The organism is Xanthomonas arboricola pv. juglandis (assembly GCF_001013475.1).
Classification (GTDB): Bacteria; Pseudomonadota; Gammaproteobacteria; order Xanthomonadales; family Xanthomonadaceae; genus Xanthomonas; species Xanthomonas arboricola.
In genome coordinates, this window is sequence record NZ_JZEF01000007.1 from 1 (window position 1) to 55404 (window position 55404).

Consider the following 55404-nt stretch of genomic DNA (forward strand, 5'->3'; position numbering starts at 1 on the left):
GCTGCTGCGCGGCACCAAGCGTGACGACGTCGAGCGCGGCCAGGTGCTGTGCAAGCCGGGTTCGATCAAGCCGCACACCGAGTTCGAAGCCGAAGTCTACGTGCTGTCCAAGGACGAGGGTGGCCGTCATACCCCGTTCTTCAAGGGCTACCGTCCGCAGTTCTACTTCCGCACCACCGATATCACTGGCGCTTGCCAGCTGCCGGAAGGCGTGGAGATGGTGATGCCGGGCGACAACGTGAAGATGGTCGTGACCCTGATCAACCCGGTCGCGATGGACGAAGGTCTGCGCTTCGCCATCCGTGAAGGCGGTCGTACCGTCGGCGCCGGTGTGGTTGCCAAGATCATCAAGTAAGTGCCTGCGTCCAGTCGCCTCGTGGCGGCTGGATTCAAACGAATGGCGGGCCGGCTGAACCGCGGTCCGCCTTCGTTGTCTTAGGGTTTGCAGTAAACGAGTACATACGCCAGTAGCTCAATTGGCAGAGCAGCGGTCTCCAAAACCGCAGGTTGGGGGTTCGAGTCCCTCCTGGCGTGCCACTCCTCTTTCCGGCCCAGCGATTCGGGTCAGATCGGTAACTAGAGCCGGATGAATAGCAAAATCGAGCCTTCCAAAAGCGCGTCTGCTGCCAGCGCTGATATCGTGAAATACGTCATCTCCGCGCTTCTGGTGATCGCGGGGTTGTTTGTGTGGTTCTGGTTTTCTGCGCCCGAGCGCGCCACCCAGTTCGGAGCCTGGACGCCGCAGTTGCGTGCGCTGGCCGTGATCGTGGGGTTGGTGGCGGGCGCATTCGTATTTTTGGGAACCGGCAAAGGCCGGGAAACCCGTGAATTCATGTCCGAATCCAGGTTTGAGTTGCGCAAGGTGGTCTGGCCGACGCGCCAGGAAGCCATTCGCACGACCTGGGTCGTGATTGTTGTTGTGATCATTCTGAGTTTGCTGTTGGGCGGCTTCGACTTCGTCATCCAGAAGCTCACGCAGTGGTTCCTGGCTCGTTAAGGAGAATCAAGCAGTGAAGCGTTGGTATGTCGTTCACGCCTATTCAGGCTTCGAAAAATCCGTTGCGCAGGCATTGCGCGACCGCATCGCCCGTACCGAGATGGAAGATCGTTTCGGCGACGTGTTGGTGCCGACCGAGGAAGTCATCGAGATGCGCGCCGGCCAGAAGCGCCGGTCCGAGCGCAAATTCTTCCCCGGCTACGTGCTGGTGCAGATCGAGACCCACGAAGAGGCCGGTATTCCGCGCATCGACAATGAAAGCTGGCACCTGGTGAAGGAAACTTCCAAGGTGATGGGCTTCATTGGCGGCACCGCTGACCGTCCGTTGCCGATTCGCGACGAAGAGGCTGATGCGATCCTGCAACGTGTGCAGGACGGCGTTGAGAAGCCGCGTCCGAAGGTGCTGTTCGAGCCGGGTCAGATGGTGCGCGTCACCGATGGTCCGTTCAACGACTTCAATGGCGTGGTGGAAGAGGTCAATTACGAGAAGAGCAGGCTGCGGGTTGCCGTGCTCATCTTCGGTCGTTCCACGCCGGTCGAGCTCGAGTTCGGCCAGGTCGAGAAGGGCTGACGCCGGTCGGGCGCCGTCTAGGCGCCCGCCTTGAATGCTGTTATAGTGCGCGGCTCGCTGACCTGGCGAACCGCCGGGAACCAATGGCTGCCGCATGGCAGCCATCTGCGTGTGGTCAGAAACGTGAAGCCGGGACACGTGATTTCCCGGTCTGATGGGGAGCCTGCAGTCAAGGCGCTAGCACCCGGAGAGTATCGAAATGGCAAAGAAGATAACTGCTTACATCAAGTTGCAGGTCAAGGCCGGTCAGGCCAATCCTGCGCCGCCGGTCGGCCCTGCCCTGGGTCAGCGCGGTCTGAACATCATGGAATTTTGCAAGGCGTTCAACGCAGCGACCTCCAAGCTGGAGCCGGGTCTGCCGACGCCGGTGGTTATCACTGCGTACTCCGACCGTACCTTCACCTTCATCACCAAGAGCACCCCGGCCAGCGTGCTGCTCAAGAAGGCTGCAGGCGTGACTTCCGGTTCCAAGCGCCCCAACACCGACAAGGTGGGCAAGGTGACGCGCAAGCAGCTGGAAGAGATCGCCAAGGTCAAGGAAGCCGATTTGACGGCGGCCGAGCTGGAAGCGGCAGTGCGTACGATTGCGGGTTCTGCCCGCAGCATGGGTTTGACGGTGGAGGGCTAAGACATGGCACAGAGCAAGCGCGTTAAGGCCATTGCGGCCGCTGTCGTTCCGGGCAAGACCTATGCCTTCGAAGACGCAATCAAGATCCTGAAGACCGTGACCAAGGCCAAGTTCGTCGAGTCGATCGACGTTGCCGTGCGCCTGGGCGTGGACGCCAAGAAGTCCGACCAGCAGGTGCGCGGTTCGACCGTGCTGCCGGCCGGTACCGGCAAGAGCGTGCGCGTTGCCGTGTTCGCACCGGCCGGTGCCAAGGCTGACGAAGCCCTGGCCGCTGGTGCCGAGGCGGTGGGCATGGACGACCTGGCCGAGAAGATGCAGGCCGGCGATCTGAGCTACGACGTGGTCATCGCCACCCCGGACGCGATGCGCGTCGTCGGTAAGCTCGGCACCCTGCTGGGCCCGCGCGGCCTGATGCCGAACCCGAAGGTCGGCACCGTGTCGGCCAACCCGGGCGAAGCGGTCAAGAATGCCAAGTCGGGTCAGGTGCGTTACCGCACCGACAAGGCCGGCATCATCCACTGCACCATCGGCAAGGCCAGCTTCGATGACGAAGCGCTGAAGTCGAACCTGCAGGCGCTGCTGCTGGACCTGATCAAGGCCAAGCCGGCCACCTCGAAGGGTACCTACCTGCAGAAGGTGTCGGTCAGCTCGACGATGGGCCCTGGCGTGACCGTCGACCAGTCCAGCCTTGCGCTGAAGTGAGTTGAGGGGTCGGGCCTGTCATGGGCCTGACCCGTCGGTGTAGTACAGCATTGTTTTTCCGGCCCGGGTCACCGTGTGCTGGGAGTCCGTTCCCTCCTTTGGGGTAACGGACATTTTGAAGGCGATCGTCGGCATGTCCGGCGGTAGCCGTCAAAGACCGCAGGCGCGGTCAGCGCAGATCGACGACGGGCATGGATGCTCGCACTGGCAGGGAGTCGCCGTCGATGCAGCGGGATCGCTTAATCAGGTTCGCAAGAGCCGGCCGGCGTAGATGGTGTCGCCCTTCTGGAGCTTTCTGGTTTACGCGCGTCTGGGACATCCCGGATCGAGCCCACTCCAGGTCTAGAACGGCCACCAAAGGAACATCGGTCGATGTTCCCGGCTTCCAGGAAGGAGGCTGCCCTGGACCGCAACCGGCAGGAGCCGCGAGCGGAGTAGTTTGAAGCTGTGATTTGGGATTCGGCATTGGGGATTTGCAAGCTGCTTCACGGCTCTGGCGAATCCCCAATCACCAATTCCGAATCCCAGCTTTAACGGAGGAGTGCAATGGCTCTCAATCTGTCTCAGAAGCAAGAAGTAGTCGCCGAGCTGGCAGACATCGCCGCCAAGGCTCACTCCTTGATCGCCGCAGAATACGCTGGCATCACGGTCTCCCAGATGACCGCGATGCGCAAGCAGGCACGCGAAACCGGCGTGTTCTTGAAAGTTGTCAAGAACACCCTGGCTGCGCGCGCCGTTGAAGGTACTGATTTCGCTGTCGTCGCTGACAAGCTGGTCGGTCCTTTGCTGTATGCGTTTTCGATGGAGGAGCCCGGCGCTGCCGGTCGCCTGATCAAGGAATTCGCCAAGGGCAACGACAAGTTGCAGGCCAAGGTCGTGTCCATCGGCGGGGAACTGTTCCCGGCTGGCCACGTCGACGTGTTGGCTTCGCTGCCGACCCGCGATCAGGCCCTGGCCATGCTGGCCCGCGTGCTGTCCGAACCGGCTGCCATGTTTGCCCGTGCCGTCAAGGCCGTGGGCGACAAGCAGGGTGGTGGCGACGAAGCCGCCGCGCCGGTCGCCGAGACTGCCGAAGCTTGATGTCCTAGCGTTCGCTAGAACCCCAATCCAGAAAATCATTTAAAGGTAATCACAATGTCCCTTACCAACGAACAGATCGTCGACGCCATCGCCGAGAAGTCCCTGATGGAAGTGATGGAGCTGGTCAAGGCCATCGAAGAAAAGTTCGGCGTCTCCGCCGCCGCTCCGGTCGCTGCCGCTGCAGCTGGCCCGGCCGCCGTGGTCGAAGAGCAGACCGAGTTCAACGTGGTGCTGGTTGATTGCGGCGCCAACAAGGTCGGCGTCATTAAGGCCGTCCGCGCCGTGACCGGCCTGGGTCTGAAGGAAGCCAAGGATCTGACCGAAGCCGGCGGCATCCTGAAGGAAGGCGCCACCAAGGACGAAGCCGAGAAGATCAAGAAGGAACTGACCGAAGCCGGCGCCAAGGTCGAAGTCAAGTAAGCAGCATCTTGCATCGCCAGCGTTTCATGGTGATGCACTGAAGGCTGGGAGCGTAAAGCTCCCGGCCTTTGGCCGTTTCGGGCGGGAATCGAGAATCGGGATTGGGGAATCGCAAATGCAACATCGCGTGCTCATCCGATTCCCATTTCTCCATTCCCGATTCCCGGCCTCACCGAGTTGGTAGTTGGAAGTAGCGGGAGAAGGCGTGCTGGTGCCGGCAATACCAGCGACTTCCAACTGACAATTTTGTTATTTCAGGGCCGCCGCGACGCGGCCCCCGCAGCCTAGGGTGAAGACTCATGACGTCTTATTCGTTCACCGAAAAAAAGCGTATCCGCAAGGACTTCGGCAAGCAGCGCTCGATTCTCGAAGTGCCGTTCCTGCTTGCCATCCAGGTCGATTCCTACCGCGAATTCCTGCAGGAAGACGTGGAGCCGAACAAGCGTAAGGACCTCGGTCTGCACGCGGCACTGAAGTCGGTGTTCCCGATTTCCAGCTACAGCGGCAATGCCGCGCTGGAATACGTGGGCTATAAGCTGGGTCAGCCGGTGTTTGACGAGCGTGAATGCCGTCAGCGCGGCATGAGCTACGGCGCGCCGCTGCGCGTGACCGTGCGCCTGGTGATCTACGACCGCGAGTCGTCGACCAAGGCCATCAAGTACGTGAAGGAGCAGGAGGTCTATCTGGGCGAAATCCCGCTGATGACCGACAACGGTACCTTCATCGTCAACGGCACGGAGCGCGTGATCGTCTCGCAGCTGCACCGCTCGCCGGGTGTGTTCTTCGACCACGACCGTGGCAAGACCCACAGCTCGGGCAAGCTGCTGTACAGCGCCCGCATCATTCCGTACCGCGGTTCCTGGCTGGACTTCGAGTTCGACCCGAAGGACGCGCTGTTCACCCGTATCGACCGTCGCCGCAAGCTCCCGGTGTCGATCCTGCTGCGCGCGCTTGGCTACAGCAACGAAGAGATGCTGGCCGAGTTCTTCGAGATCAATACGTTCCATATCAATCCGGACGAAGGCGTGCAGCTGGAGCTGGTGCCGGAGCGTCTGCGTGGCGAAACGCTGAACTTTGACCTGGCCGATGGTGACAAGGTCATCGTGGAAGCGGGTAAGCGCATCACCGCCCGTCACGTCAAGCAGCTCGAAGCCGCCGGCGTTGCCGCGTTGGCCGTGCCGGACGACTACCTGCTCACCCGCATCCTGTCGCACGACGTGGTCGATGGCTCCACCGGCGAACTGCTGGCCAATGCCAACGACGAGATCACCGAAGACCAGCTGGCAGCGTTCCGTAAGGCCGGCGTCGATGCGGTCGGCACCCTGTGGGTGAACGATCTGGACCGTGGTCCGTACCTGTCCAACACCCTGCGTATCGATCCGACCAAGACCCAGCTCGAAGCGCTGGTCGAGATCTACCGCATGATGCGTCCGGGCGAGCCGCCGACCAAGGAAGCCGCGCAGAACCTGTTCCACAATCTGTTCTTCACCTTCGAGCGCTACGACCTGTCCACCGTCGGTCGCATGAAGTTCAACCGTCGCGTCGGCCGCAAGGACGTGCTGGGCGAGTCGGTGCTGTACGACAAGAAATACTTTGCCGAGCGCAACGACGAAGAATCCAAGCGCCTGGTCGCCGAGCACACCGACACCTCCGACATCCTGGAAGTGATCAAGGTGCTCACCGAGATCCGCAACGGTCGCGGCGTGGTCGATGACATCGATCACCTGGGCAACCGTCGCGTGCGTTCGGTCGGCGAAATGGCCGAGAACGTGTTCCGCGTGGGCTTGGTCCGCGTCGAGCGCGCGGTCAAGGAGCGCCTGTCGATGGCCGAGTCCGAGGGTCTGACTCCGCAGGAACTGATCAACGCCAAGCCGGTGGCTGCCGCGATCAAGGAATTCTTCGGTTCCTCGCAGCTGTCGCAGTTCATGGATCAGAACAACCCGCTGTCGGAAGTGACGCACAAGCGTCGCGTCTCCGCACTGGGCCCGGGCGGTCTGACCCGCGAGCGCGCCGGCTTCGAAGTGCGCGACGTGCATCCGACCCATTACGGCCGCGTCTGCACCATCGAAACCCCGGAAGGCCCGAACATCGGCCTGATCAACTCGCTGGCCGTGTTCGCCCGCACCAACCAGTACGGCTTCCTCGAGACGCCGTACCGCAAGGTGCTGGACGGCAAGGTCTCTGACGACGTCGAATACCTGTCGGCGATCGAGGAAAACGAGTACGTGATCGCCCAGGCGAACGCGCTGACCGACGCCAAGAACATGCTCACCGAGCAGTTCGTGCCGTGCCGGTTCCAGGGCGAGTCGCTGCTCAAGCCGCCGGCCGAAGTGCACTTCATGGACGTCTCGCCGATGCAGACCGTGTCGGTCGCCGCGGCGCTGGTGCCGTTCCTGGAGCACGACGACGCCAACCGCGCACTGATGGGCGCCAACATGCAGCGCCAGGCCGTGCCGACGCTGCGTTCGCAGAAGCCGTTGGTCGGTACCGGTATCGAGCGTGCGGTTGCGCGCGACTCGGGTGTGACCGTCAATGCCTTGCGTGGTGGCGTGATCGAGCAGATCGACGCGGCCCGCATCGTGGTCAAGGTCAACGAGGCAGAAATCGGCGGCGGCACCGATGCCGGCGTGGATATCTACAACCTGATCAAGTACACCCGCTCCAACCAGAACACCTGCATCAACCAGCGTCCGCTGGTGAACGTGGGTGACGTGATCGCGCGCGGCGACGTGCTGGCCGACGGCCCGTCCACCGACATCGGTGAGCTGGCGCTGGGTCAGAACATGCTGATCGCGTTCATGCCGTGGAACGGCTACAACTTCGAAGACTCCATCCTGCTCTCCGAGCGCGTGGTGGAAGAAGATCGTTACACCACGATCCACATCGAAGAACTGACCTGCGTTGCGCGCGACACCAAGCTGGGGCCGGAGGAAATTTCCGCCGACATCCCGAACGTGTCCGAGCAGGCGCTGAACCGCCTGGACGAGAGCGGCGTGGTGTACATCGGTGCGGAAGTGCGTGCCGGCGACATCATGGTGGGCAAGGTCACGCCGAAGGGCGAGAGCCAGCTGACCCCGGAAGAAAAGCTGCTGCGTGCGATCTTCGGCGAGAAGGCGTCCGACGTGAAGGACAGCTCGCTGCGCGTGCCCCCGGGCATGGACGGCACCGTCATCGACGTGCAGGTCTTCACCCGCGACGGCATCGAGAAGGACAAGCGTGCGCGTCAGATCGAAGAGTCCGAGATCAAGCGCGTCAAGAAGGACTTCGACGACCAGTTCCGCATCCTGGAAGCGGCCATCTACGCACGTCTGCGCTCGCAGATCGTGGGCAAGGTCGCCAACGGTGGTCCGAACCTGAAGAAGGGCGACAACGTCACCGACGCGTATCTGGACGGGCTGAAGAAGTCCGATTGGTTCCAGCTGCGCATGAAGGACGAAGACGCAGCCGACGCCATCGAGCGCGCGCAGAAGCAGATCCAGGCGCACGAGAAGGAATTCGAAGCACGCTTCGCCGACAAGCGCGGCAAGATCACCCAGGGCGACGATCTCGCACCGGGCGTGCTGAAGATGGTCAAGGTGTTTCTGGCAGTGAAGCGCCGCATCCAGCCGGGCGACAAGATGGCAGGCCGCCACGGCAACAAGGGTGTGGTCTCCAATGTCGTGCCTGTCGAGGACATGCCGTACATGGCCACCGGCGAGCCGGTGGACATCGTGCTGAACCCGCTCGGCGTGCCGTCGCGTATGAACATCGGCCAGATTCTGGAAGTGCATCTGGGCTGGGCCGCCAAGGGCCTGGGTCGCAAGATCCAGCGCATGCTGGAAGCCCAGGCGGCGGTCAGCGAGCTGCGCAAGTTCCTGGACGACATCTACAACCACGACAGCGCGATCAATGCACAGCGCGTGGACCTGTCGCAGTTCAGCGATGAGGAATTGCTCAACCTGGGCAAGAACCTGATCGATGGCGTGCCGATGGCCACCCCGGTGTTCGACGGCGCCAGCGAAGCGGAAATCAAGCGCATGCTGGAACTGGCCGAACTGCCGCAGAGCGGTCAGACCCAGTTGTACGACGGTCGTACCGGCGAAGCGTTCGATCGCAAGACCACGGTCGGCTACATGCACTACCTGAAGTTGAACCACCTGGTCGACGACAAGATGCATGCGCGCTCGACCGGTCCGTACTCGCTCGTTACCCAGCAGCCGCTGGGCGGCAAGGCGCAGTTCGGTGGTCAGCGCTTCGGTGAGATGGAAGTCTGGGCGCTGGAAGCCTATGGCGCGGCCTACACCCTGCAGGAAATGCTGACGGTGAAGTCCGACGACGTGCAGGGCCGCAACCAGATGTACAAGAACATCGTCGATGGTGAGCACGAGATGGTCGCGGGCATGCCGGAATCCTTCAACGTGTTGGTGAAGGAAATCCGCTCGCTGGCGATCAACATGGAACTGGAAGAGTGATCGAGACGGATCCCTGCGCCGCGCTGCGGTGCGGGGATCCGGAACCTAAGGCCCTCGGTTTCATCTCAGCTACGAAATTCCTCCGACCCGGAGATATCAAATGAAAGACCTGCTCAACCTCTTCAATCAACAGCGCCAGACGCTGGATTTCGACGCGATCAAGATCGCGCTGGCATCGCCGGACCTGATCCGTTCGTGGTCCTACGGCGAAGTGAAGAAGCCCGAAACCATCAACTACCGTACCTTCAAGCCCGAGCGGGACGGCCTGTTCTGCGCCGCCATCTTCGGACCGATCAAGGACTACGAGTGCCTGTGCGGCAAGTACAAGCGCATGAAGCACCGTGGCGTCGTCTGCGAAAAATGCGGCACTGAAGTCACCCTGGCCAAGGTCCGTCGCGAGCGCATGGGTCACATCGACTTGGCCTCGCCGGTCGCGCACATCTGGTTCCTCAAGTCGTTGCCCTCGCGCATCGGCCTGATGCTGGACATGACCCTGCGTGACATCGAGCGCGTGCTGTACTTCGAAGCCTACGTGGTCACCGAGCCGGGCCTGACCCCGCTCGAGCGCCGCCAGCTGCTGACCGAAGAGCAGTACCTGACCGCACGCCAGGAGTACAACGACGACTTCGACGCCGCCATGGGCGCCGAAGCCGTGTACGAGCTGTTGCGCACGATCGACCTGCAGTCGGAAATGACCCGCCTGCGCGAGGAGATCGCCAGCACCGGTTCGGAAACCAAGCTCAAGCGCCTTACCAAGCGCATCAAGCTGATCGAAGCCTTCCTGGAATCGGGCAACCGTCCGGAGTGGATGGTCATGACCGTGCTGCCGGTGCTGCCGCCGGATCTGCGTCCGCTGGTGCCGCTGGATGGCGGCCGCTTCGCGACTTCGGATCTGAACGATCTGTACCGCCGCGTGATCAACCGCAACAATCGTCTGCGTCGTCTGCTCGAGCTCAATGCGCCGGACATCATCGTGCGCAACGAGAAGCGCATGCTGCAGGAGTCGGTCGATGCGCTGCTGGACAATGGCCGTCGCGGCCGTGCCATCACCGGCACCAACAAGCGTCCGCTGAAGTCGCTGGCCGACATGATCAAGGGCAAGCAGGGCCGGTTCCGCCAGAACCTGCTCGGCAAGCGCGTGGACTACTCCGGTCGTTCGGTCATCACCGTCGGTCCGTACCTCAAGCTGCACCAGTGCGGCCTGCCGAAGAAGATGGCGCTGGAGCTGTTCAAGCCGTTCGTGTTCGCCAAGCTGCAGCGTCGCGGCCTGGCCACCACCATCAAGGCGGCCAAGAAGCTGGTCGAGCGCGAAGAAGCCGAAGTCTGGGACATCCTGGAAGAAGTGATCCGCGAGCATCCGGTGCTGCTGAACCGTGCGCCGACCCTGCACCGTCTGGGCATCCAGGCGTTCGAGCCGGTGTTGATCGAAGGCAAGGCCATCCAGCTGCATCCGCTGGTGTGTACTGCGTTCAACGCCGACTTCGACGGTGACCAGATGGCCGTCCACGTGCCGCTCTCGCTGGAAGCCCAGCTGGAAGCGCGTGCGTTGATGATGTCCACCAACAACATCCTGTCGCCGGCCAACGGCGAGCCGATCATCGTGCCGTCGCAGGACGTGGTGTTGGGCCTGTACTACATGAGCCGCGCCCTGGAGAACAAGAAGGGCGAAGGCATGGTGTTCGCCAACACCAGCGAAGTGAAGCGCGCCTACGACAACCGCGTGGTGGAACTGCACGCCAAGGTCAAGGTCCGCATCACCCAGGTGGACGTGGAAGCCGACGGCAAGCGCAGCAGCGGCACCTCGATCGTGGACACCACGGTCGGTCGTGCGCTGTTGAGCGAGATCCTGCCCGAAGGCCTGCCGTTCCAGTTGGCCAACACCGAGATGACCAAGAAGAACATCTCGCGTCTGATCAACTCCAGCTACCGTCTGCTGGGCTTGAAGGACACCGTCGTGTTCGCCGACAAGCTGATGTACACCGGCTATGCCTACGCGACCCGCGCAGGCGTGTCGATCGGCATCGACGACATGCTGATCCCGGACGAGAAGAAGGGCATCCTCACCGAGGCCGAAGCCGAAGTGCTGGAAATCCAGGAGCAGTACCAGTCCGGTCTGGTCACCGCCGGCGAGCGCTACAACAAGGTCGTGGACATCTGGTCGCGCACCAGTGAGCGCATCGCCAAGGCGATGATGGACACCATCGGTACCGAAAAGGTCGAAAATGCCAAGGGCGAGACCATCGACCAGAAGTCGATGAACTCGCTGTACATCATGGCCGACTCCGGTGCGCGTGGTTCGCAGGCGCAGATCCGTCAGCTGGCCGGCATGCGCGGCCTGATGGCGCGTCCGGATGGCTCGATCATCGAGACGCCGATCAAGGCGAACTTCCGCGAAGGCCTGAACGTGCAGGAGTACTTCAACTCCACCCACGGTGCCCGTAAGGGTCTGGCCGATACCGCGCTCAAGACCGCGAACTCGGGTTATCTGACCCGTCGCCTGGTCGACGTGGCGCAGGACGTGGTGATCACCGAAGTCGATTGCGGCACCACCGAAGGGTTGATCATGACCCCGATCGTGGAAGGCGGCGACGTGGTGGAGCCGTTGAAGGAGCGCGTGCTGGGCCGTGTGGTGGCCGAGGACGTGTACCTGCCGGGCAACGACGAAGAGCCGATCGTCACCCGCAACACGCTGCTGGACGAAGCCTGGGTTGCCAAGCTGGAAGACGCCAGCGTGCAGTCGGTGAAGGTGCGTTCGACCATCAGCTGCGAGTCCTCGTTCGGCGTGTGCGCACGTTGCTACGGCCGCGACCTCGCACGCGGTCACCAGGTCAACATCGGTGAAGCGGTCGGTGTCATCGCCGCCCAGTCGATCGGTGAGCCGGGTACCCAGCTGACCATGCGTACGTTCCACATCGGTGGTGCGGCATCGCGTGCGGCGGCGGTGGACAACATCACCGTCAAGACCACCGGTTCGGTGAAGTTCAACAACCTCAAGTCGGTGGCGCACGCCAGCGGCGCGCTGGTTGCGGTCTCGCGTTCGGGCGAACTGTCCGTGCTCGACGGCCATGGCCGCGAGCGCGAGCGTTACAAGCTGCCCTACGGCGCCACCATCACCGCCAAGGACGGGGATGCGGTCAAGGCCGGGCAGGGCGTGGCGAACTGGGATCCGCATAACCACCCGATCGTGTCGGAAGTGGCCGGTTTCATCCGCTTCATCGACTTCGTCGACGGCGTCACCGTCATCGAGAAGACCGACGAACTGACCGGTCTGGCCTCGCGCGAGATCACCGACCCGAAGCGTCGCGGTGCACATGCCAAGGAACTGCGCCCGATCGTGCGCATCGTCGATGGCAAGGGCAACGACCTGACGATCCCGAATACGGATCTGCCGGCCCAGTACCTGTTGCCGCCGCGCTCCATTGTCAACCTGCAGGACGGCGCCGCCGTCGGCGTGGGCGACGTGGTTGCCAAGATCCCGCAGGAAGCGTCCAAGACCCGCGACATCACCGGTGGTCTGCCACGCGTTGCCGACCTGTTCGAAGCACGCAAGCCGAAGGATCCTGCGATCCTGGCCGAGCGTTCGGGCATCATCAGCTTCGGTAAGGACACCAAGGGCAAGCAGCGCCTGATCATCAAGGACACCGATGGGTCGGAACACGAAGAGCTGATCCCGAAGTACCGCCAGATCATCGTGTTCGAAGGCGAGCATGTGACCAAGGGCGAAACCGTGGTGGACGGCGAGCCGAGCCCGCAGGACATCCTGCGTCTGCTGGGTGTCGAGCCGCTGGCCGCGTATCTGGTCAAGGAAATCCAGGACGTGTACCGCCTGCAGGGCGTGAAGATCAACGACAAGCACATCGAGGTGATCACTCGCCAGATGCTGCGTAAGGTCGAGATCACCGACCAGGGCACCAGCAAGTTCCTCAACGGCGAGCAGGTCGAGCGCCAGCGCGTCATCGAGGAAAATGCCCGCCTGGTCAAGCGCAACGAACTGCCGGCCAAGTACGATCCGGTGCTGCTGGGTATCACCAAGGCTTCGCTGGCCACCGAGTCGTTCATCTCGGCGGCCTCGTTCCAGGAGACCACCCGCGTGCTGACCGAGGCTGCCGTGCGCGGCACCCGCGACAACCTGCGCGGTCTGAAGGAAAACGTGATCGTGGGTCGTCTGATCCCGGCCGGTACCGGTTTGGCGTATCACGCCGGACGTCGCAAGTCGTCGGGTCTGACCGACTCGGAAATGGAAACGCTGTCGGGCAAGCCGACGGCGGCCGAACCGGTCGCAGCCGTGGCCGACGCTGGCGCGGACGAGGAGTAAGCGCTCCGACGGCGGTCGCAAGACCGCCGTAAGCCAAGCGAAAAGGAGGGCAGGAGGCCCTCCGTTTTCCGGCCTTGGATGGGCCAGCAGGGTTAGAATTCCGTGAAGTTGACGGAGTTTCGTCCTGCCAGCTATACTTCCCTGTCTCGGCGGGCCGTTTTTCGGCCTGCCTTTGTTTTCGTGCAAGGCCGTCTCGGCCTCTCAATCAGAAGAATCAACTGATGACGACGATCAATCAGCTGGTCCGCAAGCCTCGGCAAGCGACCACCTACAAGAGTGCCTCCCCGGCACTGGACAAGTGTCCGCAGCGCCGTGGCGTCTGCACACGCGTCTACACCACTACCCCGAAGAAGCCGAACTCGGCCCTACGTAAGGTTGCCAAAGTGCGCCTGACGAACCAGGAAGAGGTCATCAGCTACATCGGTGGTGAAGGCCACAACCTGCAGGAGCACTCCGTGGTCCTGATTCGTGGTGGCCGCGTCAAGGATCTTCCCGGTGTGCGTTATCACACCGTCCGTGGTTCGCTGGACGCCGCCGGCGTCGCAAAGCGCCGTCAAGGTCGTTCCAAGTACGGCGCCAAGCGCCCGAAGAGCTAAGGAAACACTCCAATGTCCCGTAAAGGTTCTACTCCGCAGCGCACCGTCCTGCCTGATCCAAAGCATGGCAGCGAAACCATTGCCCGCTTCATCAATATGGTGATGCAAAGTGGCAAGAAGTCGGTTGCTGAGAAAATTGTCTATGGCGCGATGGACGTCATTGGCGAAAAGAATCCGAATGCCGTCGAGCTGGTGCAGAAAGCACTGGACAACGTGGCCCCGGCTGTCGAAGTTAAATCGCGTCGCGTCGGTGGTGCTACCTATCAGGTGCCCGTCGAAGTGCGCTCCTCCCGTCGCATGGCGCTGGCAATGCGCTGGTTGATCGATTCCGCGCGCAAGCGTGGCGAGAACACCATGCCGCGCAAGCTGGCTGCAGAACTGTTGGACGCCTCGGAAAGCCGTGGCGGCGCGATCAAGAAGCGCGAAGAGACGCACCGTATGGCGGAGGCGAACAAGGCGTTCGCACATTACCGCTGGTGACCTCGTGGGCCTTGGTAACGGGGCCCTTCAGCACCATCTGAGTGCTGTTTGCGACGCGTTACGCGTCGCATCCAATCCGAAGGCCGCCGAAAGGCGGCGTTCGGCCATCCGAAATCCAAGAAATTGAGAGGCTCCCCGTGGCCCGCACCACCCCTATCGAGCGTTACCGCAACTTCGGCATCATGGCCCACATCGATGCCGGCAAGACCACCACCTCCGAGCGCATCCTGTTCTACACCGGTGTCAGTCACAAGATCGGCGAAGTCCATGACGGCGCTGCAGTGATGGACTGGATGGAGCAGGAGCAGGAGCGTGGTATCACCATCACCTCCGCTGCGACCACCGCGTTCTGGTCGGGCATGGACAAGTCCATGCCGCAGCACCGCTTCAACATCATCGACACCCCCGGGCACGTTGACTTCACCATCGAAGTGGAGCGCTCCTTGCGCGTGCTCGACGGTGCGGTGTTCGTGCTGTGCGCCGTCGGTGGCGTGCAGCCGCAGTCCGAGACCGTGTGGCGCCAGGCCAACAAGTACGCCGTGCCGCGCATGGCCTTCGTCAACAAGATGGACCGTACCGGTGCCAACTTCGACAAGGTCGTCGAGCAGCTGAAGGCCCGTCTGGGTGCGTACGCCGTGCCGATGCAGGTGCCGATCGGCGCTGAAGATGGCTTCGAGGGCGTGGTCGACCTGCTCAAGATGAAGGCGATCCATTGGGATACCGCATCGCAGGGCACCACTTTCGAATACCGCGACATCCCGGCCGATCTGGTCGAGATCGCGACCGAGGCGCGTTCGTTCATGGTCGAGGCGGCTGCAGAAGCCAGCGAAGACCTGATGGACAAGTACCTCAACGAAGGCGACCTGAGCGAAGAAGAGATCCTGGTGGGTCTGCGCGAGCGCACCCTGAAGGTCGAAATCGTGCCGGTGTTCTGTGGCTCGGCGTTCAAGAACAAGGGCGTGCAGGCCATGCTCGACGGCGTCGTGCACCTGCTGCCGTCGCCGGCCGACCGTCCGCCGGTCCAGGGTATCGATGAGGACGAGAAGGAAGACACCCGTCCGGCCACCGATACCGCGCCGTTCTCGGCGTTGGCGTTCAAGATCATGACCGACCCGTTCGTGGGCTCGCTGACGTTCTTCCGTGTCTACTCGGGCACGTTGAACTCCGGCGACCAGGTCTACAACCCGGTCAAGTCGAAGAAAGAGCGCGTGGGCCGCATCCTGCAGATGCACTCCAACAATCGCGAAGAGATCAAGGAAGTGCGCGCTGGTGACATCGCCGCTGCCGTGGGTCTGAAGGACGTCACCACCGGCGACACGCTGTGTGCGCAGGACAAGGTCATCACCCTGGAGCGCATGGTGTTCCCGGAGCCGGTGATCTCGATGGCGGTGGAGCCCAAGACCAAGTCGGACCAGGAAAAGATGGGCATGGCCCTGGGCCGTCTGGCGCAGGAAGATCCCTCGTTCCGCGTCAAGACCGACGAAGAATCCGGCCAGACCATCATCTCGGGCATGGGCGAGTTGCACCTGGACATCATCGTCGACCGTATGCGTCGCGAGTTCAATGTCGAGGCCAACGTCGGCAAGCCGCAGGTGGCCTACCGCGAAACCATCCGCAAGTCCGACGTCAAGTCCGACTACAAGCACGCCAAGCAGTCCGGTGGTAAGGGTCAGTACGGTCACGTGGTGATCGAGCTGTCGCCGATGACCGAGGACGATCGCAAGAGCGACAACGTCAAGGACGATTTCCTCTTCATCAACGACATCACCGGCGGCATCATCCCGAAGGAATTCATCCCCTCGGTCGAAAAGGGTCTGCGCGAGACGATCACCAGTGGTCCGATCGCCGGCTTCCCGGTGGTGGGCGTGAAGGTCAAGCTGGTGTTCGGTTCGTACCACGACGTCGACTCCTCGGAAATGGCGTTCAAGCTGGCCGCGTCGATGGCGTTCAAGCAGGGCTTTGCGAAAGCCAGCCCGGTGTTGCTGGAGCCGATCATGAAGGTCGAAATCGTCAGTCCGGAGGATTACCTGGGTGACGTGATGGGCGACGTGAGCCGCCGTCGTGGCGTGTTGCAGGGTCAGGACGACAGCCCGTCGGGCAAGATCATCAACGCGATGATTCCGCTGGGTGAAATGTTCGGCTACGCGACCTCGCTGCGCTCGATGAGCCAGGGCCGTGCGACGTTCTCGATGGAATTCGACCACTACGAAGAGGCACCGGCCAACATCGCCGACGCCGTCACCAAGAAGGGCTGAGTTCGCTCAGCCGCTTCTCACAAATTTTTCAATTAGAGGTAGTTAGTCATGGCAAAAGCTAAATTTGAGCGCACCAAGCCGCACGTGAACGTCGGCACCATCGGTCACGTTGACCATGGCAAGACCACGTTGACAGCCGCGCTGACCAAGATCGGTGCTGAGCGTTTCGGTGGCGAGTTCAAGGCGTATGACGCGATCGACGCGGCGCCGGAAGAGAAGGCGCGCGGCATCACGATTTCGACCGCCCACGTCGAATACGAATCCCCGAACCGTCACTACGCGCACGTCGATTGCCCCGGCCACGCCGACTACGTCAAGAACATGATCACCGGTGCGGCGCAGATGGACGGCGCAATCCTGGTATGTTCGGCTGCTGACGGCCCGATGCCGCAGACCCGTGAGCACATCCTGCTCTCGCGTCAGGTCGGTGTGCCGCACATCGTCGTGTTCCTGAACAAGGCCGACATGGTTGACGACGCCGAGCTGCTCGAGCTGGTCGAAATGGAAGTGCGCGAGCTGCTCAGCAAGTACGACTTCCCGGGCGATGACACCCCGATCATCCACGGTTCGGCGCGTCTGGCGCTGGACGGCGATCAGAGCGAGATCGGCGTGCCGGCGATCCTGAAGCTGGTCGAGGCGCTGGATTCGTTCATTCCGGAGCCGACCCGCGACGTTGATCGTCCGTTCCTGATGCCGGTCGAAGACGTGTTCTCGATCTCCGGCCGCGGCACCGTGGTGACCGGTCGTATCGAGCGCGGCATCATCAAGGTCGGCGACGAAATCGAAATCGTCGGTATCCGTGACACCCAGAAGACCACCGTCACCGGCGTGGAAATGTTCCGCAAGCTGCTGGACCAGGGTCAGGCAGGCGACAACGCCGGTCTGCTGCTGCGCGGCACCAAGCGTGACGACGTCGAGCGCGGCCAAGTGCTGTGCAAGCCGGGTTCGATCAAGCCGCATACCGAGTTCGAGGCCGAAGTGTACGTGCTGTCCAAGGATGAGGGTGGCCGTCATACCCCGTTCTTCAAGGGCTATCGTCCGCAGTTCTACTTCCGCACCACCGACATCACTGGCGCTTGCCAGCTGCCGGAAGGCGTGGAGATGGTGATGCCGGGCGACAACGTGAAGATGGTCGTGACCCTGATCAACCCGGTCGCGATGGACGAAGGTCTGCGCTTCGCCATCCGTGAAGGCGGTCGTACCGTCGGCGCCGGTGTGGTTGCCAAGATCATCAAGTAAGTGCCTGCAGCCCGGCGGCGTTCAGTCGCTGGATCTGCAAAAGGGAGGGTCGGCGCAAGCCGGCCCTTTTTTTGTGCGCCAGGCCGGGTGGACATGCACAAGACAGCGTATTGATGGAGCGGGGCGCTTGCACAGGTAAAAGCCCATCGCTATAATGCGCGGCTCGGTGTCCCTGGGTAGGGCGCTGAGTTACAGCGAAAAGAACGGCAGGATGCCGCTCGTGTTCGCCAGACCGGGAAGGTCGCGTTGCATGGAGCACTCAACAACTCACATGTTGTTGACCGTGCTCTTGTTGCGCATTATACTTTTCCGTCTGGGCGGGCCGGTTTACCGGTCTGCCTCAGTTTTTGGGCGGAGGAAATGCCCTCGTCAGCAGGATGCATGACGATTTCATCTACGTCAGGAATATCGGGGCAGGTATCCCAGAGGCCTTGCCCGTCGCTCTTTTAACGAAGGAAGCTTCCGTCATGTCGGAACAAAAGATCCGGATTCGGTTGAAGGCGTTCGATCATCGTTTGATCGACCGTTCGGCCAGCGAGATCGTCGAAACGGCTAAGCGGACCGGCGCGCAAGTGCGTGGCCCGATCCCGTTGCCGACCAAGATCGAACGTTACACCATCCTCGTATCCCCGCATGCCGACAAGGATGCGCGTGACCAGTACGAAACCCGCACGCACAAGCGTGTGCTCGATATCGTCGACCCGAACGACAAGACCGTGGACGCGCTGATGAAGCTCGAACTCGCGGCTGGCGTCGACGTTCAGATCAAGTTGACCTGAGGACTACGACCATGACGAAGAAATATTCGTTGGGCTTCGTAGGCCGCAAGGCTGGTATGAGCCGCGTCTTCACTGAAGACGGTCGCTCGGTACCGGTCACGCTGATCGAAGCAACTCCAAACCGCATCGCGCAGATCAAGACCGTCGAAGCTGACGGCTACAGCGCTGTGCAGATTACCGTTGGTGCCCGTCGTGCCGCGCTGGTCAACAAGCCGGCTGCTGGCCACTTCGCCAAGGCGAAGGTGGAAGCGGGTCGCGGCCTGTGGGAATTCCGCGTTGAAGACGCGCAGCTCGGCGATTTCGCCGTCGGCGGCGAAATCAAGGCGGACATCTTCGAGGTCGGCCAGAAGGTCGACGTCCAGGGCGTCACCAAGGGTAAGGGTTTCCAGGGCACCATCAAGCGCTACAACTTCCGTATGGGCGATGCAACTCACGGTAACTCGCTGTCGCATCGCGCGCCGGGTTCGTTGGGTCAGCGCCAGACCCCGGGTCGCGTTTTCCCGGGTAAGAAGATGTCGGGCCACATGGGCGCCGTGCAGCAAAGCACGCAGAACCTGGAAGTGGTCAAGGTCGACGTCGAGCGTGGTCTGATTGCTATCCGCGGCGCCGTGCCTGGCGCAGCTGGTGGCGACGTGATCGTCCGTCCGGCGAGCAAGGCATAAGGAGAGATGACGATGGAACTCGTTATCACGGGTAGCAACAACAAGGTCTCGGTCTCCGATGCCGTGTTCGGTCGCGAATTCAGCGAAGATCTGGTTCACCAGGTCGTCGTCGCTTATCGCAATGCCGGTCGCGCTGGTACCAAGGCTCAGAAGACGCGTTCGGAAGTTGCGGGCACGACCAAGAAGTCGAAGAAGCAGAAGGGCGGCGGTGCGCGTCATGGCGCGCTGACGGCTCCGATCTTCGTCGGTGGCGGCGTGACCTTCGCGGCCAAGCCGCGCAGCTTCGAACAGAAAGTCAACCGCAAGATGTACCGTGCGGCCATCTGCGCGATCTTCTCTGAGCTTAACCGCCAGGGTCGCCTGATGATCGTCGATGCGTTCGACGTCGAAACCACCAAGACCCAGGGTCTGATCGAGAAGCTGAAGGGACTGGATGTGGGCAAGCGCCCGCTGATCGTCACCGAGGAAGCATCCGAGCACCTGTATCTGTCCGCCCGCAATCTGCCGTATGTGCAGGTGCGTGATGTGCAGGGTCTGGATCCGGTCGCTCTGGTCGGGGCCGATACGGTCGTGATCACCGCCGATGCGGTCAAGAAGGTCGAGGAGTGGCTGGCATGAGCAGCAACGAAAAAATCTTCAGCGTGCTGCGTGCTCCGCGAGTCTCCGAAAAGACCGCGCGCCTGCAGGAAATCTCCAACCAGTATGTCTTCGAAGTTTCGAACGAAGCCACCAAGGCCGATGTAAAGGCCGCGGTTGAGCAGTTGTTCGACGTCAAGGTCAAAGCGGTCAACGTGGTAAACGTCAAGGGCAAGAGCAAGTCCTTCCGTAACCGTGCTGGCAGCCGTGGCAATTGGCGCAAGGCGTACGTCCGCCTGGTTGATGGTCAGTCCATCGACGTAACGGCCAAGGCCTGAGGTCCATCCCATGCCATTGATGAAGTTCAAACCCACCTCTCCCGGCCGTCGTTCCGCCGTGCGCGTGGTTACTCCCGATCTGCATAAGGGCGCACCGCACGCGGCGCTGCTCGATTCGCAGAGCAAGTCCGGTGGTCGTAACCACCATGGCCGCATCACCGTGCGTCACGTCGGTGGTGGTCACAAGCAGCACTACCGCATCATCGACTTCAAGCGCAACAAGGAAGGCATTCCGGCGCGTGTGGAGCGGATCGAATACGATCCGAACCGTACCGCTCATATCGCCCTGCTGTGCTACGTCGACGGCGAGCGTCGCTACATCATCGCCCCCAAGGGCTTGAAGGCTGGCGATCAGGTCATTGCCGGTGCCAATGCACCGATCAAGATCGGCAACACGCTGCCGCTGCGCAACATCCCGGTCGGTACGACGGTCCACGGTATCGAGCTGAAGCCGGGTAAGGGCGCTCAGATCGCACGTGCTGCCGGTGCAGCCGTCCAGCTGGTCGCTCGCGAAGGCATCTATGCCACGCTGCGTCTGCGCTCGGGCGAAATGCGCAAGGTGCCGGTCGAGTGCCGCGCCACCATCGGCGAAGTCGGCAACGACGAGCACAACCTCGAGAAGCTGGGCAAGGCTGGCGCCAAGCGCTGGCGCGGTGTTCGTCCGACCGTTCGCGGTGCGGCCATGAACCCGGTCGATCACCCGCACGGTGGTGGTGAGGCCAAGGCTGGCCAGGGTAATCCGCATCCGGTCACCCCGTGGGGTGTTCCGACCAAGGGTTACAAGACGCGCAAGAACAAGCGTACCCAGCAATTCATCGTCCGCGACCGTAGGGGCTAATCGACCATGGCACGTTCACTTAAGAAGGGCCCGTTCGTCGATCACCACCTTGCAAAGAAGGTGGAGTCCGCTGCGGGTAGCAAGAAGCCGATCAAGACCTGGTCGCGCCGTTCGATGATCCTGCCGGAAATGGTAGGCATCACCATCGCCGTGCATAACGGCAAGAACCACATTCCGGTGCTCGTCAACGAGAATATGGTCGGCCACAAGCTCGGCGAATTTGCCGTCACCCGGACCTTCAAGGGTCACGGTGGCGACAAGAAGTCGAGCAGGTAAGGAGAGATGACGATGGAAGCGAAAGCAATCCTGCGCACCGCGCGCATCTCCCCGCAGAAGGCCCGCCTGGTCGCTGACCAGGTGCGTGGACTGTCCGCCGAACGTGCGGTCAATCTGCTGAAGTTCTCGGACAAGAAGGCTGCGCACCTGATCAAAAAGGTTGTGGAGTCGGCTATTGCCAATGCCGAGAACAATCAGGGCGCGGATGTCGACGAGCTGAAGGTCAAGACCATCATGGTTGATGAAGGTCCCTCCCTGAAGCGTTTCATGGCGCGGGCGAAAGGCCGCGGTACCCGCATCCTCAAGCGCACCAGTCACATCACTGTGATTGTTGGCGCCGCCAAGTAAGCGGAAAGGAAAAGACCATGGGTCATAAAGTTCATCCGACTGGAATTCGCCTTGGCATCGCCAAGGACTGGAATTCCAAGTGGTACGCAAGCAAGGCCGACTTCGCCGCCTACCTGGCAGCCGACCTGAAAGTGCGTGAAATGCTGCGCAAGAAGCTCGCGCAGGCAGGTATCAGCAAGATCTTGATCGAGCGCCCTGCCAAAACCGCCCGCGTGACGATCCACACCGCCCGTCCGGGCGTGGTGATCGGCAAGCGTGGCGAGGACATCGAAAAGCTGCGTAAGGAAGTGAGCGCGATGATGGGTGTTCCTGCCCACATCAATGTCACCGAAGTGCGCAAGCCGGAGCTGGATGCGCAGCTGGTCGCCGAGTCGATCGCGCAGCAGCTTGAGCGTCGCATCATGTTCCGCCGCGCAATGAAGCGCTCGGTCGGCAACGCGATGCGCTTGGGTGCCCTGGGCATCAAGGTCAATGTGGCTGGCCGCCTCAACGGTGCAGAAATTGCCCGTTCGGAGTGGTACCGCGAAGGCCGCGTGCCGCTGCACACGCTACGTGCCGACATCGATTACGGTTTTGCCGAGGCGTGCACGACGTACGGCATCATCGGCATCAAGGTCTGGATCTATAAGGGTGAGGTCTTTGACTTCTCCCAGGTTGGCCAGGAGAAGCAGGACGACAGCCCGCGCAACGATCGTAACGATCGCGGCGACCGTGGTGACCGTCCTTCGCGCCCGGCTCGTGAAGCGAGGTAACGGCAATGTTGCAACCCAAGCGAACCAAATATCGCAAGATGCACAAGGGCCGTAACGACGGCCTGGCATGGAGCGGAAACGCCGTCAGCTTCGGCGAGTACGGCCTCAAGGCAACCGCGCATGGTCAGCTGACCGCGCGTCAGATTGAAGCAGCACGTCGTACGATCAGCCGCCACGTCAAGAAGGGCGGCAAGATGTGGATTCGTGTGTTCCCCGACAAGCCGATCACCAAGAAGCCGATCGAAGTCCGCATGGGCTCCGGTAAGGGCAACGTGGAGTACTGGGTCGCGCAGATTCAGCCGGGCCGCATGATCTATGAAATCGAGGGTATTCCCGAAGATATCGCACGTGAGGCGTTCCGCCTTGCCGCCGCGAAATTGTCGGTGACCACCACTTTCGTGACCCGGACGGTGCGCTGATGGATATCAAACAACTCCGCGAGAAGTCGGCTGACGAACTGAAGGCCCACCTGACCGATCTGCGTAAGGAGCAGTTCTCGCTCCGTATGCAGCAGGTCACCGGCCAGCTGCCGAAGACCCACGATACCCGCCGGGTGCGCCGCGAGATTGCTCGCGTCAAGTACCTGCTCGGCAGCACCAAGTAAGGACGGCCGCGATGAGCGACAACAACGAAAAGCAAGCGCTGCGCACGGTCGAAGGCCGTGTCGTCAGCAACAAGATGGACAAGACGGTCACCGTGTTGGTGGAGCGCCAGGTCAAGCACCCGTTGTACGGTAAGTACATCAAGCGCTCGTCCAAGCTCCACGCACACGACGCCGACAATGCCTGCAACGAAGGCGACGTCGTGCGTGTGACCGAGATTGCTCCAATGTCCAAGACCAAGAACTGGCGGGTGGTCGAAATCGTCACCCGTTCGGCCGAATAAGGGAGATCTGAATCATGATCCAGATGCAGAGCTACCTCGATGTCGCCGACAATTCGGGTGCCAAGGAAGTGATGTGCATCAAGGTGCTGGGCGGCTCCAAGCGCCGCTACGCACACATTGGCGACATCATCAAGGTGACCGTCAAGGACGCCATTCCGCGTGGCAAGGTCAAGAAGGGCGAAGTCTACGACGCCGTCGTGGTGCGTACCCGCAAGGGTGTGCGCCGTCCCGACGGTTCGCTGATCCGCTTCGATGGCAACGCCGCTGTGCTGTTGAACAATAAGCAGGAGCCGATCGGGACCCGCATCTTCGGGCCGGTGACGCGCGAGCTGCGTTCCGAGAAGTTCATGAAGATCGTCTCGCTCGCTCCCGAAGTGCTGTGAGCGGAGGACATATACATGGCTAACCGTATCAAGAAGGGCGACCAGGTCGTCATCAACACCGGCAAGGACAAGGGTAAGCAGGGTGAAGTTGTGCGTGTGGATGGCGATCGCGTGATCGTCTCCAATGCCAACGTCATCAAGCGCCACACCAAGCCGAACCCGCAGGCGGGTGTCGCCGGCGGCGTGGTCGAGCGTGAAGCGTCGATCCATATCTCCAACGTAAATATCGTCAACCCGGCAACGGGCAAGGGCGAGCGCGTTGGCTTCAAGGTGCTGGAGGATGGACGCAAATTGCGTGTGTTCCGCTCCAGCGGTGAGGCGCTCGACGCCTGAGGAATGCGATCATGAACACTCGTCTCGAAAAGTTTTACAAGGAAAACGTGGTGCCGGCCCTGATGAAGGAATTCGGCTACACCAATCCGATGGAAGTGCCGAAGCTGGTCAAGGTCACGCTCAACATGGGCGTGGGCGAGGCGGCTACCAACAAGAAGATTCTGGAAAATGCGGTCGCCGACATGTCCAAGATCTCCGGTCAGAAGCCGGTGGTCACCAAGTCGCGCGTTTCGGTCGCATCGTTCAAGATTCGTGACGGTTGGCCGATCGGCTGCAAGACCACGTTGCGTCGCGCCAAGATGTACGAGTTTCTGGATCGTCTGATCAACATCTCGCTGCCGCGCGTGCGCGACTTCCGTGGTGTTTCCGGTCGCTCCTTTGACGGTCGTGGCAACTTCAACATGGGTGTGAAGGAACAGATCATCTTCCCGGAAATCGACTTCGACGCCGTCGACGCGATTCGCGGTATGGATATCGCCATCACCACCACCGCCAAGACGGATGCGGAAGCGAAGGCGCTGCTGGCAGCGTTCAAGTTCCCGTTCCGTAACTGACCGTCGAGGACATCCGAAATGGCAAAGACCTCCATGATCCACCGCGACATCAAGCGTGCAAAGCTGGCGAAGAAATTCGCCGGCAAGCGTGATGCGCTGAAGAAGATCCTCTCCAGTCAGGATGCGTCCTACGAAGAGAAGATCGACGCGTCGACCAAGTTGCAGAAGCTGCCGCGCGATTCGTCGCCGAGCCGCCACCGCAACCGTTGCGAGCTGTCCGGTCGTCCGCGCGGTGTCTACCGCAAGTTCGGTCTGGGTCGCAACATGCTGCGCAAGGCCACGATGAACGGCGACGTTCCAGGCCTGCGTAAGGCAAGCTGGTAACAGCATTGCCGGCCGTCCGCGGCCGGCTTGAACAGGATGGTTCTGTTCAACAAGGGAGTCCGACGCAAGTCGGGCTCTTTTGTCGTATACTTCCGCTTCTGTCTTGCCCGCATGGGCCTGGCATGGCGTAAAGGGTCCTGGCCCGTCCCCAGGAAAACACAAGATTTTCGCGAAAGCGGATATCGGTGCACTCAAAGGTACTCATATGAGCATGACTGATCCCATCGCCGACCTGCTGGTACGCATCAAGAATGCGGCCGCGGTTGGTAAGCAGACGGTGAAATTGCCGTCGTCCAAGATCAAGGTCGCGATCGCCCAGGTCCTGAAGGACGAGGGTTACATCACCGACCTGCGCGTGACAGCGACCGAGAACAACAAGTCGGAGCTGGAAATCGTGCTGAAGTATTTCGAAGGCCGTCCGGTCATCGAGACCCTGAAGCGTTTCTCGCGCTCGGGTCTGCGCCAGTACCGCGGCAAGACCGAGCTGCCCAAGGTCCTTGGCGGCCTGGGTATCGCCATCATCTCCACGTCGAAGGGCATCATGACCGATGCGCAGGCTCGCGAAGCCGGCGTTGGTGGTGAAGTCCTGTGCTTCGTGGCCTAAGGGAAGGAATCGATCATGTCCCGTGTAGCCAAGAAGCCTGTTTCCCTTCCGAAGGGTGTTGAACTCAAGGTCCAGCCCGAGCTGGTCAGCGTCAAGGGGCCGAAGGGCACCCTGACCCTGCCGAAGCCGGTCGGCGTCGAAATCGCCATCGACGGCGACGTTGCCACGCTGTCGGCCAACGAGCCGTCGCAGATCGCCATCACCGGCACCGTGCGCGCGATCCTGGCCAACATGGTCAAGGGTGTGTCCGAGGGCTTCGAGCGCAAGCTCGAGCTGGTCGGCGTCGGTTACCGTGCCGCCATGCAGGGCAAGGACCTGAGCCTGTCGCTCGGTTTTTCGCATCCGCTGGTGTTCGTGGCGCCGGAAGGCATCACGCTGTCGACCCCGACCCAGACCGAAATCGTGGTCCAGGGCGCCGACAAGCAGCGCGTCGGCGAAGTTGCCGCCAAGATTCGCGGTTTCCGTCCGCCGGAGCCCTATAAGGGCAAGGGTGTGAAGTACGCCGGTGAAGTCATCATTCGCAAGGAAGCCAAGAAGGCTTGATGGCGAGTCCCTCGCAAGAGCCCGCACATCCCTGTGCGGACTTTTGATAGGAGCGCGCTTTCCCTTCAGCTTCCGTAGGATAAATATCATGAGCATCAACAAGAACATCGCCCGTCTGCGTCGCGCCAAGTCCACCCGTTCGCACATCCGTGAACTGGGCGTCGCTCGCCTGTCGGTGCTGCGCACCGGCCAGCATCTGTATGCGCAGGTCTTCACCGCCGACGGCTCCAAGGTGATCGCTGCGGCGAACACCCTGCAGGCCGACGTCAAGGAGGGCCTGAAGAACGGCAAGAACAGTGATGCGGCCGTCAAGGTCGGCAAGCTGATCGCCGAGCGCGCCAAGGCTGCGGGCATCGAGAAGGTCGCATTCGATCGCTCGGGCTACCGCTACCATGGCCGTATCAAGGCGCTGGCCGACGCAGCTCGCGAAGGCGGCCTGCAGTTCTAAGCACTGCTGCGGATGTGGCCATCGGACACACCGCGTTACCGCCGGCAGGGGAGATGCCGGACCGTCCCGTTCTTTTGCAACGGTGCCGGGAACACAGCGTGGCTCCACAACCATAAGCGGCTTCGAGCCGTACATACTCAATCAATCAAGGAATCAAGATGGCAGAAGAACGTGCACCGCGGGGTCGTGATCGCGACCGTAACCGCGAAGAGAAAGTCGACGATGGCATGATCGAAAAGCTGGTCGCGGTCAATCGCGTCAGCAAGACGGTCAAGGGCGGTCGCCAGTTCACCTTCACCGCGCTGACCGTGGTCGGCGATGGTCTGGGCAAGGTTGGTTTCGGTTATGGCAAGGCGCGCGAAGTGCCGGTCGCCATCCAGAAGTCGATGGAGCAGGCGCGCAAGAACCTGGCTACTGTGGATCTGAACAACGGTACCTTGTGGCATGCCGTCAAGTCCGGCCATGGCGCAGCACGCGTCTACATGCAGCCGGCGTCGGAAGGTACGGGCGTCATCGCCGGCGGCGCCATGCGCGCTGTGCTGGAAGCGGTCGGCGTCAAGAACGTGCTGGCCAAGGCGGTTGGTTCGCGTAATCCGATCAACCTGGTCCGTGCAACCTTGAAGGGTCTGTCGGAAGTGCAGTCGCCGGCCCGTGTTGCGGCCAAGCGCGGCAAGAAGGTGGAGGAACTCAACCATGGCTAAGGACACCGACAAGACCGTGAAGGTGCGCCTGGTGCGTGGCCTGCGTGGAACCCAGTCGCGTCACCGCCTGTCGGTGCGTGCGTTGGGCCTGAATAAGCTCAACGATGTGCGTGAACTGAAGGACAGCCCGCAGGTTCGCGGTCTGATCAACACCGTTCACTACCTCGTCAAGGTTGAGGACTAATCCCATGACTTTGCATCTCAATGACCTCAAGCCCGCCGACGGCGCCCGTACCGAGCGCACCCGCGTCGGTCGTGGCATCGGCTCCGGCCTTGGCAAGACCTGCGGCCGCGGCCACAAGGGTTCGTTCGCTCGCAAGGGCGGCGGCAAGATCAAGGCCGGCTTCGAAGGCGGCCAGACGCCGATGCAGCGCCGTCTGCCGAAGATCGGCTTCCGTTCCAAGATGGCGCGTGACAGTGCCGAAGTGTTGTCCTACCAGCTGGACAAGCTGGAAGCCGGTGAGATCGACTTTGCAGCGCTGCGTGCGGCCAATCTGGTCCCGAGCCGCGCCAAGAAGGCGAAGATCGTGCTGAAGGGCGAGCTGAGCAAGAAGTTCGTGCTGAAGGGTGTCGCCGCAAGTGCGGGCGCCAAGGCAGCAATCGAAGCTGCCGGCGGCAGCGTAGAGGAGTAATCGGCAGATGGCGCAGGCTGGCATTGGTAACCTCGGTGGCGGGCTCGGCAAGTTCACGGAACTTCGCCAGCGGCTACTGTTCGTCCTCGGGGCATTGATTGTCTATCGCATCGGCTGCTATGTGCCGGTGCCGGGCGTGAATCCCGATGCCATGCTTTCGTTGATGCAGGCGCAGGGCGGCGGCATCGTGGATATGTTCAACATGTTCTCGGGCGGCGCCCTGCACCGTTTCAGTATTTTTGCGTTGAACGTGATGCCGTATATCTCGGCATCGATCGTGATCCAGTTGGCCACGCACATCTTTCCCGCCCTCAAGGCGATGCAGAAGGAAGGCGAATCCGGCCGACGCAAGATCACCCAGTATTCGCGCATCGGTGCGGTGTTGCTGGCGGTGGTGCAGGGCGGCAGTATCGCGCTGGCCCTGCAGAACCAGACCGCGCCTGGTGGCGCTCCGGTGGTGTACGCGCCGGGCATGGGCTTTGTGCTCACCGCAGTGATTGCACTGACCGCCGGCACCATCTTCCTGATGTGGGTGGGCGAGCAGGTCACCGAGCGGGGCATCGGTAACGGTGTGTCGCTGATCATCTTTGCCGGCATCGTTGCAGGCCTTCCGTCGGCGGCAATCCAGACCGTCGAGGCCTTCCGCGAAGGCAATTTGAGCTTCATTTCGCTGCTGCTGATCGTTATCACCATTCTGGCGTTCACGCTGTTTGTGGTGTTTGTCGAGCGCGGGCAGCGACGTATCACGGTCAATTACGCGCGCCGCCAGGGCGGTCGCAATGCGTACATGAACCAGACCTCGTTCCTGCCGCTGAAGCTCAACATGGCAGGCGTGATTCCGCCGATCTTCGCGTCCAGCATCCTGGCCTTCCCGGCGACGCTGTCGATGTGGTCGGGTCAGGCGGCATCTGGCAGTGGCGTGGGTTCGTGGCTGCAGAAGATCGCCAATGCGCTTGGGCCCGGCGAGCCGGTGCACATGCTGGTATTCGCTGCGCTGATCATCGGCTTCGCGTTCTTCTATACCGCGCTGGTGTTCAACTCGCAGGAAACCGCCGACAACCTCAAGAAGTCGGGCGCACTGATTCCGGGTATCCGTCCGGGCAAGGCGACGGCTGACTATGTTGACGGCGTGCTGACCCGGCTGACCGCAGCGGGTTCGCTGTACCTGGTGATCGTCTGCCTGCTGCCGGAAATCATGCGCACCCAGCTTGGCACCTCGTTTCACTTCGGTGGTACGTCGTTGCTGATCGCCGTGGTGGTGGTGATGGACTTCATCGCGCAGATCCAGGCCCATCTGATGTCGCATCAGTATGAGAGCCTGCTGAAGAAGGCCAACCTCAAGGGTGGCTCGCGCGGCGGTCTGGCGCGCAGTTAAGTGGTACACTAGACCTTCATTGCGTGAAGGCGGCCTGGTTCCCGGGCCACGATCTTCCGATCAGAAGGGCGGCTCGCGCGACGTCTCGCGCGCGGGTGTGACGAGGTGGTCCTGTGCGGGAGTAGTACAGGCGATTCGGAGAAGTTTTCTGGATCAACATCGTCCGGCGCCGGAGCGAGGGCACACTCCCCACGCCGGGTCCATGGAACTTTTGGTTCCACGGGCTTCAAAGCAATCCGAGGCCTTGCTACAATTCCGAGTTCACTTTTGATCCATCCTGCCGGATGGCGCCTGGGCGCTGTCGGGCCATCACTCAGTTGGAGAATCGCGTCATGGCGCGTATTGCAGGCGTCAACCTGCCAGCCCAGAAGCACGTCTGGGTCGGGTTGCAAAGCATCTACGGCATCGGCCGTACCCGTTCGAAGAAGCTCTGCGAATCCGCAGGCGTTACCTCGACCACGAAGATTCGTGATCTGTCCGAACCCGAAATCGAGCGCCTGCGCGCCGAGGTCGGCAAGTATGTCGTCGAAGGCGACCTGCGCCGCGAAATCGGTATCGCGATCAAGCGACTGATGGACCTGGGCTGCTATCGCGGTCTGCGTCATCGCCGTGGTCTCCCGCTGCGTGGTCAGCGCACCCGTACCAACGCCCGCACCCGTAAGGGTCCGCGCAAGGCGATCAGGAAGTAAGGGATAGATCATGGCAAAGCCAGCAGAAAAGAAAACGAAGAAGAAGATCAAGCGCGTCATCACTGACGGCGTCGCTCACGTCCACGCTTCGTTCAACAACACCATCGTCACCATCACCGATCGCCAGGGCAATGCACTGTCGTGGGCTACGTCCGGCGGCGCCGGCTTCCGTGGTTCGCGCAAGTCGACCCCGTTCGCTGCTCAGGTTGCCGCCGAAAAGGCTGGCCGCGCTGCGCTCGACTACGGCGTGAAGTCGCTGGAAGTACGTATCAAGGGTCCGGGTCCGGGCCGTGAGTCGGCCGTGCGTTCGTTGAACAACGTGGGCTACAAGATCACCAACATCATCGACGTGACGCCAATCCCGCACAACGGGTGCCGTCCGCCGAAGAAGCGTCGCGTCTAAAGGGAGCGATAAGAAATGGCTCGTTATATCGGTCCTACCTGTAAGCTCGCCCGCCGCGAAGGCGCCGACCTTTCCCTCAAGAGCCCGGCGCGTGCGCTGGACTCCAAGTGCAAGCTTGAGCAGAAGCCCGGCCAACACGGCGCGGCTCGCAAAGGCAAGCTCTCCGACTACGCTACCCAGCTGCGTGAAAAGCAGAAGGTCAAGCGCATCTACGGTTTGCTGGAACGTCAGTTCCGCAACTACTACAAGAAGGCCTCGACCAAGAAGGGCAACACCGGCGAGAACCTGCTGCAGTTGCTGGAAACCCGTCTGGACAACGTCTGCTACCGCATGGGCTTTGCCGTCACCCGTCCGGCCGCGCGCCAGCTGGTGTCGCACCGTGGCGTGCTGGTCAATGGCAAGTCGGTGAATCTGGCTTCGTACCAGATCAAGGCTGGCGATGCGATCACGCTGTCGGAAAAGGCACAGAAGCAGCTTCGCGTGCAGGAAGCCCTGACCGTGGCTGAGCAGCACGACATGACGCCGTCGTGGGTCGAAGTCGATTCGAAGAAGTTCAGCGGCGTGTTCAAGGCCGTTCCGGATCGCGCTGACCTGCCTTCGGATATCAACGAAGCGCTGATCGTCGAGTTGTATTCGAAGTAATTCACATTGGAGAGCCTCCGGCACCGCCGGAGGTTCGCAGGAGACCCCGCAACATGACGGTTACCGCCAACCAGGTTCTGCGCCCCCGTGGTCCGCAGATCGAACGTCTTACCGACAATCGCGCAAAGGTCGTGATCGAGCCCTTGGAGCGCGGTTACGGGCACACGCTGGGCAATGCCCTGCGTCGTGTGCTGTTGTCGTCGATCCCGGGTTTTGCGATCACCGAGGTCGAGATCGACGGCGTGCTGCACGAGTACACCACGGTCGAAGGGCTGCAGGAAGACGTGCTTGACGTCCTGCTCAACCTGAAAGACGTGGCGATTCGTATGCATAGTGGCGACAGCGCGACGCTGTCGTTGTCCAAGCAGGGTCCGGGCACGGTCACTGCAGCCGACATCAGGACCGATCACAACGTCGAGATCATCAACGGCGACCACGTGATCTGCCACCTGACCAAGGACACGGCGCTGAACATGCGCCTGAAGATCGAGCGTGGTTTCGGCTATCAGCCGGCTGCCGCGCGTCGTCGTCCGGACGAAGAGACCCGCACCATCGGTCGTCTGATGCTGGATGCGTCGTTCTCGCCGGTGCGTCGCGTTGCCTATGCCGTGGAAGCTGCGCGCGTTGAACAGCGCACCGACCTCGACAAGCTGGTGATCGATATCGAAACCAACGGAACGATCGATGCCGAGGAAGCCGTGCGCACCGCCGCCGACATCCTCAGCGATCAGCTGTCGGTGTTCGGCGATTTCACCCACCGCGATCGCGGTGCGGCCAAGCCGGCTGCCAGCGGCGTGGATCCGGTGCTGCTGCGCCCGATCGACGACCTTGAGCTGACCGTGCGTTCGGCCAACTGCCTGAAGGCCGAGAGCATCTACTACATCGGCGATCTGATCCAGAAGACCGAAGTGGAGCTGCTCAAGACCCCGAACCTCGGCAAGAAGTCGCTGACCGAAATCAAGGAAGTGCTGGCACAGCGCGGCCTTGCGCTGGGCATGAAGCTGGAGAACTGGCCGCCGGCCGGTGTCGCCCAGCATGGCATGCTTGGTTAATGCATCACCGCATGGGCGTCTTCGGGCGCCCATGCTGTTTTTTTACATCGACGGGCCAAAGCCCGCGGTGACATCCGGTCAAAGGACGGCCGGCTCGGACCAACCGCAGTCCATTCAACAGCGCCAGGATGGCGACAACGTCTCTCAAGCAGTCTCAACATTCCTTAGGAAATCACACTCATGCGTCACCAGAAATCCGGTCGTAAATTCAACCGCACCAGCGCGCACCGCGAAGCCATGTTCCGCAATATGGCCGCGTCGCTGTTCAAGCACGAGCTGATCAAGACCACCTTGCCGAAGGCCAAGGAACTGCGTCGCGTCGCCGAGCCGCTGATCACCATCGGCAAGGTCGATGGCGTTGCCAATCGTCGTCTGGCGTTTGCTCGCCTGCGCGACAAGGAAGCAGTGGGCAAGCTGTTCGTCGAACTGGGCCCGCGTTACGCGACCCGTCCCGGCGGCTACCTGCGCATCCTGAAGGCCGGCTTCCGTGCCGGTGACAATGCGCCGATGGCGTATGTCGAGCTGGTCGACCGTCCGGTCGTCGCCGAGGAAGTGGCCGAGTAATCGGTTCGCCCTTCGCAAAGATTCTCGAAAAGCCCGGCTAGCGCCGGGCTTTTTTATTGCCGGTGCCGGACCATGGCGGTCGATCTTGGTGCCGGTCTTGCGCCAGCGCAGCGCAGTGACGTGCGGGGCCGAGGCTGATCGACACGGGCACTGCAAAAGTGACCGCATCCGGCAGCGTGGCGCGGTCTGCAGGGTGGCGCATGACTGTCGACCTGCATGACTGCACCGGGCCTGCCGCCAGGCAACCTGCCCGATGCAGGCATCCGTGGTCACCGCGGCAGCGATGGCTGATAATCGGGCATTCGTTCTTAGGCAAGCGGTAGCGATGAATCCATTTCGTTGGGGTTTCCGGGCGCAGTTTCTGCTGGGCTTTCTTGCCTGCGCAGGACTGCTTGCCTACGCGATCTATGTGCAGCTGCATCTTGGGCTGGAGCCTTGCCCGCTATGCATCTTCCAGCGGATCGCGTTTGCGGCGCTGGCGGTGTTGTTTCTGCTGGGCGCCTTGCATGGGCCGCGCGCCGCGGGCACGCGCAAGCTCTATGGCGTGCTGAGCTTCATCGCTGCCGGCGTCGGCATGGGCATCGCGGCGCGGCATGTCTGGGTGCAGATCCGGCCCAAGGACATGATGTCCTCGTGCGGGCCGCCGTTGAGCTTCCTGAGCGAGACGATGGGGCCGTTCGAAGTGTTCCGCACCGTGCTGACCGGCACCGGCGACTGCGGCAATATCGATTGGCGCTTTCTGGGCCTGAGCATGCCGATGTGGAGCATGCTGTGGTTTGTGGGCCTGGCGCTATGGGCGCTGTATGCCGGCTTCAGGCAGCGTGGTCCGCGCAAATTGTTCTGATCGTTTCGTTCCGGCGCTGGCCGGCGCCCGAGATTTCTGGAGTTCACGATGTCCGCTTCCCCTCATTCGTCCGTCAACCGGGCAGACCAGTGGTCGCCGCAGAGCTGGCGGCAGCGTCCGGCGTTGCAGATGCCGGTCTACCCGGACGCCGTTGCGCTGGAACACACGCTGGGCGAGTTGCGGCAGTTGCCGCCGCTGGTGACCTCCTGGGAAATCTTCGCGCTCAAGCGTCAGCTGGCGGAGGCGCAGGAAGGCAAGCGCTTCCTGCTGCAGGGCGGGGACTGCGCCGAGAATTTCAGCGATTGCGAATCGGGCACGATCTCCAATCGCCTGAAGGTGCTGCTGCAAATGAGCCTGGTGCTGGTGCATGGTCTGCACCTGCCGGTGGTGCGGGTAGGGCGCTTTGCCGGGCAGTACGCCAAGCCACGTTCGGCCGACACCGAAACCCGCGACGGGGTGACCTTGCCGAGCTACCGCGGCGATGTGATCAACGCGCCGGCCTTCACCGAAGCGGCGCGCGTGCCGGATCCGCAGCGCATGATCACCGCGCATTCGCGCTCGGCGATGACGATGAATTTCGTGCGCGCCCTGATCGACGGCGGCTTTGCCGACCTGCACCATCCCGAATACTGGAATCTGGACTGGGTGGGGTATTCGCCGCTGGCGGCGGACTACCAGAAGATGGTGGCGTCGATCGGCGATGCGGTGCGCTTCATGGAGACCCTGTCCGGCGCGGAGGTCTACAACCTCAATCGCATCGACTTCTACACCTCGCACGAGGCGCTGTTGCTGCCGTACGAGGAAGGCCTGACCCGGCAGGTGCCGCGCCAGTGGGGCTGGTTCAACCTGAGCACGCATTACCCGTGGATCGGCATGCGCACCGCCGCGCTGGATGGCGCGCATGTGGAATACCTGCGTGGCGTGCGTAATCCGATCGCGATCAAGGTAGGGCCGTCGGTGCAGCCGGATCAGCTGTTGCGTCTGATCGACGTGCTCAATCCCGAAGACGAACCCGGCCGCCTGAGCTTCATCCATCGCATGGGCGCGGCGCAGATCGCCGAGAAGTTGCCGCCGCTGCTGGAGGCGGTCAAGCGCGGTGGACGTCGTGTGTTGTGGGTCTGCGATGCGATGCATGGCAATACCGAAAGCACCGGAAATGGCTACAAAACTCGGCGTTTCGACAATATCCGCAGCGAGGTCGAGTTGTCCTTCGATCTGCATGCGGCCGCCGGGACGCGGCTGGGCGGGGTGCATCTGGAACTGACCGGCGAAGACGTCACCGAATGCACCGGTGGTGCGCGCGAGCTGACCGAGCGCGACCTGGAACGCGCCTATCGCTCCAGCGTGGACCCGCGCCTGAACTACGAGCAGTCGCTGGAAATCGCAATGGCGATCGTGCGCAAGCAACAGCAGGTGGCGTCGCAACCGCTGGGCGCGTGATGTCGCTGTACGCATGACGTGATGCTCATGCCGCGTGCGGCATGATGCTGCAGCCATCCCTCTTTCCCCCCCACAGGAGGAACGGTTTGACTGCCGATTGGAACGTCATCCGCGAATACGCAATCCCGCTTGGTGCCGCGCTGCTGGCGGGTATCGTCACCTGGTCGTTGATGCTGTGGCTGTTTCGCCGCATGCAGGGCCGCGACTATCGCCGCGCACGCATCATCCGTGTGGTCACGCTGCCGGCTGCCTTCATCCTGCCGCTGCTGTTTCTGGGCGTCGCCACCGAAGCGACGCCGCTATCCGGCAAGGGGCTGGCGGCGATGCAGCATCTGCTGCATGTCGGCATCGTCGGCTGCGTGACCTGGCTGTTGGTGCGCGCCGTCGCCGCCGGCGAGATGGCGATTCTGCGCAGCAACCCGATCGAGGTGTCCGACAACCTCACCGCACGGCGCATCCAGACCCAGACACGCGTGCTGAGCCGGGTGGTGATGGGCGCGGTGATCCTGCTCGGCATCTCGGTGGTGCTGCTGACCTTTCCGCAGGTGCGCCAGATCGGCAAGACGCTGCTGGCCTCGGCCGGCATCATCGGCCTGGTGGCCGGTATCGCGGCCAAGCCGGTGTTCGGCAACCTGATCGCCGGTTTGCAGATTGCCTTGACCCAGCCGATCCGGCTGGACGATGTGGTGATCGTGGAGGGCGAGTGGGGCCGCATCGAGGAGATCGGCAGCTCGTATGTGGTGGTGCGGATCTGGGACGAGCGGCGCATGGTGGTGCCGTTGACCTGGTGGATCGAGCACCCGTTCCAGAACTGGACTCGCAGCAGCGCCGATCTGCTCGGTACCGCATTCCTGTGGCTGGACTACCGCACCCCGATCGCGGCGGTGCGTGCCGAGCTGGAGCGCATCTGCAAGAGCGAGCCGCTGTGGGATGGGCGCGTGTGCGTGACCCAGGTGACTGAAACCAGCGAGAGCACGATCCAGGTGCGCCTGCTGGTGAGTGCGCGCAATTCCGGCGATGCGTTCGATCTGCGCTGCATCAGCCGCGAGCGCATGATCGACTTCCTGACCCGCGAGCACCCTTACGCACTGCCCAGGATCCGCGCCGAAATCGCCGCGCAGGAAAAGCCGCCCCTGCGCGCTGCCGCGCCGATCGTCCAGGAGAGCGTGCGCTCGCCCGGTGCCGAAGACGGCGAGCCTGCGACTACGGTGTAGCTGCAGGCGCGGCCGCCGATGCGCTGGGCGCAGTCGGCGCATAGCGGGGCGCAACACGCGCCTTGCTGCGTTGTTCGTAGGCGTAGGCCAGTTCGATCAGGCGCGGCTCGCTCCAGGCACTGCCCATGAACAACAAGCCCAGCGGCAGGCCCTGGGTTTGCCCCATCGGCACGCTCAGGCTGGGATAACCGGCCACCGCGGCCGCACCGTAGCCGGCTCCGGGAAAGGTATCGCCCTTGACCAGGTCGGTGACCCAGGCGGCACCGGTGGTCGGCACGATCAGCGCGTCCAGGCGATTGGCCTGCAGCGCGGCGTCGATGCCTTCCGGCCCGGCCAGCCGTTTGGCAGTGGCGCGGGCCGTGAGATAGGCGGCCTCGTCCAGTCCGGCCGCGGCCTGCGCCTGCTCGAACAGCTCCTGCCCGAAGTAGGGCATCTCACGCTGCGCGTGGCTGCGATTGAAGGCGATCAATTGCTCCAGGCTCGACACCGGGGCGGCGTGGCTGCGCAGATACGCATTCAGGCCGGCCTTGAACTCGACCAACAAGACCGTTTGCTCGGCGGCGTCCCACTGGCCCTCGGTTGCCAGGCTGGTTTCGATCACGGTGGCGCCGGCGGCGCGCAGCGTCTGCACGGCGCGCTCCAGCGTGGCGGCAATGGCCGGATCTTCGCGCAAGGGATTGCGTAGCAGGCCCAGGCGGGCGCCGCGCAGGCCATCGGGCCTGAGATGCGCCAGATAGTCCGGTGTGGACGTCGGTGCAGTGCGCGCGGCCGGATCCTGCGGGTCGGGCGCAGCGATCGCCTGCAGCACGGCGGCCGCATCGGCGACGCTGCGCGTCATCGGGCCGGCGGTGTCCTGGCTGGCCGAGATCGGAATGATGCCGTCGCGGCTGACCAGGCCCACGGTCGGCTTGAGCCCGACCAGGCCGTTCACCGAGGCCGGGCAGGTGATGCTGCCGTCGGTTTCGGTGCCGATGCCGACTGTGGCCAGGCTGGCGGCGATCGCCGCACCGGTGCCGGCACTGGAGCCGCAGGGATTGCGATCCAGGGCGTACGGATTGCGGGTCAGCCCGCCGCGCGCGCTCCAGCCGGAGCTGGACTTGGTGGAGCGGAAGTTGGCCCACTCGCTCAGGTTGGTCTTGCCCAGGATCACCGCGCCAGCGGTGCGCAGGCGCTGCACCAGGAACGCATCGCGGCCGGGCCTGAAATCGGCCAGTGCCAGCGAGCCGGCGCTGTTGACCATCGGCAGCGCATCGATGTTGTCCTTGAGCAGTACCGGAATGCCATGCAGGGGCCCGCGCAGATGGCCGGCGCGGCGTTCGGCGTCCAATGCACGTGCGTCGGTTTCGGCCTGCGGGTTGAGTTCGATCACCGCATTGAGAGTGGGCCCGGCGCGATCGATGGTGGCGACACGCTGCAGGTACGTGCGGGTCAGGTCCAGGCTGCTGGTCTTCCCTGACGCCATGCGTGCCTGCAGGCCGACGATGTCGGCATCGATCAGGTCGTCTTGCCTGGCAGTGGCTGCGTTGGCACCGGCCGGGGTCAGGCTATCGGTATGCGCACAGCCGCACAGCGCAAGCAGCAGCGCGAAGGACAAGGTAGTGGATCGCATTGGCGGTGTTCCCCGGGGACTGTTCGCAGGCTAACGGCGCTGCGTCGGGGTGACAATGTGTATGACATGCCCGCAGACGGGCAGGGGGCGTCAGCGGCGCCGGCGCTTGATCAGATCGCGTGCCAGCACGCCGACCACGATCAGATTGATCGCCAGCACGCCCCAGGCGGTCCAGCCGGGATGGCGGACGATGGCGTAGATATCGAAAGGCAGGTAGATGGCCGCCGACAGGCAGCCCAGCAGTGACGCCCAGGCCTTGGCACGCCACAGACCCCAGGCTTCCACCACGTGCAACAGGCCGTAGGCCAGCATTGCGGCAGCGGCCAGATGGACGGCATCGGGACTGATGGTCTTGAGCAACGACGGCAGTGCGCCGTGGTCGGGATCCAGGTTGAAGCGGCGGATCAGCGTGCTGACCGCGTTCTGCAGCGGGAGCGGGCCCAGAATTTCCAGGCCCGTCGCCGCCAACAGCGCAAGCGTCCCCTTGACCGCCTCTAGCAAGGCGATCACATGCAGCCCCGGATGCGCACGCGGATCCGGGCTGTAGGGCGTGTTGCTCACGAAGATGGACGTCCCGTGCTTAGCCGGAACGGCCAGCGCGCTTGCGGTCGCTTTCGGTGAGGAACTTCTTGCGCAGGCGGATTTCCTTCGGGGTAACTTCGACCAGCTCGTCGTCCTCGATGAAGTCCAGTGCCTGCTCCAGCGTGTACTTGATCGCCGGGGTCAGCTTGATCGCATCGTCCTTGCCCGAGGCACGCATGTTGGTCAGCGGCTTGGTCTTGATCGCGTTGACGGTCAGGTCGTTGTCCTTGGAGTGGATACCAACCAGCTGACCTTCGTACACGTTGTCGCCTTCGGCAGCGAACAGACGGCCACGCTCTTCCAACGGCCCCAGCGCATAGGCCGGGGTGGCGCCCGCTGCGTTGGCAATCATCACGCCGTTCTGGCGCTTGGCGATCGCGCCCTGTTCCTTCGGACCGTAATGGTCGAACACATGGAACAGCAGGCCCGAGCCCTGGGTCAGGGTGCGGAACTCGTTCTGGAAGCCGATCAGGCCACGCGCCGGGATCATGTAGTCCAGGCGCACGCGGCCCTTGCCGTCCGGCTCCATGTTCTTCAGCTGGCCCTTGCGGGTGCCCAGCTTTTCCATCACGCCGCCCTGATGCTGTTCTTCGATGTCCACCACCAGCTGTTCGATCGGCTCCATCTGCTTGCCGTCGATTTCCTTGATGATGACTTCCGGACGCGACACGGCCAGCTCGTAGCCTTCACGACGCATGTTCTCGATCAGCACCGACAGGTGCAGTTCGCCACGGCCGGAAACCAGGAACTTGTCGGCGTCGGAGCCTTCCTCGACCTTCAGTGCCACGTTGTGCACCTTCTCGCGGTCCAGACGGTCGCGCAGCTGGCGGCTGGTCAGGAACTTGCCGCCGGACAGGTCCTTGTTGCCGGCGAACGGCGAGTTGTTGACCTGGAAGGTCATCGAGATGGTGGGCTCGTCCACGGTCAGCGCCGGCAGCGCTTCCGGGGCGTCGAGCGCACACACGGTGTCGGAAATGGTCAGCTCGGCCACGCCGGAGATGGCGACGATGTCGCCGGCCTCGGCGGTGTCCTGCTCGATGCGCTCCAGGCCGAGGAAGCCCAGCACCTGCAGCACCTTGCCCTGGCGCTTCTTGCCTTCGCGGTCGATCACGCTGACCGGCATGTTCTTCTTCAGCACGCCGCGCTGGATGCGGCCGATGCCGATCACGCCGACGAAGTTGTTGTAGTCCAGCTGGCTGATGCGCATCTGGAACGGGCCGTCCGGATCCACGTCCGGTGCCGACACGTGCTGCATGATCGCTTCGTACAGCGGGGTCATGTCGCCGTCGCGCACGCTCGAATCCAGGCTGGCGTAGCCGTTCAGGGCGGAGGTGTAGACGATCGGGAAGTCCAGCTGCTCGTCGGTTGCGCCGAGCTTGTCGAACAGGTCGAACACCTGGTCGATGACCCAGTCCGGGCGTGCGCCGGGACGGTCGATCTTGTTGACCACCACGATCGGCTTGAAGCCCATCGCGAACGCCTTCTGGGTGACGAAGCGGGTCTGCGGCATCGGGCCGTCCATCGCGTCGACCAGGATCAGCACCGAGTCCACCATCGACAGCACGCGCTCGACTTCGCCACCGAAGTCGGCGTGTCCCGGGGTGTCGACGATGTTGATGCGGTTGCCGTTCCAGGTGATGGCCGTGTTCTTGGCCAGGATCGTGATGCCACGCTCCTTTTCCTGATCGTTGCTGTCCATCACGCGCTCAGCCAGCACGGTGCGTTCGGACAGGGTGCCGGACTGCTTCAGCAGGCAGTCGACGAGGGTGGTCTTGCCATGGTCAACGTGCGCGACGATGGCGATATTGCGGAGTTTTTCGATAGACATGCGGAAAGGGCCCCTGTCTGGCGCCAGTCTTGAGATGAGGTAAGCACGACATTATAGCGGTTTCGTTGCCGTGCCGTTGCGTTCGGCCGCCGAGCGGTCCAAAACGCCCATTCAGCTAGCCGGGGCACCCCCGACGATGGTCCAACCTGCACGGTCGCCTGCGCGGCCGGGTGTATTCTAATGGGCTGTCATACACCCTGAAACCTGCAAGGATTTCCATGTCCCTGATTGCCCATTTCGACACCACCCGCGGCCCGATCGTAGTCGAGCTGTTCGCCGACAAGGCCCCGCTGACCGTTGCCAACTTCGTCAACCTGGTCCAGCGCGGCTTCTACGATGGCCTGAGCTTCCACCGCGTCATCGCCGACTTCATGATCCAGGGCGGCTGCCCGGAAGGCTCCGGCCGCGGCGGCCCGGGCTACCGTTTCGAGGATGAAGCCAACAACGGCGTCGGTCACGAGCGCGGCGTGCTGTCCATGGCCAATGCCGGCCCCAACACCAACGGCAGCCAGTTCTTCATCACCCACACCGCCACCCCGTGGCTGGACGGCAAGCACACCGTGTTCGGCAAGGTCACCCAGGGCCTGGACGTGGTCGATGCCGTCGCCCAGGGCGATGTGATCAACAAGGTGACGATCGAAGGCGATACCGACGCCGTGCTGGCCGCCAAGGCCGACCGCGTCGCGGAGTGGAACAAGATCCTCGCCGCCTGATGTCTTTCCCGAACGGCCGCCTTGTGCGGCCGTTCGTCTGTCACTGCGCGCCGCCAGGCCTTGCGCCACGCCAGCGTGCACCTCCACCCATGTTTTTTAGCAGAGGAAACTCCCCATGAAAGCACCTGTTCGTGTTGCCGTGACCGGCGCTGCCGGCCAGATCGGCTATGCCCTGCTGTTCCGCATCGCCTCCGGCGAAATGCTGGGCAAGGATCAGCCGGTGATCCTGCAATTGCTGGAACTGTCCAATGAAAAGGCCCAGGCCGCGCTCAAGGGCGTGATCATGGAGCTGGAAGACTGCGCATTCCCGCTGCTGGCCGGCGTGGTCGGCACCGACGACGCCGAAGTGGCGTTCAAGGACATCGACGTCGCCCTGCTGGTCGGTGCGCGTCCGCGCGGCCCGGGCATGGAGCGCAAGGACCTGCTGCTGGAAAACGCCAAGATCTTCACTGCGCAGGGCGCGGCGTTGAACAAGGTCGCCAAGCGTGACGTCAAGGTGCTGGTGGTCGGCAACCCGGCCAACACCAATGCCTACATCGCGATGAAGTCGGCGCCGGATCTGAACCCGAAGAACTTCACCGCCATGCTGCGTCTGGACCACAACCGTGCGCTCAGCCAGCTGTCGCAGAAGCTGGGCAAGCCGGTCGGCGGCATCGAGAAGCTGGTGGTGTGGGGCAACCACAGCCCGACCATGTACCCGGACTACCGTTTCGCCACCGCCGATGGCGCGTCCATCGGCGATGCGATCAACGACCAGGAATGGAACGCGTCCACCTTCATCCCGACCGTGGGCAAGCGCGGCGCGGCGATCATCGAAGCGCGCGGCCTGTCCTCGGCTGCGTCGGCCGCCAATGCCGCCATCGATCACGTGCGTGACTGGGTGCTGGGCAGCAACGGCAAGTGGGTGACGATGGGCGTGCCGTCCGACGGCTCCTACGGCATTCCGGAAGGCGTGATCTTCGGCTTCCCGGTGACCACCGCTAACGGCGAGTACACCCTGGTCAAGGATCTGCCGATCGACGACTTCAGCCAGAAGTACATCGACAAGACCCTGGCCGAGCTGGAAGAAGAGCGCAGCGGCGTGTCGCATCTGCTGGGCTGAGTTTCTCGCCTTGCTGTTGTAACGAAAACGCCGGGCAATGCCCGTAATGCTGTTCACTTAGGCGGAGCAGCCTTCCGATCTACCGGATAGCGGGTCTTCGAGATCTTCACCGTCCTTGGCCGGGTAGGCCTTGGACGGTGATCGAGGAACAGGCTCGCGATGCCTGAGCGAAGCTGGGATAAGCGTCTTCCTGTGGCGGAAGCTGGATTGGCTGCGGCCATCACGATGAGTTGCACTGCGATGTACTGGCAAACCGGTTTGAATCGGATGTCCGAAGGCGTTTTGCCAAACGCCTCCGCTGCCTGACCGGCTTCACGTCGAATGATGTTGTAAGCCAGCAGCAACCCCCAGACCTCCTGGTACACCAAGTCGATCTTCTTGCTACGTAAGGTCGTCGCGTTGTGCTGCATCGAGCTTTTGATGTCGCGCAAACTCAGTTCGATTTCCCATCGCTCCTGGTAAAGCAGTGCGACAGACTTGGTGCTGTAAGTGGTGACAGGCAACGAGGTCAGCACCGACTTTCTCTTCCCCTGATGCAGATAGCTCACTTCACGTACGTCCCAGTGCGTGGGAAGCGCTGGATTGCGTTTTCTGGCCTGCGGCGAGACACGCATGCGCAGTAACCGATCATCAGTGCCATAACGCGTGATTTCCTCAGCCACCAGGCCTTTGCGTGCTGGTGTCAGCCAGTGGCGTGCAGTGCCAGTGTTGGCTAGCGAAAGCAACAGATCAGCGCTCCAGAATCCTTTGTCGAACAAGGTGACCGAATGGTCGGGAATGGAGTGTAGAAACGGCTCGCTCAAGCGAATTTCGCTGCGCCGGTACGGACTGAGCTGGGCATTGAGCAAGACATGCGAGCGTACGTTCATCAGTGCAACCAATCGCAGCATGGGAAATGGTGTCTGACGGTCCGTGCTGGTATTACCGGAACCAAAATGTTCGCGCAGTTCTTCAGTGTCTGGCGTCCGCAGCAGCGCGCCATCCACGGCAAAGACCTGCAATCCCTGCCATTCATCGCCTTTGTAGCGTTCGCATCCCCACTGCGCCCCAGTCGTTGCAAACAGGTGGTGGACCGGGTCGGCGCCCAGTCGCGCGCGCGCCTGACTGACACCGCTGCGAGCCAACAGATCTTCTGAGGCCAGCCCTTGTGCGCAGATGTTCAAACGACGTGCGACCTCGTGCACCGGTTCGTCACGGAACAACGCCATGCCCAGGACAAGCCACAACACCTGATCACTGGGAAGACGCCGACGCCGGATGCTGGCCTTGGAAGACAGTTCCAGCGCGCTGGCCACCCACTCCACCGGAATATTCTGCGTAAACGTGCTCAGGTCGGAGAAGTTGAACAGATCGCCAAGGTCGAACAGCTGCTGTTGAAGGGACACAAAAAATCCGATACCAGAGGTCTGATACCAGATTTTCGGTAACTCAATTGCTTAAGTGAACAGCATTAGGGCAATGCCCGGCGTTTTTTATGTGGCGCTTTTGCGATGCATTGTGAGATGCGTGGGCTGCGGCACGGAAAAGCCACAGGCATGCCCATCGATGTTGTAGAGCCGGCGCGAAACGCATGGCCGCTGCACCGATCCCTTCGCGCTGCCCTCGGCTCAGGCCAGGCCTTCGGCCTGCAATGCGGCCTGCACATCCGCATCGTCCAGCATGCGCTGCACGAATGCATCCACTGCGCTCAGGCCACTGAGATCCACGCCCACCTTCTGCGCCCATCGCAGCGTCACGAACAGGTACGCATCGGCGCCGGTGTGGGTGTCGCCTGCCAGCCAGTTGCGCCCCTGCAGATGCGCGTCGACACGTTCGTACAAGCTGCGCAGCTTGCTGCGTGCGTCGTCATGGCTGCGCGCGATCAGCGCGTCGTCCTGCAGATAGGCGGTGCTGCCGAAGATCGGCCTGAAGGCCGGATGCACGTCGGCATTGGCGAAGGCGATCCAGCGATTGATCTCCGCACGGCTGCGCGCGGTGCCATCGCCGGACAGACCGGTGAGCGGCGCGATGTCGGCGATGTAGTTGAGGATGGCCGCGTTCTGGGTCAGTGCCCAGTCGTCGACAAGCAGCAGCGGCACGGCACCGGCCGGGTTGAGGCGCAGATACTCGGGGGACTTCATCGTGGCGGCGTCGACCACCTCCAGATCGAAAGGTAGCCCCGACCAGCGCAGCACGATGTGATCTGCCAGCGAACACGCGCCCGGCTTGGTGTACAGCTTCATGAGAATTTCCGCACAAGAACGAAGACGCAAGCTTAGCGGCAACGCGTGAGTGCGTGGGCAGCGTCAGGATGCGGTGCGCGGGCGCAGCTTCTGTACGCGATAGAACGTATGGTCGCCGATGGTGGCCACCTGATAGGCATTACGCCAGCTCGGGCTTGCGATCGCGCTTGCGGCAAAGTGACTGGCGCCCGGCACGATTTCCTTGCGTTGACCCACCGGCAGCGCCCAGTTGCGCTCTGCAGCCAATGCCACATCCAGCGCCTTGTTCCAGGCATCGTCGTTTTTCAGCTGCGTTCCCGGAGCCACGATGGTAGGCGCGAACTGCTTGCGCGCAGTGACCACCTGACACATCGAGTCGCCCCACAAACCGCTGTCCAGCCGACGCAACGCAACTTCGGCGACGGCTTGCTGGCCGCGCAAGGTCTGATCACGCGCTTCCAGGTACACGGTGGTGCTCAAGCACAACGAATCTGCAGCCGGCTGCGGCAACAACTGCGACAGCCAAAGTATCCAAACCAGTTTCATATAACTCCTTGCTCCGTATGGGCCGATCCGCAGAGCATCCAAGGTGGATGCACCAGTACAGAGGGCTTGGCGTCATGGAGAGGCGACCTGCCACGGATCGCCCGGTCTCCGGCGAAAGAAGATCTACCGGAGGTGCCCACCAAATGCGGCGGGTCAAAAAGTTGGCGCAAGGTAGGCGTCGATCACAGAATCGCGGCTGAATAGGCGGGGTTGACGCGTGTGATTGCTTGCTGCATCTACCGCTTCGCTCAACGACAACAGCGCGATGCATTCGTTGTGTGCGTCGCATCGCGGTGGCGACAGCGATGCTGTAACCGATATCGACACGGTGCGCGCGCAGTGTTGCACGTCTGCGCGGTTGTTCGAGATACGCATGCGTTGCGCGTGAGTTACGCGTATAGCGTCATTGGCAGGCTGCGCTACACATCATCGTCACTGATGGATGTGCTTGCGTACTGCCGTTTTCTATCGCAGCGGGGATGCATCGAGATGCGAACGCGGGGTGCATAAAGGAACTTTCTGTGCGTGGTGTCTTATGCTGCCCGGATCATGCATCGAACGCTCGCATGTGCATCGTAGAACGCGGTGTTGGAATCACTAGAAGAGGCGTCCGAGTTGCTCGATGCGCGTTGATTGTGACGAGTGAGCACGAAGCGCCACGACGTGATTTTCCCTAGCATCGCATCACCAAGTCGCGCGCCAAGCTTGCATATGCATCGCGCACAAATGCGTCAACGGAATTTTAGATGGCTTGTAGTTGCTGCACGACGATATGCAACCGAGATCGTCAAAGTCTCGATCACGATTCTTTCGACGGTATCAGATGGCACATCTGCGTTGGCCATGCAGCAATCGCACTGCCCGCTTGCTGCCTCTTTTGCTTATGCGCAGTGCATATGTTCGAACGCATCAGGCGTCTTGAATCACACGCATCAAGTTTGACATGGTGCGAATAATTTCGTGCAGACGTGCAGACGTGCAGACGTGCAGACGTGCAGACGTGCAGACATGCAGACATGCAGGGCGATTGCCGAAGACCACAACTGCAGTCAGCGCAGAGCCTTATGCGCACGCGTTGGAAATCAGCGTGGCCCGCTCGAGATTGTCAGACCTGACTCGACGGTATTGCTGCAACAGGCCTGCGTTTTTCAGGTATTGCAAATGCACTGCCGATCCAGGCGATCAGCACGCACAACACGCCGCAGAGCATCGGCCCCAAGGCCATCGCCCACGCCAGATGCGCATCGTTTCCCATGTGATAGTCGGATGTGCCCAGCAGCAGTCCGATCACGCCACTGCCGGCTGCCAGCGCGAGTTGGGCTATCGCGGTGAGTGCCGCACTTTCGCGCGCCTGCTGTGCGGGACCATGGCGCGAAGCAAGTTCTGCATGGCGTGCCCACACCCATTGCCCGGCACTACCGGCCGCCAAACCGATGCCGAAGGCCAGGCTGGCATCCAGCACGTAATGTCGAGACGTGGCGATGGCGAAGAGCAATCCCAGTACGGACAACGCGGCTCCACTCAGGCCCAGTCGACGCATTGCCACGGTCGGCCAACGCGCTGCCAGGGGCTGTATGCAAACGCTGCCCAACGCATATGCAATCAACACCGCGCTGCCCCAGCCGGCCGAGCCGGTACGCGACTGCGCCAGATACGGCGCCAATTTTGTGAAAGTCGGCAATGCCAAGGCCAGTGCGGCGATGGCCGCCAAGGGCAGCAACTGATCGCGCCGCCAACAAGAGGCAGCTAGCGGCGATGGCGTGGCGGCAGCCGTATGCGTGTAAGGCTGCAGTGCGTTGCGTAACCACCATGACGACAGCAGTGCGATGCTGCTGACCAGCGCGACCACCATCAACGCAGTCGATGCGGCGGCAGGTGTGCCGGCCTTTAGAACCAGGCCGATCGCGGCGCTGACCAAGAGTGCGGCCAACCCGCTACCGATCAGACGCAACGCACTGACGCCGCGCGCGCCACGCCAGGGCCAGTGGCCCAATCCCAGCAAGGTGTTCTGTGCGACGTCACCGACCGCATAGGCGGCCCGGAAGGGCAGGCTGAGCAGCAATACGCTGATCAGGTGGACATCGGCGGGAAGTGATGGTGTCACGAACAGCAGCGCCAGGGCGATCGCTGCCAAGGCGATGCCGCGCCATTGCGACCGGCCGGCCCAGGCCAGGCTGACGCCGGCGCTCCAGCGTCGCGCTGCAAGCATGCCCATCACCGCACTGACGACCAATCCGCCGGCAACCGACACGCCGGCAGCCACCGCGCTCAATCCGACGTATTCGGTCAACGCAAAAATCAGCAGTAACTCACCGGTGTACCACAACAGGCTTTTGCCGAAATGCGCCGCAACGTAGGCCCGCAACGCTGCCGGCGGCAGGATGGGAGGCAGCGTTGCAGTCAGCGTCGAGGGCATGTGCGGGTTATAGCCGAGCTGCGCGACAGGAAAAAGAATGTACCGCGCTGCGCCGATCAGCGGCGTTCGCATTGTTGGGCGCCAGATCGATGGCAGTGCGGAGCCTGCACCGATCTGGCGCACCGGGCGCCGGCGTAGACGCCTGCGCCGACATCGGATGAGCAGACCGGTCATCGCTCCACCACCGCCACCATCGGCGCTGATGGTGGGGCACTCCGGCTAATACGACACTCGCACGGAGGTTCATGCAGGCGTCGCGAGCAGGCTGCTATGGCGTTCAGCGCTTTGCAGCAGCGCGTGTTACAACTTCGCCGCCAGTCGGCAGGCCTGATCGATCGCACGCTTGGCATCCAGTTCGGCGGCGACATCCGCACCGCCAATCAGATGCGGTTGCTGTCCGTTGGCTTGCAGCGCGGCCAGCAGGTCGCGGCGCGGTTCCTGCCCGGCGCAGATCACCACCGTGCCGACATCGAGGAATTGTTCGGCGCCTTCCACGCGGATCCGTAGCCCGGCGTCGTCCACGCCCAGATATTCCACGCCGCCCAGCATCTTGACGCCCTTGGCCTTGAGCGTGGCGCGGTGGATCCAGCCGGTGGTCTTGCCCAGGCGCGCGCCGGGTCTGCCGGGGCTGCGCTGCAGCAGCCAGACCTGGCGGGCAGGGCGCTCGGGCTGCGGCCTGGCCAATGCGCCAGCCGTTTCGAAGCTGGGGTCCACGCCCCATTCGGCCATCCAGCGCGCAGGGTCCAGCGACGACGATGGCCCTGTGTGCACGAGAAATTCGCCGACATCGAAGCCGATCCCGCCGGCCCCGATGATCGCGACCTTGTCGGCAGCGACATGGCGGCCCAGCACCACGTCGAGATAGCTCACGACCATCGGGTGATCGGCGCCGGGAAAGTCCACCTTGCGCGGCTCGATGCCGGTGGCCAGCACGATCTCGTCGAAGTCTTTCAGGTCTGCCGCTTCGACCCGGGTATTCAGGCGCAGCTGCACCCCCGTCGCGTCGATGCGGTGGCCGAAGTAGCGCAGCGTCTCATTGAATTCTTCCTTGCCTGGGATGCGCCTGGCGACATTGAATTGCCCACCGATTGCATCGCCTGCATCGAACAAGGTGACGTGGTGACCGCGCTCGGCGGTCACCGTCGCGCAGGCCAGGCCGGCCGGGCCGGCACCGACCACCGCAATGCGCCTGGGGTTGGGGGTCGGTGCGTAGATCAGTTCGGTTTCGTGCGCTGCGCGCGGGTTGACCAGGCAGCTCGCCAGCTTGTTGTCGAACACATGATCCAGGCAGGCCTGATTGCAGGCGATGCAGGTATTGATGGCGTGCGACTGGCCGGTGCGGGCCTTGTTGGCCCATTGCGGGTCGGCCAGCAGCGGGCGCGCCAGCGACACCATGTCGGCGGCGCCGTCGGCCAGGATGCGTTCGGCCACTTCGGGCATGTTGATGCGGTTGGTGGCCACCACCGGAATGCGCAGGTGCGGCTTGAGCTTGGCGGTCACACCGGCAAATGCCGCGCGCGGTACCGAGGTGGCGATGGTCGGGATGCGTGCCTCGTGCCAGCCGATACCGGAATTGATGATGGTCGCGCCGGCCGCCTCGATCGCCTGTGCCTGCGTCAGGATGTCCTGCCACTGGTTGCCGCCTTCGACCAGGTCCACCAGCGACAGCCGGTAGATGATGATGAAGTCCGGCCCGCAGGCCTCGCGGATGCGTCGCACGATCTCCACCGCAAAGCGCATGCGCTTGGCCGCATCGCCACCCCAGGCATCGCTGCGCTGGTTGGTGCGCGCAGCGGTGAATTCGTTGATCAGATAGCCTTCCGATCCCATCACCTCCACACCGTCGTAGCCGGCGTCGCGCGCCAGCCGCGCCGCACGCGCATAGGCAGCGATCTGACGACCCACCGCACGTGCCGATAGCGCGCGAGGAGTGAACGGGTTGATCGGCGCCTTGAGTCTGGACGGCGCCACCGACAGCGGGTGATAGGCGTAGCGCCCGGCATGCAGCAGCTGCAGGCAGATCTTCGCGCCGTGCGCATGCACCGCCCGGGTGACCTGACGATGCGGGCGCACCTCCCACGGCCACGACAGCTTGCCGCCGAACGGCTTGAGCCAGCCCACCACGTTCGGCGAAAAGCCGCCGGTGACGATCAAGCCGACCCCGCCGGCAGCGCGCTCGGCGAAATACGCGGCCAGTTTGGGGAAATCGCGCGCCCGGTCTTCCAGACCGGTGTGCATCGAGCCCATCAGGACGCGGTTGCGCAGTTGCGTGAAGCCCAGATCGAGCGGTGCGAACAGGTGCGGGTAGGACGAGACGGACGGGCCGGTGGCGGGCGACATGGTGTGGATACGCTGGCGTACGGAGTGCGCACGATGCAGGTAAACAGGCCTGGCGGCAAGTCTTGACGCACGCGACCGGTGCTGTCGGCAGCGTGGGACGAGGGCGGGGCGGAGGGTATCCGCAGCTGGCCGCGCATCAGCTGGGGGCGCTCCACCTCTATCTGTAACAGCGCGCCCAGCTGCGCAAACAACAAACGAGACGGCCTTGGATGGCTGGCGTGCGATCCGGCGCTCGCCGACGTTTCAATCAGTTGCGTTCGCTTGGCGGCCGCGTTCCAAGCGCCACGCTGGCCGCCGTGATCGCAGTGGCAACGCTCTAATAGAACAGAGCCGATCCACATCCGCGTTCCTGTCGCGGAACAGATCGCCTTGCGTGCATTTCGGCGCACGCAAGGCGATTACGCCGACGCCACAGCAGCAACGCGGACCGCACGACCAGGAGGCCAGTCCCGCTTTGCCGCTGATTCAAGCGCGTGAGCTGCGGCCTTGCTTCCCTGACTTATGTGCAAGCCAACAGGTTATGCGCAAGCCAACACGTCCAGGCCCCATGCAGCAGCCGCACTCAAGCACTAATGCCGATCACCAACCCGCCAGCACCAGCTTGCCGATCGTGCTGCCGCTTTCCAGCCGTCGATGCGCCTCGCGCAATTGCTGCGCATTGATCGGCGACAGCGTTTCGGTATGGGTGGTGCGCAATTCGCCCGCATCGATCAGGCTGGCGGCACGGTTGAGGATGCGGTGTTGCTCGACCATGTCCTCGGTTGCGTAGCGGGCACGGGTGAACATCAGCTCCCAGTGGATGCCGATGCACTTGGCTTTGTAGGGGTCGCCGATCGACAGCGGGCCGCGCGGCTCCACGATCAAGCCCACATGCCCCTGCGGTGCCAGGATCTCGCCCAGTTGCTCCCAGTAGCGGTCGGTGTCGGCCAGGTTGAGCGCGGCGTCCACGCTCTGCATTCCCAAGGCCTGCAACTGCGGCTGCAGCGGCTGGTGATGGTCGATCACATGCTGGGCGCCCATCTGCCGCACCCATTCGATGGTCTCCGGCCGCGAGGCGGTGGCGATCACGCTGAAGCCGGCATGCCGCGCCAGCTGGATCGCGATCGAGCCCACGCCGCCCGCGCCACCGATGATCAGCACGTGCTTGCCGCGATTGCGCGCGCCGTCGAAAGAGAACGGCATGCGCTGGAACAGCAGCTCCCAGGCGGTCAACGTGGTCAGCGGCAGGGCCGCGGCCTGGGCGAAGCTGAGCGAGGTGGGCTTGCAGCCGGCGATGCGCGCATCGACCAGCTGATATTGCGCATTGCTGCCCGGACGGCCGATATCGCCCGCGTAATACACCTCGTCGCCGACTGCGAACGCGGTGACCTCGGGGCCTACCGCTTCGACGACGCCGGCCGCGTCGTAGCCCAGGATCTTCGGCGCATCCAGCGTCTGCGGCTTGGGTGCGCGCACCTTGGTGTCGACCGGATTGACCGAGATCGCCTCGACACGCACCAATAAGTCATACCCCGAAGGGGCCGACGGGGCCGGAAGTTCCATGTCAAGCAGTGCGGCGGGATCGTCGATTGGAAGATGACGGGTGATGACGACAGCTTTCATCGGGTCGCTCCAGGTGGGGAGTTCAGGGTGCGTTGTGAAGCCGTCGCGCTGCAACCACCGACCCCACAATTCAGCTCGGACGGGGCCTGGCGTTCACCAATGTGGTTTTCGCATCACTGCGCAGCCCGCCGGCAAGGTGGATCCGCCAGCGTATTCAACTGGCTTAATTGGGCTGCGGTTCATGCGGGTCAGATGTGCAAACTGAGTGCGCGGTCCTTCCCTTCATGAAACTGTATACGTAGTATTGAAGGGGATCGCCGGCTCTGGTGATTGCTTTCACATGTTATATGACCGTTAACGCGATCTTCACTGAAGCCGGCTTAATCTGCGCCCCGATGGCTCTGGATGTGACGAGCATCTTTACCAAGAACAACGCCTCTATCGGTTTTATCTCCCAAAGAAGGAGCTGTATACACATGAACAAGAAAATTCTCACTGCCGCGTTGCTCGGCGGTCTGGCGGTTGCCCAGGCTGCTTCCGCGCAGGAGTTCGATGACCGTTGGTACCTGACCGGTAGCGCTGGCTTCAACTTCCAGGACAGCGATCGTCTGACCAATGATGCCCCGTTCGTCACCCTGGGTCTGGGCAAGTTCGTTAGCCCGAACTGGTCGATCGACGGCGAGCTGAACTATCAGAACCCGAACTTCGATGCCAACCAGGATCAGAACTGGAGCCAGTACGGCATCTCGTTCGACCTGCGTCGCCACTTCATCCAGGAAGGCCGCGGCTGGAACCCCTACCTGCTGTTCGGTCTGGGCTACCAGCGTTCGGAAGAAGAATTCGACGCGACCCCGAACCCGGTTTCGCCGGGCCAGCAGAAGGACGGCAACTTTGCCGCCAAGGCTGGTGTCGGTCTGCAGACCACCTTCGACAAGCGCGTCGCCGTGCGTGCCGAGTTGGCCTACCGCGCTGACTTCAACGACCAGAGCGTTGCTGCTCCGCAGGAAGACTGGTTCGGCGACGTGCTGGCTTCGGTCGGCGTCGTGATCCCGCTGGGACCGGCTCCGTCGACCGCTCCGCCGCCGGCTCCGGCTCCGGTTGCTCCGAGCTGCGCAGACCTGGATGACGACGGTGACGGCGTCAACAACTGCGACGACAAGTGCCCGGCTTCGCAGCCTGGCCAGACCATCGGTCCGGACGGTTGCCCGGTGCCTGTGTCGATCGATCTGAAGGGCGTGAACTTCGACTTCAACAAGTCGACCCTGCGTCCGGACGCCGTCTCGATCCTGAGCGAAGCGACCGAGATCCTGAAGCGTTACCCCGACCTGAAGGTTGAGGTTGCTGGTCACACCGACTCGAAGGGTACCGACGAGTACAACCAGAAGCTGTCCGAGCGTCGTGCGACCACCGTGTACGACTACCTGACCAAGAACGGCGTCGATGCGTCGCGTCTGGTTGGTCCGATCGGCTACGGCGAGAGCCGTCCGATTGCTCCGAACGCCAACCCGGATGGTTCCGACAATCCGGAAGGCCGTGCGAAGAACCGTCGTACCGAGCTGAACGTCCAGAACTAATTGGACCGCTAGCTGTTGCATACAAAACCCGGCCTTGCGCCGGGTTTTGTCTTTGTGGGGCCGCAAAACCTGCGCCCAGGCGGTGCAAATCCTGTCTGTGTTGCCATCCAGGCACGCTTCCGGTTGAAACGGCGTTCATCGCTGCCTACACTCGCCGCGTCAACACCACACTCATAATTGGAAGAACCCGATGCTGCGTACTGCTACGGCTGGATTGCTCTGTCTCGCCTTGATTCCCGCCGCCTACGCCGCTCCGAACTGCGCCGGCAGCACGGTGTCCCAGCCGCTGCCGTTGCCCGCCACCGTCATCGCGCCGGCGGCTGCCGAGTTCTACACCCGTAGCGTGCAGCTGGGCATGCCCACCGGCGTGCTGGCACAGCCCTACACCACCGAGCAGTCGGTGGACCGCGTGCTGCTGCGTCTGCGCGTGGAAGGCTGCCAGGATCTGGCCAAGGTCATTCCGCCCGGCGGCACCGTCAATCCGAACGATCCGGCCGCCTACAAGGCCACCACCGCGTTCGACAACACGCCGTGGCGCTTTGACATGAGCCAGAACGGCAAGCGCATGACCGCCGAAGAATTCGATGCCTGGATGAAGGCGCGCGGCGTGCGTGTGGTCAAGGCACGCCCGGTGGCTGCACCGGCTCCGGCTGCTGCCGCAACGGCAACGCCTGCGGCCGACGCCAAGTCGGTCGAAAACAAGTAAGCAGCGCGGTCGGGACGGCATGACCCGGCGGCCTGCGCCGGCAACGTCCCGGCAGCGCACGCGTGGTCCGGCGGGCGCATCGCGCGCCTCCGGTACGACCACGGCAACCACCGCGCCACGCCACGGGCTGGCGCGCGTGCTGTCCAAACTGGGCGTGTGTTCGCGTACCGAAGCGGCGCGCTGGGTCGCCGACGGGCGGGTCAGCGTGGCCGCGCGCGTAATACGCGATCCCGAATATCCGATCCGCACCGATCAGCACTCCACCATCCGTGTCGACGGACAGCCATTGGCCGGGCCGGCGCGGTGCTACCTGATGCTCAACAAGCCGCGCGGCGTGGTCACCACCGCACGCGACGAGCAGGGCAGGGACACGGTGTATCGCTGCTTCGATGGCGCCGGATTGCCATGGATCGCCCCGGTCGGGCGCTTGGACAAGGCCAGCGAAGGCCTGCTGCTCTTCAGCAACGATCCGCAATGGGCCGCCACGGTGACCGACCCGATGACCGGGCCGGACAAGACCTATCACGTGCAGATCGATTGCCGCCCGAGCGCTGCGCAACTGGCGCAACTGCAGGCCGGCGTGGTCGATCCTGATCCGGACGGCGAGGGCGTGCTGCTGCGCGCCAAGCGGGTCGGCGTGCTGCGCGAAGGCGAGCGCAATGCGTGGCTGGAGATCGTGCTGGACGAGGGCCGCAATCGGCAGATTCGCCGCTTGTTAGCTGCTGTGGAGATCGGCGTGCTGCGGCTGGTGCGGGTGGCGATCGGCTCGCTGGCGATGGGCGAGCTGGGCAAGGGTGCGTGGCGGATGCTCAGTCCAGCGGAAGTCAGCGCGCTGACGGCGGCTCCCGCCAGCGCGCCAGACGCGCGCTGAGCAAGGCATTGACCACCTCGACGGCGCGGGCGTCGCCGGCACCGTTGGCATCGTGGCGTCGGCCCTTGGCGTGATTGCAGCCGGCACAGGCCAGGGCGAGATTGCGCGCTGCATTCGCATCGTCGCCGACCAGCGCACACAGGGCCGCCGCCGCGCGACGGCCGAACCAGGCCTGCGGGATCACGTGTTCCAGCGTGGTGTGCCCGAACGGTTCGCCATCGGCGCGCAGTTGCAGGCGCCGACGGCAATGCAGGCAGCGGGTTTCCCAGTTGCCATCCAACAGCCGCGCCTGGGTATCGGTCTGCGCCGCGAGCAGCAGCCGTTGGCGCAGCACCGAGCGCATCAGTGCTGGATGACGTCCAGTTCGCGGCCGATCTTGATGAAGGCGTCAATCGCCTGATCCAGCTGCTCGCGGGTGTGCGCGGCGCTGATCTGGGTGCGGATACGCGCCTGGCCCTTGGGTACCACCGGGAAGAAGAAGCCGATCGCGTAGATGCCTTCTTCCAGCAGCCGCTCGGCGAATTTTTGCGCCAGCGGCGCGTCGTAGAGCATCACCGGGCTGATCGGGTGCACGCCGGGCTTGAGGTCGAAGCCGGCGGCGGTCATGCGCTCGCGGAAGTAGCGGGTGTTGTCGACCAGCTGCGTGCGCAGCTCGCCGGCGGCATCCAGCATGTCGAACGCCTTGATGCCTGCGGCCACCACGTGCGGCGGCAGTGAATTGGAAAAAAGATAAGGACGCGAGCGCTGGCGCAGCAGTTCGATGACTTCACGCTTGGCGGTGGTGAAGCCGCCCAGTGCGCCGCCCATCGCCTTGCCCAGCGTGCCGGTGAAGATATCGATCTGGTCCAGCACGCCCTTGACCTCGGCCGAGCCGCGGCCGGTAGCGCCCAAAAAGCCGGTGGCGTGGCATTCGTCGATATGCACCAGCGCGTTGTACTTGCGGGCGAGGGTGGTGATCTCGTCCAGCGGGGCGATGAAGCCGTCCATCGAGAATACGCCGTCGCTGGTGATCAGCTTGGTCTTGCAGCCGGCGGCATCGGCGGCCTGCAGCTGCGCTTCCAGGTCGGCCATGTCGCAGTTGGCGTAGCGGAAGCGCTTGGCCTTGCACAGGCGTACGCCGTCGATGATCGAGGCGTGGTTGAGCGCGTCGGAGATGATGGCATCGTGCTCGCCGAGCAGCGGTTCGAACAGGCCGCCGTTGGCATCGAAACAGGCGGCATAGAGGATGGTGTCCTCGGTGCCGAAGAAGTCGGCGATGGTGCGCTCGAGTTGCTTATGCAAATCCTGGGTGCCGCAGATGAAGCGCACCGAGGCCATGCCGAAGCCGTGGGTGTCCAGCGCGTCCTTGGCGGCCTGGATGATGTCCGGGTGGTCGGCCAGGCCCAGGTAGTTGTTGGCGCAGAAGTTGAGCACGCTGCGGCCGTCGGCGAGGGTGATCTGC

The 55404-nt window shown here is 62.8% G+C and carries 59 protein-coding genes and 1 tRNA gene (1 of these 60 only partly in view); 49 read left to right on the plus strand and 11 right to left on the minus strand.

The window, feature by feature from the left end:
• The 44 genes from XARJCFBP2528_RS20920 to XARJCFBP2528_RS21135 all read left to right on the plus strand — a co-directional run.
• Positions 1 to 355 (plus strand): EF-Tu C-terminal domain-related protein (locus XARJCFBP2528_RS20920; RefSeq protein WP_047125064.1); only part of this gene is annotated, 355 nt, incomplete at its 5' end.
• A 106-nt stretch (positions 356 to 461) separates the two neighbouring features.
• Positions 462 to 537, plus strand: a tRNA-Trp gene (locus tag XARJCFBP2528_RS20925).
• Positions 538 to 586: 49 nt separating this feature from the next.
• Positions 587 to 997, plus strand: a complete 411-nt coding sequence (gene secE, locus XARJCFBP2528_RS20930; RefSeq protein WP_016900684.1) for a preprotein translocase subunit SecE — start codon at positions 587 to 589, stop codon at positions 995 to 997.
• 13 nt (positions 998 to 1010) lie between these two features.
• Positions 1011 to 1568, plus strand: a complete 558-nt coding sequence (nusG, locus tag XARJCFBP2528_RS20935; RefSeq protein WP_016900683.1) for a transcription termination/antitermination protein NusG — start codon at positions 1011 to 1013, stop codon at positions 1566 to 1568.
• 199 nt (positions 1569 to 1767) lie between these two features.
• The gene (gene rplK, locus XARJCFBP2528_RS20940; protein WP_016900682.1) at positions 1768 to 2196 is read left to right on the plus strand and encodes a 50S ribosomal protein L11; all 429 of its coding nucleotides are present in this window, start codon (positions 1768 to 1770) and stop codon (positions 2194 to 2196) included.
• Between the two features lie 3 nt (positions 2197 to 2199).
• Positions 2200 to 2898, plus strand: coding sequence for a 50S ribosomal protein L1 (rplA, locus tag XARJCFBP2528_RS20945; protein WP_016900681.1), 699 nt, complete (start codon positions 2200 to 2202; stop codon positions 2896 to 2898).
• 546 nt (positions 2899 to 3444) lie between these two features.
• On the plus strand, positions 3445 to 3978 hold the full coding sequence (rplJ, locus tag XARJCFBP2528_RS20950; protein ID WP_016900680.1) for a 50S ribosomal protein L10: 534 nt from the start codon (positions 3445 to 3447) through the stop codon (positions 3976 to 3978).
• 54 nt (positions 3979 to 4032) lie between these two features.
• A complete protein-coding gene (rplL, locus tag XARJCFBP2528_RS20955; protein WP_016900679.1) occupies positions 4033 to 4398 on the plus strand; it encodes a 50S ribosomal protein L7/L12 in 366 nt (121 codons plus the stop codon).
• Between the two features lie 299 nt (positions 4399 to 4697).
• On the plus strand, positions 4698 to 8849 hold the full coding sequence (gene rpoB, locus XARJCFBP2528_RS20960; protein WP_016900677.1) for a DNA-directed RNA polymerase subunit beta: 4152 nt from the start codon (positions 4698 to 4700) through the stop codon (positions 8847 to 8849).
• A 100-nt stretch (positions 8850 to 8949) separates the two neighbouring features.
• Positions 8950 to 13164, plus strand: a complete 4215-nt coding sequence (rpoC, locus tag XARJCFBP2528_RS20965) for a DNA-directed RNA polymerase subunit beta' (RefSeq protein ID WP_016900676.1) — start codon at positions 8950 to 8952, stop codon at positions 13162 to 13164.
• A gap of 221 nt (positions 13165 to 13385) precedes the next feature.
• On the plus strand, positions 13386 to 13760 hold the full coding sequence (rpsL, locus tag XARJCFBP2528_RS20970) for a 30S ribosomal protein S12 (protein ID WP_002811712.1): 375 nt from the start codon (positions 13386 to 13388) through the stop codon (positions 13758 to 13760).
• A gap of 12 nt (positions 13761 to 13772) precedes the next feature.
• On the plus strand, positions 13773 to 14240 hold the full coding sequence (gene rpsG, locus XARJCFBP2528_RS20975) for a 30S ribosomal protein S7 (RefSeq protein ID WP_005993356.1): 468 nt from the start codon (positions 13773 to 13775) through the stop codon (positions 14238 to 14240).
• Between the two features lie 137 nt (positions 14241 to 14377).
• On the plus strand, positions 14378 to 16495 hold the full coding sequence (gene fusA, locus XARJCFBP2528_RS20980; protein ID WP_016900674.1) for an elongation factor G: 2118 nt from the start codon (positions 14378 to 14380) through the stop codon (positions 16493 to 16495).
• A gap of 48 nt (positions 16496 to 16543) precedes the next feature.
• A complete protein-coding gene (gene tuf, locus XARJCFBP2528_RS20985) occupies positions 16544 to 17734 on the plus strand; it encodes an elongation factor Tu (protein WP_016900672.1) in 1191 nt (396 codons plus the stop codon).
• A 467-nt stretch (positions 17735 to 18201) separates the two neighbouring features.
• Positions 18202 to 18513, plus strand: a complete 312-nt coding sequence (gene rpsJ, locus XARJCFBP2528_RS20990; RefSeq protein WP_003486723.1) for a 30S ribosomal protein S10 — start codon at positions 18202 to 18204, stop codon at positions 18511 to 18513.
• Positions 18514 to 18524: 11 nt separating this feature from the next.
• Positions 18525 to 19175, plus strand: a complete 651-nt coding sequence (gene rplC / locus XARJCFBP2528_RS20995; protein WP_006450633.1) for a 50S ribosomal protein L3 — start codon at positions 18525 to 18527, stop codon at positions 19173 to 19175.
• Positions 19176 to 19187: 12 nt separating this feature from the next.
• Positions 19188 to 19793 carry a 50S ribosomal protein L4 gene (gene rplD, locus XARJCFBP2528_RS21000; protein ID WP_016900669.1) on the plus strand — a complete coding sequence of 202 codons (606 nt, stop codon included), beginning with the start codon at positions 19188 to 19190 and terminating at the stop codon, positions 19791 to 19793.
• Positions 19790 to 20089, plus strand: a complete 300-nt coding sequence (gene rplW / locus XARJCFBP2528_RS21005) for a 50S ribosomal protein L23 (RefSeq protein WP_002811694.1) — start codon at positions 19790 to 19792, stop codon at positions 20087 to 20089. Before rplD ends, rplW begins: the two co-directional genes overlap by 4 nt.
• Positions 20090 to 20099: 10 nt before the next feature.
• Positions 20100 to 20927, plus strand: a complete 828-nt coding sequence (gene rplB / locus XARJCFBP2528_RS21010; RefSeq protein ID WP_026063963.1) for a 50S ribosomal protein L2 — start codon at positions 20100 to 20102, stop codon at positions 20925 to 20927.
• A gap of 6 nt (positions 20928 to 20933) precedes the next feature.
• Positions 20934 to 21203: a 30S ribosomal protein S19 gene (rpsS, locus tag XARJCFBP2528_RS21015; RefSeq protein WP_005993369.1), complete on the plus strand. Its 270-nt coding sequence runs from the start codon at positions 20934 to 20936 to the stop codon at positions 21201 to 21203.
• A gap of 12 nt (positions 21204 to 21215) precedes the next feature.
• Positions 21216 to 21551: a 50S ribosomal protein L22 gene (gene rplV, locus XARJCFBP2528_RS21020; protein WP_002811686.1), complete on the plus strand. Its 336-nt coding sequence runs from the start codon at positions 21216 to 21218 to the stop codon at positions 21549 to 21551.
• Positions 21552 to 21568: 17 nt separating this feature from the next.
• Entirely contained in the window at positions 21569 to 22303 is a 735-nt protein-coding gene (gene rpsC, locus XARJCFBP2528_RS21025; RefSeq protein WP_016900664.1) for a 30S ribosomal protein S3, read from the plus strand.
• A gap of 5 nt (positions 22304 to 22308) precedes the next feature.
• Positions 22309 to 22722: a 50S ribosomal protein L16 gene (gene rplP / locus XARJCFBP2528_RS21030; RefSeq protein ID WP_011036127.1), complete on the plus strand. Its 414-nt coding sequence runs from the start codon at positions 22309 to 22311 to the stop codon at positions 22720 to 22722.
• Positions 22722 to 22907, plus strand: a complete 186-nt coding sequence (rpmC, locus tag XARJCFBP2528_RS21035; protein ID WP_006450638.1) for a 50S ribosomal protein L29 — start codon at positions 22722 to 22724, stop codon at positions 22905 to 22907. The genes rplP and rpmC overlap by 1 nt, the downstream gene beginning before the upstream one ends.
• 11 nt (positions 22908 to 22918) lie before the next feature.
• Entirely contained in the window at positions 22919 to 23188 is a 270-nt protein-coding gene (gene rpsQ, locus XARJCFBP2528_RS21040; RefSeq protein ID WP_016900663.1) for a 30S ribosomal protein S17, read from the plus strand.
• A gap of 14 nt (positions 23189 to 23202) precedes the next feature.
• Positions 23203 to 23571 (plus strand): 50S ribosomal protein L14, encoded by a 369-nt coding sequence (gene rplN / locus XARJCFBP2528_RS21045; protein ID WP_003486699.1) that lies wholly within the window; start codon positions 23203 to 23205, stop codon positions 23569 to 23571.
• Between the two features lie 15 nt (positions 23572 to 23586).
• On the plus strand, positions 23587 to 23904 hold the full coding sequence (gene rplX, locus XARJCFBP2528_RS21050) for a 50S ribosomal protein L24 (RefSeq protein WP_003486696.1): 318 nt from the start codon (positions 23587 to 23589) through the stop codon (positions 23902 to 23904).
• Positions 23905 to 23915: 11 nt separating this feature from the next.
• Positions 23916 to 24458, plus strand: a complete 543-nt coding sequence (gene rplE / locus XARJCFBP2528_RS21055; RefSeq protein WP_010371090.1) for a 50S ribosomal protein L5 — start codon at positions 23916 to 23918, stop codon at positions 24456 to 24458.
• Between the two features lie 18 nt (positions 24459 to 24476).
• Positions 24477 to 24782 carry a 30S ribosomal protein S14 gene (gene rpsN, locus XARJCFBP2528_RS21060; RefSeq protein ID WP_005917137.1) on the plus strand — a complete coding sequence of 102 codons (306 nt, stop codon included), beginning with the start codon at positions 24477 to 24479 and terminating at the stop codon, positions 24780 to 24782.
• Between the two features lie 205 nt (positions 24783 to 24987).
• Positions 24988 to 25386, plus strand: coding sequence for a 30S ribosomal protein S8 (gene rpsH / locus XARJCFBP2528_RS21065; RefSeq protein ID WP_010371096.1), 399 nt, complete (start codon positions 24988 to 24990; stop codon positions 25384 to 25386).
• Positions 25387 to 25401: 15 nt separating this feature from the next.
• A complete protein-coding gene (gene rplF, locus XARJCFBP2528_RS21070) occupies positions 25402 to 25929 on the plus strand; it encodes a 50S ribosomal protein L6 (protein WP_016900656.1) in 528 nt (175 codons plus the stop codon).
• 88 nt (positions 25930 to 26017) lie between these two features.
• Entirely contained in the window at positions 26018 to 26377 is a 360-nt protein-coding gene (gene rplR / locus XARJCFBP2528_RS21075) for a 50S ribosomal protein L18 (protein ID WP_016900655.1), read from the plus strand.
• A 158-nt stretch (positions 26378 to 26535) separates the two neighbouring features.
• Positions 26536 to 27078, plus strand: coding sequence for a 30S ribosomal protein S5 (gene rpsE / locus XARJCFBP2528_RS21080; protein WP_003486682.1), 543 nt, complete (start codon positions 26536 to 26538; stop codon positions 27076 to 27078).
• Complete coding sequence (rpmD, locus tag XARJCFBP2528_RS21085) at positions 27071 to 27262, plus strand: 50S ribosomal protein L30 (RefSeq protein WP_016900652.1); 192 nt, start codon at positions 27071 to 27073, stop codon at positions 27260 to 27262. Before rpsE ends, rpmD begins: the two co-directional genes overlap by 8 nt.
• Positions 27263 to 27266: 4 nt before the next feature.
• Entirely contained in the window at positions 27267 to 27710 is a 444-nt protein-coding gene (gene rplO / locus XARJCFBP2528_RS21090) for a 50S ribosomal protein L15 (RefSeq protein ID WP_016900650.1), read from the plus strand.
• A 7-nt stretch (positions 27711 to 27717) separates the two neighbouring features.
• Entirely contained in the window at positions 27718 to 29085 is a 1368-nt protein-coding gene (secY, locus tag XARJCFBP2528_RS21095; protein WP_016900648.1) for a preprotein translocase subunit SecY, read from the plus strand.
• A 332-nt stretch (positions 29086 to 29417) separates the two neighbouring features.
• Positions 29418 to 29774 (plus strand): 30S ribosomal protein S13, encoded by a 357-nt coding sequence (gene rpsM / locus XARJCFBP2528_RS21100; RefSeq protein ID WP_003486672.1) that lies wholly within the window; start codon positions 29418 to 29420, stop codon positions 29772 to 29774.
• Positions 29775 to 29784: 10 nt separating this feature from the next.
• Positions 29785 to 30177, plus strand: coding sequence for a 30S ribosomal protein S11 (gene rpsK, locus XARJCFBP2528_RS21105; protein WP_003486671.1), 393 nt, complete (start codon positions 29785 to 29787; stop codon positions 30175 to 30177).
• Between the two features lie 15 nt (positions 30178 to 30192).
• Complete coding sequence (rpsD, locus tag XARJCFBP2528_RS21110; protein WP_002811641.1) at positions 30193 to 30819, plus strand: 30S ribosomal protein S4; 627 nt, start codon at positions 30193 to 30195, stop codon at positions 30817 to 30819.
• 53 nt (positions 30820 to 30872) lie between these two features.
• Positions 30873 to 31871: a DNA-directed RNA polymerase subunit alpha gene (locus XARJCFBP2528_RS21115; protein WP_002811635.1), complete on the plus strand. Its 999-nt coding sequence runs from the start codon at positions 30873 to 30875 to the stop codon at positions 31869 to 31871.
• A 180-nt stretch (positions 31872 to 32051) separates the two neighbouring features.
• Positions 32052 to 32435, plus strand: coding sequence for a 50S ribosomal protein L17 (gene rplQ / locus XARJCFBP2528_RS21120; protein WP_003486665.1), 384 nt, complete (start codon positions 32052 to 32054; stop codon positions 32433 to 32435).
• 325 nt (positions 32436 to 32760) lie between these two features.
• Positions 32761 to 33279 carry a disulfide bond formation protein B gene (locus XARJCFBP2528_RS21125; RefSeq protein ID WP_039513404.1) on the plus strand — a complete coding sequence of 173 codons (519 nt, stop codon included), beginning with the start codon at positions 32761 to 32763 and terminating at the stop codon, positions 33277 to 33279.
• Between the two features lie 48 nt (positions 33280 to 33327).
• Positions 33328 to 34719, plus strand: a complete 1392-nt coding sequence (locus XARJCFBP2528_RS21130) for a class II 3-deoxy-7-phosphoheptulonate synthase (protein ID WP_047125065.1) — start codon at positions 33328 to 33330, stop codon at positions 34717 to 34719.
• Between the two features lie 86 nt (positions 34720 to 34805).
• Positions 34806 to 35933: a mechanosensitive ion channel family protein gene (locus XARJCFBP2528_RS21135; RefSeq protein ID WP_016904582.1), complete on the plus strand. Its 1128-nt coding sequence runs from the start codon at positions 34806 to 34808 to the stop codon at positions 35931 to 35933.
• On the opposite strand, the gene XARJCFBP2528_RS21140 is transcribed toward XARJCFBP2528_RS21135, so the two are convergent.
• The 3 genes from XARJCFBP2528_RS21140 to typA form a co-directional block, all read right to left on the minus strand.
• A complete protein-coding gene (locus tag XARJCFBP2528_RS21140; RefSeq protein WP_016904581.1) occupies positions 35923 to 37527 on the minus strand; it encodes an amidase in 1605 nt (534 codons plus the stop codon). The two genes, XARJCFBP2528_RS21135 and XARJCFBP2528_RS21140, sit on opposite strands and share 11 nt — an antisense overlap.
• Positions 37528 to 37632: 105 nt before the next feature.
• Complete coding sequence (locus XARJCFBP2528_RS21145; protein WP_026064834.1) at positions 37633 to 38052, minus strand: DUF2127 domain-containing protein; 420 nt, start codon at positions 38050 to 38052, stop codon at positions 37633 to 37635.
• 70 nt (positions 38053 to 38122) lie between these two features.
• Entirely contained in the window at positions 38123 to 39952 is a 1830-nt protein-coding gene (gene typA, locus XARJCFBP2528_RS21150) for a translational GTPase TypA (protein WP_016904579.1), read from the minus strand.
• 218 nt (positions 39953 to 40170) lie between these two features.
• Between typA and XARJCFBP2528_RS21155 the strand changes: the two genes are divergently transcribed.
• Together XARJCFBP2528_RS21155 and XARJCFBP2528_RS21160 are read left to right on the plus strand one after the other, a co-directional pair.
• On the plus strand, positions 40171 to 40665 hold the full coding sequence (locus XARJCFBP2528_RS21155; RefSeq protein ID WP_016904578.1) for a peptidylprolyl isomerase: 495 nt from the start codon (positions 40171 to 40173) through the stop codon (positions 40663 to 40665).
• A 115-nt stretch (positions 40666 to 40780) separates the two neighbouring features.
• On the plus strand, positions 40781 to 41767 hold the full coding sequence (locus XARJCFBP2528_RS21160; protein WP_024938556.1) for a malate dehydrogenase: 987 nt from the start codon (positions 40781 to 40783) through the stop codon (positions 41765 to 41767).
• Between the two features lie 53 nt (positions 41768 to 41820).
• Here XARJCFBP2528_RS21160 and XARJCFBP2528_RS21165 read toward each other — a convergent pair whose 3' ends face one another.
• The 6 genes from XARJCFBP2528_RS21165 to XARJCFBP2528_RS21190 all read right to left on the minus strand — a co-directional run bounded on the left by XARJCFBP2528_RS21165 (position 41821) and on the right by XARJCFBP2528_RS21190 (position 50872).
• A complete protein-coding gene (locus XARJCFBP2528_RS21165) occupies positions 41821 to 43152 on the minus strand; it encodes an IS4 family transposase (RefSeq protein ID WP_016905121.1) in 1332 nt (443 codons plus the stop codon).
• 222 nt (positions 43153 to 43374) lie between these two features.
• The gene (locus XARJCFBP2528_RS21170) at positions 43375 to 43989 is read right to left on the minus strand and encodes a glutathione S-transferase family protein (protein ID WP_016905075.1); all 615 of its coding nucleotides are present in this window, start codon (positions 43987 to 43989) and stop codon (positions 43375 to 43377) included.
• 63 nt (positions 43990 to 44052) lie between these two features.
• Positions 44053 to 44514: a cell wall hydrolase gene (locus XARJCFBP2528_RS21175; RefSeq protein ID WP_016905076.1), complete on the minus strand. Its 462-nt coding sequence runs from the start codon at positions 44512 to 44514 to the stop codon at positions 44053 to 44055.
• A gap of 1105 nt (positions 44515 to 45619) precedes the next feature.
• Positions 45620 to 46930: an MFS transporter gene (locus tag XARJCFBP2528_RS21180; RefSeq protein ID WP_039810588.1), complete on the minus strand. Its 1311-nt coding sequence runs from the start codon at positions 46928 to 46930 to the stop codon at positions 45620 to 45622.
• Between the two features lie 300 nt (positions 46931 to 47230).
• Positions 47231 to 49270, minus strand: a complete 2040-nt coding sequence (locus XARJCFBP2528_RS21185; protein ID WP_016904176.1) for an NADPH-dependent 2,4-dienoyl-CoA reductase — start codon at positions 49268 to 49270, stop codon at positions 47231 to 47233.
• Between the two features lie 579 nt (positions 49271 to 49849).
• A complete protein-coding gene (locus tag XARJCFBP2528_RS21190) occupies positions 49850 to 50872 on the minus strand; it encodes a zinc-binding alcohol dehydrogenase family protein (protein WP_026064741.1) in 1023 nt (340 codons plus the stop codon).
• Between the two features lie 416 nt (positions 50873 to 51288).
• On the opposite strand from XARJCFBP2528_RS21190, the gene XARJCFBP2528_RS21195 reads away from it, so the two are divergent.
• The 3 genes from XARJCFBP2528_RS21195 (at position 51289) to XARJCFBP2528_RS21205 (ending at position 53963) form a co-directional block, all read left to right on the plus strand.
• Positions 51289 to 52386 carry an OmpA family protein gene (locus XARJCFBP2528_RS21195; RefSeq protein ID WP_016904179.1) on the plus strand — a complete coding sequence of 366 codons (1098 nt, stop codon included), beginning with the start codon at positions 51289 to 51291 and terminating at the stop codon, positions 52384 to 52386.
• A 190-nt stretch (positions 52387 to 52576) separates the two neighbouring features.
• Positions 52577 to 53092, plus strand: coding sequence for a hypothetical protein (locus XARJCFBP2528_RS21200; protein WP_024938551.1), 516 nt, complete (start codon positions 52577 to 52579; stop codon positions 53090 to 53092).
• A gap of 19 nt (positions 53093 to 53111) precedes the next feature.
• Positions 53112 to 53963, plus strand: coding sequence for a pseudouridine synthase (locus XARJCFBP2528_RS21205; protein WP_016904181.1), 852 nt, complete (start codon positions 53112 to 53114; stop codon positions 53961 to 53963).
• Here the strand turns inward: XARJCFBP2528_RS21205 and XARJCFBP2528_RS21210 are convergent.
• Both XARJCFBP2528_RS21210 and kbl read right to left on the minus strand, forming a co-directional pair.
• Positions 53917 to 54306, minus strand: a complete 390-nt coding sequence (locus XARJCFBP2528_RS21210) for a hypothetical protein (protein WP_016904182.1) — start codon at positions 54304 to 54306, stop codon at positions 53917 to 53919. The two genes, XARJCFBP2528_RS21205 and XARJCFBP2528_RS21210, sit on opposite strands and share 47 nt — an antisense overlap.
• Positions 54306 to 55404, minus strand: partial view of a glycine C-acetyltransferase gene (gene kbl, locus XARJCFBP2528_RS21215; RefSeq protein ID WP_047125066.1) — the 3' portion only. It continues 110 nt past the right edge of the window; the window shows 1099 of its 1209 coding nt (coding positions 111-1209); the start codon falls outside the window, past its right edge; the stop codon is at positions 54306 to 54308. The genes XARJCFBP2528_RS21210 and kbl overlap by 1 nt, the downstream gene beginning before the upstream one ends.

Coding starts and splice junctions, on each gene's coding strand:
- rpsG (WP_005993356.1), top strand. CDS start 13,773: ATGTCCCGTAAAGGTTCTACTCCGCAGCGCACCGTCCTGCCTGATCCA.
- rpsJ (WP_003486723.1), top strand. CDS start 18,202: ATGTCGGAACAAAAGATCCGGATTCGGTTGAAGGCGTTCGATCATCGT.
- rpsC (WP_016900664.1), top strand. CDS start 21,569: ATGGGTCATAAAGTTCATCCGACTGGAATTCGCCTTGGCATCGCCAAG.
- rplF (WP_016900656.1), top strand. CDS start 25,402: ATGTCCCGTGTAGCCAAGAAGCCTGTTTCCCTTCCGAAGGGTGTTGAA.
- typA (WP_016904579.1), bottom strand. CDS start 39,952: ATGTCTATCGAAAAACTCCGCAATATCGCCATCGTCGCGCACGTTGAC.
- XARJCFBP2528_RS21195 (WP_016904179.1), top strand. CDS start 51,289: ATGAACAAGAAAATTCTCACTGCCGCGTTGCTCGGCGGTCTGGCGGTT.
- secE (WP_016900684.1), top strand. CDS start 587: ATGAATAGCAAAATCGAGCCTTCCAAAAGCGCGTCTGCTGCCAGCGCT.
- XARJCFBP2528_RS21115 (WP_002811635.1), top strand. CDS start 30,873: ATGACGGTTACCGCCAACCAGGTTCTGCGCCCCCGTGGTCCGCAGATC.
- rplD (WP_016900669.1), top strand. CDS start 19,188: ATGGAACTCGTTATCACGGGTAGCAACAACAAGGTCTCGGTCTCCGAT.
- rplA (WP_016900681.1), top strand. CDS start 2,200: ATGGCACAGAGCAAGCGCGTTAAGGCCATTGCGGCCGCTGTCGTTCCG.
- rpsE (WP_003486682.1), top strand. CDS start 26,536: ATGGCAGAAGAACGTGCACCGCGGGGTCGTGATCGCGACCGTAACCGC.
- rpsK (WP_003486671.1), top strand. CDS start 29,785: ATGGCAAAGCCAGCAGAAAAGAAAACGAAGAAGAAGATCAAGCGCGTC.
- rplJ (WP_016900680.1), top strand. CDS start 3,445: ATGGCTCTCAATCTGTCTCAGAAGCAAGAAGTAGTCGCCGAGCTGGCA.
- rplX (WP_003486696.1), top strand. CDS start 23,587: ATGGCTAACCGTATCAAGAAGGGCGACCAGGTCGTCATCAACACCGGC.
- rpoC (WP_016900676.1), top strand. CDS start 8,950: ATGAAAGACCTGCTCAACCTCTTCAATCAACAGCGCCAGACGCTGGAT.
- XARJCFBP2528_RS21210 (WP_016904182.1), bottom strand. CDS start 54,306: ATGCGCTCGGTGCTGCGCCAACGGCTGCTGCTCGCGGCGCAGACCGAT.
- rplO (WP_016900650.1), top strand. CDS start 27,267: ATGACTTTGCATCTCAATGACCTCAAGCCCGCCGACGGCGCCCGTACC.
- rplQ (WP_003486665.1), top strand. CDS start 32,052: ATGCGTCACCAGAAATCCGGTCGTAAATTCAACCGCACCAGCGCGCAC.
- XARJCFBP2528_RS21190 (WP_026064741.1), bottom strand. CDS start 50,872: ATGAAAGCTGTCGTCATCACCCGTCATCTTCCAATCGACGATCCCGCC.
- rpmD (WP_016900652.1), top strand. CDS start 27,071: ATGGCTAAGGACACCGACAAGACCGTGAAGGTGCGCCTGGTGCGTGGC.
- rpsH (WP_010371096.1), top strand. CDS start 24,988: ATGAGCATGACTGATCCCATCGCCGACCTGCTGGTACGCATCAAGAAT.
- secY (WP_016900648.1), top strand. CDS start 27,718: ATGGCGCAGGCTGGCATTGGTAACCTCGGTGGCGGGCTCGGCAAGTTC.
- XARJCFBP2528_RS21200 (WP_024938551.1), top strand. CDS start 52,577: ATGCTGCGTACTGCTACGGCTGGATTGCTCTGTCTCGCCTTGATTCCC.
- XARJCFBP2528_RS21205 (WP_016904181.1), top strand. CDS start 53,112: ATGACCCGGCGGCCTGCGCCGGCAACGTCCCGGCAGCGCACGCGTGGT.
- rplK (WP_016900682.1), top strand. CDS start 1,768: ATGGCAAAGAAGATAACTGCTTACATCAAGTTGCAGGTCAAGGCCGGT.
- rpsM (WP_003486672.1), top strand. CDS start 29,418: ATGGCGCGTATTGCAGGCGTCAACCTGCCAGCCCAGAAGCACGTCTGG.
- rpsN (WP_005917137.1), top strand. CDS start 24,477: ATGGCAAAGACCTCCATGATCCACCGCGACATCAAGCGTGCAAAGCTG.
- rpsD (WP_002811641.1), top strand. CDS start 30,193: ATGGCTCGTTATATCGGTCCTACCTGTAAGCTCGCCCGCCGCGAAGGC.
- rpsQ (WP_016900663.1), top strand. CDS start 22,919: ATGAGCGACAACAACGAAAAGCAAGCGCTGCGCACGGTCGAAGGCCGT.
- rplC (WP_006450633.1), top strand. CDS start 18,525: ATGACGAAGAAATATTCGTTGGGCTTCGTAGGCCGCAAGGCTGGTATG.
- XARJCFBP2528_RS21175 (WP_016905076.1), bottom strand. CDS start 44,514: ATGAAACTGGTTTGGATACTTTGGCTGTCGCAGTTGTTGCCGCAGCCG.
- XARJCFBP2528_RS21185 (WP_016904176.1), bottom strand. CDS start 49,270: ATGTCGCCCGCCACCGGCCCGTCCGTCTCGTCCTACCCGCACCTGTTC.
- rpmC (WP_006450638.1), top strand. CDS start 22,722: ATGGATATCAAACAACTCCGCGAGAAGTCGGCTGACGAACTGAAGGCC.
- rpsS (WP_005993369.1), top strand. CDS start 20,934: ATGGCACGTTCACTTAAGAAGGGCCCGTTCGTCGATCACCACCTTGCA.
- rplL (WP_016900679.1), top strand. CDS start 4,033: ATGTCCCTTACCAACGAACAGATCGTCGACGCCATCGCCGAGAAGTCC.
- rplV (WP_002811686.1), top strand. CDS start 21,216: ATGGAAGCGAAAGCAATCCTGCGCACCGCGCGCATCTCCCCGCAGAAG.
- XARJCFBP2528_RS21170 (WP_016905075.1), bottom strand. CDS start 43,989: ATGAAGCTGTACACCAAGCCGGGCGCGTGTTCGCTGGCAGATCACATC.
- rplB (WP_026063963.1), top strand. CDS start 20,100: ATGCCATTGATGAAGTTCAAACCCACCTCTCCCGGCCGTCGTTCCGCC.
- XARJCFBP2528_RS21180 (WP_039810588.1), bottom strand. CDS start 46,930: ATGCCCTCGACGCTGACTGCAACGCTGCCTCCCATCCTGCCGCCGGCA.
- rplE (WP_010371090.1), top strand. CDS start 23,916: ATGAACACTCGTCTCGAAAAGTTTTACAAGGAAAACGTGGTGCCGGCC.
- rplP (WP_011036127.1), top strand. CDS start 22,309: ATGTTGCAACCCAAGCGAACCAAATATCGCAAGATGCACAAGGGCCGT.
- rplR (WP_016900655.1), top strand. CDS start 26,018: ATGAGCATCAACAAGAACATCGCCCGTCTGCGTCGCGCCAAGTCCACC.
- XARJCFBP2528_RS21155 (WP_016904578.1), top strand. CDS start 40,171: ATGTCCCTGATTGCCCATTTCGACACCACCCGCGGCCCGATCGTAGTC.
- XARJCFBP2528_RS21125 (WP_039513404.1), top strand. CDS start 32,761: ATGAATCCATTTCGTTGGGGTTTCCGGGCGCAGTTTCTGCTGGGCTTT.
- rplW (WP_002811694.1), top strand. CDS start 19,790: ATGAGCAGCAACGAAAAAATCTTCAGCGTGCTGCGTGCTCCGCGAGTC.
- rplN (WP_003486699.1), top strand. CDS start 23,203: ATGATCCAGATGCAGAGCTACCTCGATGTCGCCGACAATTCGGGTGCC.
- rpoB (WP_016900677.1), top strand. CDS start 4,698: ATGACGTCTTATTCGTTCACCGAAAAAAAGCGTATCCGCAAGGACTTC.
- XARJCFBP2528_RS21160 (WP_024938556.1), top strand. CDS start 40,781: ATGAAAGCACCTGTTCGTGTTGCCGTGACCGGCGCTGCCGGCCAGATC.
- rpsL (WP_002811712.1), top strand. CDS start 13,386: ATGACGACGATCAATCAGCTGGTCCGCAAGCCTCGGCAAGCGACCACC.
- XARJCFBP2528_RS21130 (WP_047125065.1), top strand. CDS start 33,328: ATGTCCGCTTCCCCTCATTCGTCCGTCAACCGGGCAGACCAGTGGTCG.
- tuf (WP_016900672.1), top strand. CDS start 16,544: ATGGCAAAAGCTAAATTTGAGCGCACCAAGCCGCACGTGAACGTCGGC.